Here is a 57,671-nt window from a genome sequence, read left to right on the forward strand (position 1 = left end):
GCCTTGGAGACCTCGATCCCGGACTTCTTCAGTTCCCCTTCGAGGAGCTTCTTGAGCATCGGCACGCACGAGCCGCACTGCGTGCCCGCGCGGGTGCAGGTCTTCAGTTCGCCCAGTTCCTGCACCGGGGCGTTGCCCTCGCAGGACCCGCAGCCGTTGATCGCGTCGCGGATGGATCCGGCGGCGACGTTGTTGCACGAGCACAGGATCGCGTCATCGGGCAGTTCGGTTTCGGGGGCGTCACCGCCGCCGGCGGCGGTGAGGTAGGCGCCGGGTTCGGCGGGGAGTTCCCGGCCCAGCAGCGGGCGCAGGCTCATGTACGGGGTCGCGTCGCCGACGAAGATGCCGCCCAGGAGGGTTTTGGCGTCGTCGGTGGTGACGATTTTCTGGTAGACGCCGCGGGCGGGGTCGGCGTAGACGATTTCCAGGGCGTGCTCGGTCTTGGCGAACGCGTCCCCGAAGCTGGCCACGTCCACGCCGGAGAGCTTGAGCTTGGTCGCGGTGTCAAAGCCCGGGAAGGTCGCTTGACCGCCGTGCAGGCGGTCCGCGACGATCTCGGCCATCGTGTTCGCCGGGGCCACCAGGCCCAGGCACATCCCGCCGAAGTTCGCCACCTCACCAATCGCCCACACCCCGGGGACAGACGTCGCACAGTGGTCATTGATGACCACACCGCCCTTTTCGCCCAGTTCGAACACGGATACCTCGCCTTCCGGTGCGCGGAAGAGTTCATCGCGCGGACGGATGCCGATCGATGCGATGACCATGTCGGCCGGGATGGTCCGCCCGTCCTTCATCAGGACGCCGGTGACCTGGCCGTCGTCGTCGGAAAGCACTTCGGCAGGGTAGGTGCCGGTCAGGACCTCGAGCCCCTTCGCGGTGACGAGCCTGCCAAGTGCCTGGCCCGCGCCTTCGTCCAACTGGGCATTCATGAGCCAGCGGGAGCCGTTGATGACCGCGGCTTCGGCGCCGAGTTCCACGGTGCCTGCCGCCGCTTCGAGGCCAAGGAGCCCGCCACCGATGGTGACCGTCTTCGCCGGACGACCGAGCCTTTCGCTGAGTTCGGCAACGGCTTTGTTGATGCCCCACACGTCTTCCAGCGTCCGGTACACATGGGCGAGTTCACTGCCCGGGAAGGGAAGTTGCGCGGCGTCGGAACCGGTGGCGACAACCAGGTGGTCATAGGCGTAGCTGTTTCCAGCGGACGTTTCCACTGTCTTCTCACCAGTGTTGATCTTGGTGACGCGCTCACCGGTCCGCAGGTCCAGCGAAGCGTGGTCCCACATGGACGTGTCGCCCAAAGTAAGGTCGTGGTCCATCTGCGTGAGGGCCTTGCTCAACGCGACGCGGTCGTAGGGGAGGTGTGCCTCTTCCGCCAGGACCGTCACGTGCCAGCCCTCAAGACCGCGGGTGTGCATCGCGTCGGCAAAACGGTGGGCGGCAGGGCCTCCACCGGCAACGACAATACGGCGCTGGTTGTCTGGGATGGATGTGTGTCCGGTCACTGGTGGCCTTTCGCGTACGCCGCAGAATGTGCTCCGCAACTTGTCACTTCAGCGTACGGAGGGGCAGTTTCACCTCAGTTTCCCGTTTGTTTCGTGACCTTAACTTCTGGGTCACGATTAGATTTCGCAGCGTGTGAGGACTCTTTTACGAGCCGGACACATTGTTTTTAGAGTCCCAAAGCCTCGCGCACGTCGGCCAGGATGTGGTCCAGCGTGGTCCGCGCCGCACTCCGGGTTTCCGCGAGCTCGGCCGCGGAACCCACCGGTTTGATGACTTCGAGGTAGCACTTCAGCTTTGGCTCCGTGCCGCTCGGCCGGATGATGACGCGGCTCTGGTCCCGGGTCAGGTAGAGGAGCCCGTCCGTTGGCGGGAGGTGCTCGCTTCCCTCCGCCAGGTCGGTCACGGCCTCGATCGCGGACCCGCCGAAAGACTCGGGAGGATCTGCCCGGAGCCGGTTCATCATGGCGTCCAGCAAGCCAAGGTCCGCCACCCGGATGCTGAGTTGGTCGCTCGCGTGCAGGCCGTGCACCAGGTAGATCTCGTCCAAGGTGTCGAAGATCGTCTTCCCTTCGGCCTTGGCTGCAGCGGCGAGTTCGGCGATGAGCAAGGAAGCGGAGATGCCGTCTTTGTCCCTCACCAAGTCCGGGGCAACGCAGTATCCCAAGGCTTCTTCGTAACCGTAGACGAGCCCGGGAACCCTCGAAATCCACTTGAACCCGGTCAGGGTTTCCTCATGGGCAAAGCCAGCACCCGCGGCAATGCGGGAAAGGAGCCTGGAGGAGACGATGGAATTGGCGAAAACACCCTTCCTGGGCGCGAGGCCCGGCGTTACATCAGTTTGGCTGGCTTCGCCGGCCGCGTGCCGGGCCACGGCATGCGCGCCAAGCAAGGCGCCCACCTCGTCGCCGCGCAGCATCCGCCACGCCCCCGAATCGGGGTCCTGCGCCGCCACAGCCGCCCGGTCGGCGTCGGGGTCGTTGGCCAGCACGATGTCCGCACCGGTACGGGCGGCGGCTTCAAGGGCCAGGTCCAACGCACCGGGTTCTTCGGGGTTGGGGAAGCTGACGGTGGGAAAATCCGGATCCGGCGTTGATTGTTCCTCCACCAAGGTGACGTCTTTGAAGCCCGCGGCTTCCAGCACAGACACGGCCGTTTCGCCGCCCACGCCGTGCATGGGGGTCAGCACGATCTTCACGTCCCGCGCGGGGAATTTCGCGGTGTCGGCGAGGCCCGCGATGGCGGACTCGTAGTCTTTCCTGATCGAGTCGGAAAGCACGGTCCACCCCGATTCCGCAAGGGCGATGGACTCCAAAGGGCCCACTGCCGCGATGGCCGCGGCGATCCGGGCATCGTCGGGTGACACGATTTGGGAACCGTTGCCGCTTTCTTCCACTGCGCGGCCGCCCAGGTACACCTTGTATCCGTTGTCCTGCGGTGGGTTGTGGCTGGCAGTCACCATGACGCCGCCGTCGCAATCGAGGGCGCGGACGGCGTAGGCGAGCAGCGGGGTCGGGAGCGCGGATGGCATCAGGAACGTCTCGATTCCCGCTGCGGTGAGGATGGCTGCCGATTCGTTCGCGAAAATGTCCGAGTTGTGCCTCGCATCAAAGCCGACGACGGCGCGTGGCCGGGTTCCGGGAGACGCCGCGCCTACTGCTTCGTTGAGGAACGCCGCCAAGCCGGCCGCTGCACGCCGCACCACCACACGGTTCATCCTGTTGGGTCCGGGGCCGAGGGCGGCGCGCAGTCCCGCAGTGCCGAACTGGAGGGTTCCGTTGAAGCTGTCCTCAAGCTGTTGGCGCGCTGCCGCGACACCCCTGGAGGCGAGGCTGGTGAGCTCGGTAAGGGCCGCAGCCGTGACCGGATCCGGGTCCTGGGCAGCCCATTCGGTGGCCTCTGCAATCAGCTTTTCAGTTTCGGCATCGCTTGATGTCATAGGGATAAAACTATCGTCATTGGGGATCGATGCCGAGTCGAGGACTGTGTCAACCGTCACAGTCCTCGACTCGGTCATCTAGCTAACTTGGCCGGTCAGGTTACCTGGTTGAGGCGCGCACGGCGTCGTTTCATGGCGCCGACAGCGGTGTCAAGGATGACGAACGCCAGGAGCGACCACCCGAACACCGGCAGGAAGAGGCCAAGGACCACCATGGCCGTGATGGCCGCGAGGACGCCGGCCCAGTGCCCGCGAAGGAACGCGCCGCGGGGAGCCGGACGGCCGAACGCCCACACGCTCCCGCGGGTCGGACGACGCCGCCACCACATCACATAGCCCCAAACCACCATCGCAGTGAGGCCCACCGCGACCGCGAGGAGGGCCAGCTGATTAGTCAGTCCGAAGAGCAGTCCCATGTGGGCCGCGATGGTCCAGCGGGTCAGCTTCGCCGCGAGGCTGAAATCGTTGAAGTCCGCGCGGCTGGTAACGGTGCCCGAGGCAGCATCGACGGCGACGGCGCTAGCGGTTCCAGGCCATTCCCGGCCCGCCTCCGTGACAGTCCAAGCCTTGCCCGGTTTGGCGGGAGGCTTGATATCGACCATGGGCGCCGTGATGATGTCCGCCCGGGCGATCTTTAGGACGGTGTCGTATGCGGCAGGGTCTATGGCCGCGGACGAGGACGGTGAACCGCCATGGCCGGCGTGTTCACCCGAAGACACGGTTGCGGAACCGCTCAGGGCCGTCGAGACGCTGGGCGTGTCCCACCCCAAAGCGGTGCGCAAGGTGCCGATGTTGGCACCCGCTTGTCCGGACCACGTCAGGCCTGTCGCTGAGAGGAACACGAACGCGGCGAGGAATACCGTGCCCACGGTTCCGTGAAGCCACACGGTCCTCGCCCGGCGCGACTCCGGCTTCTTCGGCGCCTTGCCGGCCCGCCGCCGTCGTACCCTGTCCACCCACAGGACCAGGCCGCCCAAGGCGACCACCCAGAGCCAGGACGCCGCGAGTTCGCTGTAAATGCGGCCCGGCTCGCCGAGGTTCAGGGAACGGTGGAGGTTGTCGATGAAGGTCCGCAGCGGCATGGCGCCGCTGCTTCCGTAGGTGGGGAGGTCGCCGCGGATTTCGCCAGTCCCGGGGTCGACGAACAGCGTCCGATATTGGGACCCGCCCAGGGTGGGATCGGCGAAGAGCACCCGGGTGGTGTCTTCCGGGCCGGGCGCCGGCCGGACCGACACCGGCGTGGCCCCGCCGACGCGGCTTGTCGCGGCCTGGACCTGGGACGAGAGCGGTAGTGGATGCGCGACAGCGGGAACGTGCAGTTCGTGGTCGTAGATCACTTGTTCCAGTTGCGGTGTCATGGCGTACAAGCCGCCGGTTACCGCTGCGACGAACAGGAACGGAGCGGCAAGGATGCCGGCGTAGAAATGCACCCGGAGCAAGAAAGCGCGGAACCAGCCCGTGCCAGCGGCCGGCGGCGAATCGGGACGTAGTGATGGAGGTGCGTCCTGCCTTGGCGCAAGACGGTCAGTCAAGAGAGTCATCGTTGATCTTTCACAGTAGAAGGCAGCCTCAACCGCCTCGCGGGAGGCTGCAGGGTAGGCCAAAGGGACCCACGCCGAATGGACGGCGTGGGCTCCTGTGAAATGGAAGAGGTTTGGTCCTCGCGGCTACTTGGCCGACGGTTCCTTCGGGGCGGCGTTGGAAGCAGCGGATCCAGCGTTCGCGGCGGCCTTTCCGGCGGCCGGTCGCGTGCGTGCCAAGGCGGTCACGCCCGCGGCGAGGCCCACCAGGCCGGCGGCGAGCCCGAACCAGCCCGCCGTCGATCCGGCGTCATTCGACGACGACGCTACCGGGGCGGCCGCGGGAGCCGCGGTGGCGCTGGGAGACGCCGACGTCGGAGCGTCCTCTGCGGTGGTCACGAAGGAGGGTGCGGGGTGCTCGGGCTCGGGCTGGCCATCGACTGCCTTCTCGTCCCACTTGACGACGGTGCCGTCCGTGTACGTCTGGGTCGCCGGCATGGAGATGGTCGTGCCTTCCTTCGGGAGGACGCCCACCGAGATGGAGAACGATTGGTATTGGTTCTGGCCGATTTCGTGGGCCGCGTCGGCGGTCCAGACTACGGAGGTCACGGCTTTCGTGACGGTGGCTCCGTCAACCGTGATCGGCTTGGGGAGCGTAGTGGTGACGAGCTGTGCCGTCCAACCATCGACGGGCTTCACGGACACCGAGTTGAACGGTGAATCCGCCGGCAGGGACACCTCGAGCTTGTTGCTCTTGGCCGTGGCGGACTCGTTGGGCATGTTGAAGGTCAGGTGCGTGTATCCACCGGCTGCGGGGTCATCCGGGTCGACGGTTACGTGGGCCGAGGCGGCAGAGACGCCGAAGGCGAGCAGGCCGGCGGCCATAAGGGCGGCTGACGTGGTCTTGAGGGTACGGCTGGTTACGGTTTTCATGGCAGAAGTGCCTTTCACAAAATGGGGACTGTCAAGGGCGGGAGCGCTTTGCGCACCCGTGAGGCGTGATGGCCGCCCGTCTTGGTCCCGAGTCAGGTGAAAGGGGCTGCGTTCAGGCGGCGGCGATCATGGCCGGAGGTCCCCTGCGGGAAGGCAGCTGCAACCCCAGCCGGCTGGCTGGGATGATGTACGAAGCCAGGAAAGTGGCACGGCGTTCGACCGGGCCGAGGCGGCACGGCTCGGGAAGTTGCACCAGCGGCCGCAACCAATGGGCCACGGCCCACAGGGCGCGTTCGCCCCGGGCCAGCACCAAAGCCGTGCCGAGCGTTGCGGCGACGTGTGCCGCCAACATGAGGCCGCCGTCGTCCACTCCATGGGTTGGGAACACTGCTTCAAGCGAACCTGCGACGAGGGACGCCGGCGTGTGCCCGCCGTGCACCGAAGCCGCGGCCATAGTGGCTGATGACGGCATCGACATGGTGGAAAAGGCGTCGAAGGACCAGTGAAGCCAGGCCTGCCCGGCTCCAAGCAAGGCCAGGAGGACGGGGAACGACAAGCGGAACCGGGTCAGCACGGCCACGGGAACCATCGTCAGGGCGCAGAGTGCTGCGAGTACCGCGGGCTCGGGCAAGCGACCGCCCGCGGCGAGGTGGCCGCCGGCAGACAGGCCGAGGATAATGGCGCCGATCAACCCGGTCCGGAACAGCCGAAAAGAAGCACGCGTCTTCATCGGCGATCCTTTCCAGGTAGTCGGGCTAGTGTCGGGCGTCACATTTGAGCTTGAAGCGATGGTACCAGCGGTGCAGGGCGATATTCGGAGTAACTCAAAATATGGCCCAAGGTTACCTCAGAGCTTAGCGATGATGTCCGCCAAGAGCCGCGAAATGCGTGCGCTTGCCGCCTCGCCCGCTTCGATGACTTCCTGGTGGCTCAGCGGGACCGGGCTGATGCCGGCGGCGAGGTTGGTCACGAGGGAAATCCCGAAGACCTCCATGCCCGCGTGCCGGGCGGCGATCGCCTCCAACGCGGTGGACATGCCCACAAGGTCGGCACCGATGCGCTTGGCGTACTGGATCTCGGCCGGGGTTTCGTAATGCGGTCCAGTGAACTGTGCGTAGACACCTTCGTCGAGCGTCGGATCCACCTCGCGGGCCAAGCCGCGGATGCGCGACGAATACAAATCGGTGAGGTCGACGAACGTGGCGCCTTCGAGCGGCGACGTCGCCGTCAGGTTGATGTGGTCGCTGATCAATACCGGGGTGCCCGGGCTCCAAGCCTCGTTCAGGCCGCCACAACCATTGGTCACCACCAGCGTCTTGCATCCCGCTGCGGCTGCCGTGCGGACTCCATGGACCACGGCGCGCACGCCTTTTCCTTCGTAATAGTGGGTGCGTGCGCCAAGGACCAGGGCGCGTTTGCCTTCCGTCGTCAGCACGGAGCGGATGGTTCCCACGTGGCCCTCGACTGCCGGGGCGGAGAAGCCGGGGACTTCCGCGGCGGTGAGTGTCGCCGTCGTGCTGCCGATGAGGTCCGCCGCGGCACCCCAGCCGGAACCGAGCACGAGCGCGACGTCGTGGGTTTCGACGCCGGTTTCGGCGGCAATGTAGTCGGCGGCAGTCCGGGCTGCTTCGAAAGGGTCTTTGTTGATCAGCTCAGCGTTACTCACTAGTACAAGCTATCGTGCCAAGACCTCCTCAGGTGGGGCTTAGTGGCAGCGTTTGCGGCATTAAGTAACAATTGATCATTGTGACCACGCATCCTGACTTCAGCTCCCCCCGAATCGCAATCCTGGGCGGAGGTCCAGGCGGATACGAAGCGGCCATGGTCGCGGCCTCCCTGGGCGCGCGGGTCACCATCATCGAGCGGGCCGGACTCGGCGGCTCAGCCGTCCTCACCGACGTCGTCCCGTCCAAAACCCTGATCGCGACGGCGGACCTCATGACCCGCGTGGGCGAGGCGGGGGAACTGGGAGTCAAGTTCGCCGTCGACGGCTCCGATGTGGCACCCGGCATGCGCGCGGACCTCGGCCACATCAACGACCGCGTCCTGCACCTTGCCCGGGAACAGTCCGACGATATCCGGGTGGGCCTCGAACACCTCGGCGTCGAGATCCTCATGGGTTCCGGCAAGCTCCTGGATAACCACACCATCGAAGTGCTCACCTCCGGCGGCATCAAGACCGTTACCGCGGACGCCATCCTCCTTGCCGTAGGCGCGCACCCCCGCGAGCTGCCCACCGCCAAGCCCGACGGCGAACGCATCCTCAACTGGGCACAGCTTTACAACCTCGAAGAGCTTCCCGAAGAGCTGATCGTTGTGGGTTCCGGCGTCACGGGCGCCGAGTTCGCCTCGGCCTACAACGGCCTTGGCTCCAACGTCACCCTGATCTCGAGCCGTGACCAGGTGCTGCCTGGCGAGGACACCGATGCTGCGCAGGTCCTTGAAGGCGTCTTCAAGCGCCGTGGAGTCCGTGTGCTGTCCCGCTCGCGCGCCCAGGCGGTGGAACGCACCGAAACCGGGGTCAAGGTCACGTTGGGCGACGGAACCACGGTCACGGGCAGCCACTGCCTTGTGTGCGTGGGCTCCATCCCCAACACCGCAGGCATCGGGCTGGAGGAAGCCGGCGTCGCGGTGTCCGAGTCCGGGCACATCAAGGTGGACGGCGTCTCCCGCACCACCGCTCCCAACATCTACGCGGCCGGCGACTGCACGGGCGTCCTGGCCTTGGCCTCGGTGGCAGCCATGCAGGGCCGCATCGCGATCGCCCACTTCCTCGGCGACGGCGTCATGCCGCTCAAGCTGCACCAAGTCGCTTCCAACATCTTCACTTCACCCGAGATTGCCTCGGTCGGCGTGTCGGAGGCGGACCTCGAATCGGGCAAGTACCAGGGCGATGTGGTGATGTTGTCCCTGCTCAGCAATGCCCGCGCCAAGATGCGCAACAGCAAGGACGGCTTCGTCAAGATCATCGCCCGCAAGGGCTCTGGCACGGTGATCGGCGGCGTCGTGGTCGGCCCCAACGCCTCGGAGCTCATTTTCCCCATTTCCGTCGCCGTGACGCAGAAACTGCACGTCGACGACGTCGCGAGCACTTTCACTGTGTACCCCTCGCTGACCGGATCCATCTCCGAAGCGGCGCGCCGCCTGCACGTGCACATGTAGCTGTCCTGCGGGCTGGGTCTGGGTCTGCGAGCCGCACCAACCCCTACGCAGCTACCCCTTGAAAGTGCTTTTCGATCAGCGCTTTGATGTCGCTGTGGCAGCCGCCGCAGCCGGTCCCTGCCCGGGTGGCCTTGGAAACTTCGGGTATGGACGAGCAGCCCTCCAGCACGGCTTCCTCGATGCTCGCACCGCTGACACCCGCGCAGCGGCACACTGTCCGCTGAGGATCATCTTGTGAAGCAGGGGAATCCAGTTGGTCCGGACCGTCGAGGCGCAGCAGGAGCGAACGGTCGGCCGGCAGTTCGGATCCGCGCTCGAACAGCATCACGAGCTCTGCCGCCGTTCGGGGCATGCCCACAGTCACGAGCCCTTCCAACGCACCACCGCGGGTGGTCATCTTGACGTAGCGGCCGTGCTCGGGATCGGCCCACTGGGCAACCTGTCGGCGCGGCTTCCCTTCGGAAACGCCAACGGTGAGCACTTCCTCATCCCACGGCTCTGCGGCGTTGTCACCGGCGACGGCCAGGTTGATGCCGCGGGCTTTCAGGACCACGACGCCGGGCTTCTCCTGCGGCAGGGGAACATGCGCATCCGCTGCATCCTGGCCGCCCTCGGCAAGGAGCACCAGGTATTCGGCGAGCCACTCGGCCTGCCTCCACCCCGGGCCAACCAGACCGGACGGCCCCGGTGCGTCGGGGCATTCAAGGCAGTCGACATCGGCGCAGCGGACTTCGGCACAATCTCCGATCGCGAACATATGGGGCTCGTGGTACGTGCGCAGGCGGTGGTCCACCAGGATTCCGGTGGCAGCCGGGAGGCCGCAGCCCTCGGCCAGTTCGATCCGGGGCCGCACGCCGCACGACAGGACCAGGAGGTCGCCTTCAATCCGCGATCCGTCGCTCAGCACAAGCGCGGAAAACGCGCCGTCGGGCCCGTTGTGCTCAACGGCCGTGGAACGGGCGTTTCCCACCATTCTGATTCCGGCGCTTCGCAGGTTCGCCGCGAGAACGGCTCCGCCGCCGCGGTCGATGTTGCGGCCCAGGGGAAACGAGCCGTTGTGGACCACGGTGGTCCGGGCACCCTCTTCGGCGGCGGCCAGCGCGATCTCAAGGCCAAGAACGCCGCCGCCAAGGACAATGACCCGTTTTCCGGTAGTCACGGCGGCACGGAGCTGCGCGGCATCGCGGAGGTCGCGCAAAGCGGTGACACCCAATGGAAGCACGGGATGGGCGGGGTCGGGGTTGATGCCCCTGAGGTTGGGGATGACCGGCCGGGAGCCGGTGGCGAACACCAAGCGGTCGTAGCCGGGCCTGGTCCCGTCGGAGAGGACCACTTCCTGCCGGGCCCGGTCGATCCGCTTGACCGTGACTCCCAGCCTGACCTCGACGCCCGCTGCCGCGAGTCCATCCATGTCCGCCATGGCGAGGGCGTCCGCGGTGGTTCGTCCTACCCCGAGTTCGGCGACCATGACTCGGTTGTACGCGGCTTCGGTTTCCTGCCCGACAACGAGCAGCTGGACGAGTCCGCTGCGCACCGCCGGCACCAATTCCTCGACGAGCCGGGCCGCGACCGGACCGAACCCCACCACCACAATGCGCTCGCTCACGAGGCCTCCTTGATTGCTGTTGCCTTCCGCACCCGGACCGTGCTGGATTTGAACTCCGGCATGCCCGAGACGGGATCCGTTGCCGCTTCCGTGAGCCGATTGGCGCTGCCCGCTCCGGGGAAATGGAAGGGCAGGAAGACGGTGTCGGTTCGAATGGTGTTGCTCAACTCCACCTTGCAGAGGACTTCGCCGCGATCATTGGAAACCACCGCGAAGTCGCCTCTCGAGATGCCCCTCGCGGCCGCCGTCGACGGATGGATCTGCAGAAGCGCTTCCGGCTGGGCCGCGTCGAGCTCTGCCACCCGCCTTGTCTGGGCGCCGGACTGGTAGTGCTCCAGCAAGCGTCCCGTCACCAGCGTCAACGGTTGCGTGTCGGAGAGTACGACGGCGGAGCTCGCCGGGCGCTTCCCCGGAACCACCGGGACCATCACCGCGCGGCGGTCGGCATGCGCGAAACCGTCCAGGAAGAGGCGCGGGGTTCCTGAACTTCCGGCGGGGTAGGGCCAGTAGGCGGCTTCGCCTCGGTCCAGCATGGCATAGTCGATGCCTGAGTAGTCGGCAAGGCCGCCGGATGAGGCCAGTCGTAGTTCTTCGAAGACCGTCTCGGGATCGTCGCTGAAGGTGGAGGGGGCGTCGAGCAATTCGGCGAGCCGGGCCATGAGCCACAATTCACTGCGGACACCGGCCGGGGGAGTGAGGGCCTTCCGCCGCCGGAGGACCCTGCCCTCAAGGTTGGTGAGCGTGCCTTCCTCCTCGGCCCATTGCGTGACAGGCAGGACGAGGTCTGCTTCGAGCGCCGTCTCGGACAGGAAGAAATCGCAGACCACCAGGAAGTCCAGGCTGCGCAGTCCGTCGATCACGGCGTTGGCGTCGGGTGCGGAGACCGCCACGTTGGCGCCGTGCACGAAAAGGCAACGGACGCCGTCGGGCTTTCCCAAGGACTTGAGCAGTTCCACCGCCGGAAGGCCCGGACCCGGAATGAGGCGTTCGTCGACGCCCCACACCGCGGCGACGTGGGCGCGGGCTGCGGGATCGGTGATTTTGCGGTAGCCGGGGAGCTGGTCGGCCTTTTGGCCGTGCTCGCGTCCGCCCTGGCCGTTTCCCTGACCGGTCAGGGTGCCGTAGCCGCTGCGGGAGGATCCGGGAAGGCCGAGGAGGAGGCTGAGGTTGATGGCGGCCGTGGCGGTGTCCGTGCCGTCCACGTGCTGCTCGACGCCGCGCCCCGTCAGGATGTAGCTTCCGCCGTTGCGGGCACCGTGGGCGAGGCGGCGCGCCGTTTCGCGGATGAGGGTCGCGGGGACGCCCGTGATCGATTGGACGCGCTCGGGCCAGAACCCGGCCAGGCTGCGGACGATCGCCGTGTAACCGCTGGTGCGGTCCTCGAGGTACTGGGTGTCGGCAAGTCCCTCATGGACCACTACGTGGGAAATCCCGAGGATAAGCGCAAGGTCCGTGCCGGGGGTTGGCTGCAAGTGGATGCCTCCGCCGTCGCCTGTGAACGCCGCGGTCGCGGAACGTCGGGGATCGGCAACGATCAACCCGCCCGAATCGCGGGCGCCCTTGAGGTGTTGCACGAATGGCGGCATGGTCTCGGCCACGTTTGAGCCGAGGAGGAAAATGACGCTGGCCGAATCGAGGTCCTCGACCGGAAAGGGCAGCCCGCGGTCCACGCCGAACGCCCGGTTCCCGGCTGCCGCGGCGGAGGACATGCAGAAGCGGCCGTTGTAGTCGATCCGCGAGGTGCCGAGCGCCAGCCGTGCGAACTTGCCGAGCTGGTAGGCCTTTTCATTGGTGAGGCCACCGCCGCCGAATACACCGACGGCGTCGGGTCCGTACTTCTCGCGGGTCTGCTTTACCGCGCCGGTGACCAGCATGAGCGCCTGGTCCCAGCTGACCGGCCTGTGGACGCCGTCGGATCCCTTGAGCAGAGGTTCGGTGACGCGTCCGGAGTGGTTCAATAACGACGCCGATGTCCAGCCCTTGCGGCACAGCCCGCCCCGGTTGGTGGGGAAGTCGCGCCCGGATACTTCCAGGACAGGAAGTGCCTTGGCTGCGGGCGCGGGGCCTGACCCCGGCTGCGTGGACGCGGCCGGGGTCAGGCTCATGGCGCACTGCAACGCGCAATACGGGCAGTGGGTGTTGGCGCCATTGGGCATATTAGATGTGTCCCATCGCCTGGCGGTTGGCCTTGCGGAGGTAGAAAGTCCAGCACACCAGCAGCATCAGCACGTAGGCGCACACGAAGCCGTAGAAGGCGGGGGTGTACGAGCCGGACGCACTGGAAGCGTTCAGGACCTGGGGAATGACGAATCCGCCGTAGGCACCGATCGCTGAGATCAGTCCGAGGGAGGAAGCGGCAAGCCGTGCGGTCTCCGCAGGCTTTGCCCCGGAGCGGGCGGCACGGCTGGACGTTGCGAAGATGACCGGGATCATGCGGTACGTTGCACCGTTTCCAAAGCCGCTCGCCGTGAAGAGCATCAGGAACAGGACCAGGAAGAGCCAGAAGTTCTTGAGCGGAAGGGTCCAGATCATGGTCAGTGTGATGACCGCCATGGATGCGAAGGCGGTGACGGTCATCCGGGCTCCGCCCATGCGGTCCGCCATGCGTCCGCCATAAGGACGGGCCAGGGAACCGACCAACGGGCCGAGGAACGCGAGCGAAAGGGCCACCGCGCCCACGTGGAAGGCGGAGAACGCCGGGAAATAGTCCTTGATGAGCTTGGGGAAGACGCCGGAGAAGCCGATGAACGAACCGAAGGTGCCGATGTACAGGAACGCCATGATCCACAAGTGCGGTTCCTTCAGGGCCGCGATGGAGCCTGCCACATCGCCTTTCGCGCTGGTGAGGTTGTTCATGTACTTGAACGCACCGAACGCGGCCACCAGGATGAGCGGGATCCAGATGAGTCCCGCGACCGGGAGGTTGACGGTACTGGCGGCGAGGAGGGTGACGGCGATCGGAACCACCAACTGCGCGACGGCGGCACCGAGGTTTCCGCCGGCGGCGTTCAGTCCCAGTGCCCAACCCTTTTCGCGGGCCGGGTAGAAGAATGTGATGTTCGCCATCGAGCTGGCGAAGTTGCCGCCGCCGAAGCCTGCCAGCCCAGCTACCAGCAGCATGATGCCGAACGGCGTTGAGGGGTTCGAGACGCAGAACGCAAGGCCCGACGTCGGGATCAGTAGCAGCAGCGCGGAGACGATGGTCCAGTTGCGGCCGCCAAAGCGGGGAACCATGAATGTGTACGGGATGCGCAGGGTGGCGCCGACCAGGCTGGGAATGGAGATGAGCCAGAAGATCTGGTTGGTGTCGAACTTGAAGCCGGCGGCCGGGAGTTGGACCACCACGATCGACCAGAGCTGCCAGACCACGAAGCCGAGGAACTCGGCGAAGATCGACCAGTACAGGTTGCGCTTGGCGATGGAGCGGCCGGCGGCCTCCCACTGTTCCTTGTTCTCTGCATCCCAGTTGGCGATCCAGCGGCCAGGGCGGTGTTCGAGCTCGGGGACGAGAGCAGTGGGGGCCTGCTCGGTGGTGAGGATTTCGGTGCCTCGATCAGCTGTCACGGACTGCCTCCTTGGTGGGGACGATGTAATTACACGGTATGGACAGCTCGTTTCGAGGACCGTCGCTGTTTGTAAACGTGCTGTGACATTTGCCTATCGGTGTACGTCACCAGTGCGTGAGGCGATGGTGAGCTGGAATTGGCCGGCGAACTTCGGGTGTGGCCTGGACCACAGAATGAGACATTGTAAAGTGTCCATATGCTGGACTCAATTGTCCAATTGCTGGATAAGCACAATTATGATTGAACTCTCAATTATTTTTTGCCGGCAGGCTCAGCGACGCCGGGCCGGCGTGAACGAAAGCACTCTCTTACATGACTTCCATCGCTGAATCCAAGGAAAGCGAGTCAATCAAGCCGGTGAACCCGCGGGGACGGGTGATCTTCGCCAGCCTCATTGGCACGTCGATCGAGTTCTACGATTTCTACGTCTACGCCACCGCGGCCGTACTCGTCTTTCCCAAGCTCTTCTTCCCCTCGGCGGACGAGACCACCCAGCTGTTGAGCTCCTTCGCGGTGTTCGGTGTGGCTTTCATCGCCCGCCCGCTTGGCTCGATCATCTTTGGCCACTTCGGTGACAAGTTCGGCCGCAAGGGGACGCTGGTCGCCTCATTGCTGACCATGGGCATTGCCACTTTCCTCATCGGTTGCCTTCCCGCGGCTCAAGTCGCCGGCTGGACGTTCCTCGCGCCTACGCTCCTCGTGGTCTTGCGTTTCGCGCAGGGCCTCGCACTCGGTGGCGAGTGGAGCGGCGCTGCCTTGCTGGCAACGGAGAACGCACCCGCCAACAAGCGCGCGATCTACGGAACTTTCCCGCAGATGGGCGCCCCCATCGGCTTCATCCTGGCCAACATCATCTTCCTGGTTTTCAGCTACACCTTGACGCCCGAAGCCTTCCAGGCGTGGGGCTGGCGCGTGCCGTTCCTGCTGAGCGCCGTCATGGTCATCCTTGGCCTCTACGTGCGGCTCAAGCTCATCGAAACTCCCGCGTTCACGAAGGTGATCGAATCCAACGAAGTGGCCAAGCTGCCCATCGGCCGCGTCTTCAAGACCAGCTGGCGCCCACTGATCCTCGGCACCTTCATCATGCTGGCCACCTACGTGCTGTTCTACCTGATGACCACGTTCACCTTGACTTACGGGACCAAACCAACGCTCGAAGGCGCCCAGGCGGCTGCTGCGAAGGCCGGCACGCCGATGACCGACGCAGCCGCTGCTGCGTTTGTTCCCGGCCTGGGCTACACCCGCAACGAGTTCCTCTGGATGCTGATTGTCGGCGTCGTGTTCTTCGGCATCTTCACGCTCGCCGCCGGTCCGCTGGCTGAAAAATTCGGCCGCCGCAAGATGCTCCTTGCCGTGACCGCCGGCATCCTGGTGTTCGGCCTGCTGTTCGTCCCGTTGTTCGGTGGCGGATTCGCCGGAACCATGGCCCTGCTGATCATCGGTTTCACCCTGATGGGCCTCACGTTCGGCCCCATGGGAGCGCTCCTTCCCGAACTGTTTCCCACCAACGTGCGCTACACCGGTTCCGCCGTGAGCTACAACCTTTCCAGCATCCTCGGCGCAGCCGTGGCTCCGTTCATCGCCGTCTGGCTGTGGGAAGCGGCCAAGGGCAGCACGGTACTCGTGGGCATCTACCTCAGCGCGATGGCTGTGCTGACGCTCGTGGCCTTGTTCCTGACCAAGGAAACCAAGGACGCTGATTACGCGAACAACGTCGCGTAAGCCGGCCCGGCCTGAGGGCCTTCGACTGGCGTTAAATAGTTCGGGTCCCGCACCAATGGTGCGGGGCCCGAACTATTTGCGTCCTCTTGACCTAGTCTTCGATCGTCGCGATCACGGCGCCGGCGGAGACGGTTTCGCCCGGCTTGGCCAGCAGGCCATGGACGATGCCCGCCTTGTGCGCAGTAAGGGGCTGTTCCATCTTCATGGCCTCGAGCACCACGATCAGGTCGCCCTCGGCGACCACATCGCCGTCGGACACTGCAACCTTGACGATCGTGCCCTGCATGGGCGACGTCAACGCGTTGCCGCCCGCCGTGGCGGCGGTGGCACCTGCCGAGCGGGAGCGCTTCTTGGTCTTCGCTCCGCCATTCGAGGCTGAGCCTCCGCCAACGGCAACCGTTCCGAGCGTCGCGGGAAGCACGACCTCCAGCCGCTTGCCACCGACCTCGACGACGACGCGTTGCCGCTCTCCGGCGTCGGGGGCCTCCGGCGCGGTTCCGTTGGCGGTCCACGCAGGGATGACGGTGGTGAACTCGGTTTCGATCCAGCGGGTGTGCACCTTGAACGGACCCTCCGCAGGAGCGAAAGCGGGATCGCTCACGACGGCGAGGTCGAACGGGATGACAGTGGGGATGCCCTCGACCACCATCTCCTCCAGGGCCCGCCGCGAACGCTGCAAGGCCTGCTCACGGCTCGCACCGGTGACGATCAGCTTGGACAACATCGAGTCGAAGTTCCCGCTGATGACGTCACCCTGTTCAACACCCGAGTCGATGCGGACGCCCGGGCCGGTGGGGTTCTTCAAAGTGGTGATGGTACCCGGTGCCGGCATGAAATTCCGTCCCGGGTCTTCGCCGGTGATGCGGAACTCGAAGGAGTGTCCGCGGACTTCGGGGTCGCCGTAACCGAGTTCCTCGCCGCGGGCGACGCGGAACTGTTCACGGACGAGGTCGATGCCCGTGACTTCCTCCGACACACAGTGCTCCACCTGGAGGCGCGTGTTGACCTCGAGGAAGGAAATGATGCCGTCCTGGCCCACGAGGAATTCACACGTTCCGGCGCCGAGGTAGCCCGCTTCTTTCAGGATGGCCTTGGAGGACTCGTAGAGGCGCTGGTTCTGCTCGGCGGTCAGGAACGGAGCCGGAGCCTCTTCCACGAGCTTCTGGTTCCGGCGCTGGAGCGAGCAGTCGCGGGTGGAAACCACAACCACGTTGCCGTAGGCGTCGGCCAGGCACTGGGTCTCGACGTGCCGCGGGGAGTCGAGGAAGCGTTCGATGAAGCACTCGCCGCGGCCAAAGGCGGCAACAGCTTCACGCACCGCGGACTCGAAAAGTTCAGGAATTTCTTCGATTGTCCGGGCTACCTTGATGCCACGCCCGCCGCCGCCGTATGCGGCCTTGATAGCGATGGGAAGGCCGTGCTCCTTGGCGAAGGCGAGGATCTCGTCGGCCGACTCCACGGGGTCCGCGGTGCCGGGAACCAGGGGAGCACCGACCTTCTCGGCGATGTGGCGGGCCTGCACCTTGTCACCCAGGGCGGAAATGGCCTCCGGCGAGGGACCGATCCAGGTGATGCCGGCGTCGATGACCTTCGCGGCGAACTCTGCGTTCTCGGCGAGGAAGCCGTAACCGGGGTGGATGGCGTCAGCGCCCGACTGCTTGGCGACCTCAATCAACTTGTCCATGACGAGGTACGACTCCGCGGCCGTATTGCCGCCCAGCGCGTACGCTTCGTCCGCCAATTTCACGTGCAGGGCGTCGCGGTCCGGGTCCGCGTAGACGGCCACGGAGGCGATGCCTTCGTCCCTGGCCGCGCGGATGATGCGGACCGCGATCTCGCCTCGGTTGGCGACCAAGACCTTGGTGAGGGGGCTGGAAATGGGCTGCGCCGGATTAGCTGACAAGTTGACTCCTTCTGTCCTTCAGGGAGCCTAGCGCGATTTTGAGGGTTCCGCCCATATTGATGGGGGATTCCGTGTGTGAGGAGCCCTGTCTTTGTAGGGTTGCTACAACTCGTGCACGACCACGGCTGTTGGCTCATGCCATCTGCACAATGACAGAAATACGGCTCCGGCCTCTTCCATCACGAAGCCGCTCCGCTGGTACAGGGCCAGGGCTGCAGTATTGTCGCGCGCGACTGTCAGCCGAACATCCAGTCCCGCGATGTTGGCTGCCTCGCATATGTTGCCGAGCAGTCGGCCACCCAGTCCGGCGCCTCGAAATGCCGGTAAGAGGGTGATGTCTACCAACCGGACGTCACTCGTTCCCCAAGCAGTCCAGATCCTGCCGGCAGGCACGCCGTCGAACTCTACAACGACGTTACCCTTGCTGCTCCACAGCTCCGACCACTGCTGATGTTGCGCCTGTTGTTGCATCTCCAGCAATGGGGTCGGGAGAAAATCCCGCCCAGGCGCAGCTGATGTGAAGAGATCCAGGAGGAAAGCGGCGTCGCGGTCCTCAGGGGAGCGGAACCGAACCGCGAGTTCCCCGGGCGTGGTGGTGCCCCTTAGCTCCTCGATGGGAAGATCCCCTGCAGCGCAATGATGTAGTTGAGCACCAGGTACGGTTGCATCGTGTTGAAGGGGAGTCCGCTCCCACTGGCCTGGGTTGGCGCCAATGGCACGCCAGAGTCAGGTGGTCCGTAAGAACCGCCCGGGGCGGGCGCCATGCCCGCGGAGGGCCGGTCTGTGGTCTCGTTAGTCGAGGCGAACATTCCGGGGTGAGTGTGCGGCGGAAGGTTCGAAGTGAGCAGGGTGGTCGTTTCCGTTCCCCCGACCTGGCCTTGGGAGTAGTTGGAGAGCCCAGGTCCTTGGCCGTTGTGCAGCGCCGCACGCCCCTGCAAATTGGGGAGGGCGAAGGTTGATACTCCGTTACCGCCGTACATGGTGCCGAGCAAGGCAAAGAGGGCGGTGTTCTGCGAGATCGACATGATCTGGCCGTTGCACAATGCCCAGCCAGTTGGTGCGAAGTTGAATCCAACAAGCCGGATCTCGCCGAGAAACGGTTCACTCATGAGTTCGGTCCTTTGCTACTGGGGGCCGCGGCTGTTGGCGGCAACAGACTTGCGCCCCTCCTGTCGATGACAGCGGTGGCTTTGCCCTCGCTGTGGGTAATGAAGAGGTTGACCGCCCCACTCTTGGGATGGCTGATGGTGATGGTTTCCAGCGGGAACGCTCCGGTGACCAGGCTGAAGCCCAGCCGGAACCGTTCCGCGGGATCCACGTGTTCCCCGGGGCGCGGCGCGCGCCTGAGATCCTCCACAGTTTCCAAGCGAACGACGGCGGTGCCCGCCGCCAGCTGTCGGCCAAGCAAGGGCGTCCAACTGGCCAGGGTGAACACATCCGGTTCCGAGGCCTGGGACGTGAGCGGACCCGCTGCGGCCAGGACGACGGCCCCTGCCCCGCCGATCAGGAGAGTCCGGCGGCTGAGCTTGTATGGGATGTCCATTTTCAGCCCGCGTTGAAGCCGAGCGAGAACCGGAGATTCCGGACAGCGACTCCGTTGGCATGGGTTACCTTGATGCTCACGCTCTGGCCCGCAGCGACTGCGGCTGTGTCAGCCCCGTCACTGCACGTGGTGCCCGCCGCCGCGATGGAGCAAGTCAACGCCGAGGCTGAGCCGTTCACCATCACTGTCACGGTTACAGCAGGGCCGCTGGTGACGTTCGCCGTCAGCCCCTTGATTGTTCCGGCCCGAGGCATGACAACCTCGGCGTCGGACTCGACTGTAGCGATGCCCGAGCTGCCGGAAAGGGGCAGGTACCCGGTGGTATCGGAGGGATCGATGAATCGCACGGATCCGGTAAAGACCGGAGGCGGCCCATCAAGGCCGGCAATGCCCTGGACACCCTGAGCGCCAGTAGCACCCGTGGCCCCATTTGTGCCCGCCGCGCCTTGGGCCCCTGTTGCGCCGGTGGCTCCAGTTGCGCCGGTGGGGCCTTGAGGGCCGATGGGACCCGCCGGTCCGATAAGGGACTGCCCGGTTCCTGGCCACGTGCCCAGGAACTTAGGTCCGTACATCTTGTAGTCAGAGAGGTTGAGGTAAAAATCCCCGTCTTTGCCGAGTCCGGCAGTCGGTGCGCCTAACCCGCTTAGGACGCTGTTGCCGTCGGTTCCGGGAAGCCCATTGGCGCCAGTGGCTCCGGTGTCGCCCTTGACGCCTTGGATACCTTGCGCGCCTTGGGCACCGGTTGCGCCTTGGGCGCCGGTTGCTCCCGGGTCACCCTGTGCACCGGTTGCTCCGGTGGCACCTTGGGCGCCTGTGTCGCCCTTGACGCCTTGCGCGCCGGTTGCTCCGGTGTCGCCCTTGATACCTTGGATACCTTGCGCGCCTTGGGCACCGGTTGCTCCGGTGGCGCCTTGGGCGCCTGTGTCGCCCTTGACGCCTTGGGCACCGGTTGCTCCGGTGGCGCCTTGGGCGCCTGTGTCGCCCTTGACGCCTTGGGCACCGGTTGCTCCGGTGGCGCCTTGGGCGCCTGTGTCGCCCTTGACGCCTTGGGCACCGGTTGCTCCAGCCGCGCCCGTGTCACCCTTGGCACCCTGCGGGCCTGCGGCACCGTCGGCGCCGATGGCACCCGTAGCCCCGGTTTCTCCTTGCGGGCCAGTCTCTCCTTGCGGGCCCGGTGCTCCGGCCGGACCTTGCGGCCCGGTGGCGCCGGTCGGGCCCGGCGCGCCAGTAGCACCTGGAATGGAGACATTGGCGTCTTTGCCCCACGAAACCGCCACGGCGCCGTCGCTACAGGTCTTCTTAGCGGTTCCTTGGGAAACCGAGCTGATGGTTCCCTGTTGGGTGTTGAGGCAAGCGCTGAATGTGCCGGTATCCGTGCTGCCGTTGGACGCTGTGCATCCGGTCGCGGCGACAGCGAGCAGCAGACCCAAAGTTGAAAGCTGTATCTTGTGGGACAGCGAGGACCGCCGTCCCTCCGAACTGGACGCAAAAATAGCAGGACTCATCCTGGACCCCCTTGAGACCACGGTGTAGCGAGGAATTCTGCCCCCAGTATCGGCAGGTGACTGGCTGCCATGCTGCAATCCCTCGGAGTCCAGTCCACGTGAACAATATCACGGCGAATTGTTCAATTTGAGGGCATTCGCGCGCCCTTACGGCGCCATTATTGGCAGGTGTTGGAGCCGTCCTGCGTCCAGAGTTCGGTGATCCCCACGTTCGCGTGGCCCAGGAGGTCGCGAAGCGTCGAAATGGACAGCCCGACGACGGCGTGGGGGTCGCCGTCGACCTTGCGGATGAAGGCCCCGCCCAAGCCGTCGATCGTGAACGAGCCGGCGCAGTGGAGCGGCTCGCCAGTGGCGATATAGGCATCGATGTCCTGTTCGCTCATCTCTGCGAAGTGGACTTCGGCACTGGACACCGCGCCGACTGTCGCGCCGGTGCCCTCGGTGGGCTCGTCGTCGTCGTCGACGTCGGCCGCGGTTTCGCGGCAGTCCACCAACCAGTGTCCGGTGTGAAGGACGCCTTTGGACCCGCTCATCCGGGCCATGCGCTCCTTCGCGACCTCCACGGTGTACGGCTTGCCATGGGATTCGCCGTCGAACTCGAACACCGAATCGCAGCCGATCACCAAGGCACCCTCGGCGTCGGGCAAGGAGGCCACCGCTTCGGCTTTCGCACGGGCAAGGAGCAGGGCGGTATCGTGCGGATCCGTTACGCCGTAGCGGGCCTGGACGGCGTCCTCATCGACGTCCGAGACGAGCACTTCGTGATGGATGCCGGCCTCGGTGAGGAGCTTCGTGCGGGCCGGGGACTGGGATGCCAAGATCAATCGGGTCACGGATCCAGCGTAATACCCGGCCGCACGTCGCTTCAGCACCCCGGCGTCAGTGGACCAGTTCCTTGGCGCCGGCTGCCGCCGTCGTGCGCTCGAGGTTGGCGCCTTCGACGTCGACGTCCGGAAGGATCCGGGACAACCAGCGCGGCAGCCACCAGGCCTTTTCGCCCAAGAGGTACATGACGGCCGGAACGATGGTCATCCGCACGACGAACGCGTCCACGAGCACGCCGAACGCCATGGCGAATCCCAGCGGCCGGACCATGGTCAGGTGGCTGAAAATGAAGCCGGAAAACACGCTCACCATGATGATCGCGGCGGCAGTGACCACGGCCGAGGCATGGCTGAAGCCGCTTCGCACGGCCTGCTTGGCGTCCTCTCCGTGCATGAACGATTCGCGCATGCCGGACGTGATGAATACCTGGTAGTCCATCGCGAGGCCGAAGAGGACGCCAATCAGGATGATGGGCAGGAAGCTCAGGACCGCGCCCGGGTTGGCGACGTCGAACACCGTTCCCAGCCAGCCCCACTGGTAAACCGCGACCACAGCGCCGAACGCTGCCGCGAGTGAGAGCAGGAAACCGCCCGTGGCGAGCAGCGGGACCACGATCGAGCGGAACACCAGCAGGAGCAGGACCAGCGAGAGCCCGACGACGATCGCCAAGTACGGCGGCAAGGCTGCGCCGAGTTTCGTGGAGACGTCGATGTTGCCGGCCGTCTGTCCTGTGAGGCCGATGGTGGCGCCTGTCGCTTGCTGGATGTCAGCGCCTTTAGCGCGCAGTTCGGAGACCACCTGGACGGTGCTGGCGCTTGCCGGTCCGTCCTTCGGGATGACCTGGAAGACGGCGGTGCGATGGTCGTCACTGAGCGCCACTGGAACGGCGGCGACAACGTTCGCCACGCCGCGCAGCTGCTCGGCGACATCGTATTGCTTCGTCTTCGCTTGCTCCTCGCTGAGCCCGGCGGGGAAGGTGCCGACCACCACGATCGGTCCGGTCATTCCTTCGCCGAAGCTCGTCCGGGTGAGGTCGTAGGCTTTGAACGCTTGCGAATCGACCGGTTCCGAACCGCCGTCGGGCAGGGCGAGGCGCAATTGCGAGGCCGGAAGCGCGAGCACGCCCAGCAACACAACGCCGGCCAGCAGGGATGCGACCGGGTGACGCGTCACGAGACCGCCCCAGCCCCGGTTGCTGCGGCGCAGTTCCTGCACGCGGTCCGCCGAGGCATTGCCCGGTTCCGCGTTGTGCCGCGCGGCCCGCGCCCAAGCCCGCTTCGAGATGAGCCTGCGGCCCACGAGCGAAAGGATGGCGGGCGTCAAGGTCAGGGAAACGACGACGGCGACTGCCACCGTCGCGGCGGCCGACAGGCCCATGATGGCGAGGAACGGGAGTCCGGGAACCACGAGTGCTGCCAAGGCGATGACTACCGTCAGGCCGGCGAACAGGACGGCGTTGCCCGAAGTGCCCGTGGCGAGTGCCACTGATTCTTCGGCGTCCATTCCGGCCAGCATTTGGCCCCGGTGCCGGTTGACGATGAACAGGGAGTAGTCGATGCCGACGGCGAGTCCCAGCATGAGGGCGAGCATGGGGGAGATGGAACTCATGTCGATCACGCCGGTGAGGGCGAAGGTCCCGCCCACGCCGACCGCCACGCCGACGATCGCCATGAGGAGGGGCAGGCCGGCTGCGACGAGCGTGCCCAGCATGACGATGAGGGCAATCGCGGCAACGGCGATGCCGATGACTTCCGCAACTCCGAAGATCTGGGAGACGTCCTCGGTGATCTCCTTGCTGGCAAGGGCGGTGACGCCCGCGGACGAGACACTGTGGACGATGTCCTGGACCTGCTGCCGGACAGCCGGGGTCAAGCCGTTGATGGAGGTTTTGAATTGGACCTGGGCGATTGCCGCCTTGCCGTCCTCGGAGACAAACCGCATGCCTTGGGAGGCGGCGGCCTGGCGCTTTGCCGAGGCCAGCTGGGCGGCTCCGTCGGCGGCCTGCTTCTCACCGGCTTCGTATTGCTGGCGGCCGGCCGCTAATTCGGCCTTCTTCGAAGCGAGCTGGGCTTGCACCTGGGCTGCGGGCATGCCGGCGGCAAGCATTTGCTGCTCGGCTGCTTTGACCTGGGCGTCGCCGGCGTCGAGCTTAGCCTTGGCTTGGTCAAGTTGTGCCTGTCCGGCGGCGGTTTTCTGTTCGCCGGCAGCTATTTGTGCGGGCGCTTGGTCCAATTGCGCCTGGGTGGTGAAGGGATTGACCGTGGATTGCACATCCGGGAGCTTTTCCAGGCTTGCGAGGGCTGTGGCGACTGCGTCCTTGCCTGCTTGAGTGAATCCGGAATCGCCGGCCTCGAAGACGATCCCCGCGCTGCCGCCGGCGGATGCCGGCAGTTCCTTTTTGAGCTTGTCCAGCATTTGCTGGGTCTCTGTGCCGGGGATTTGGAAGTTGTTGGACATTGTGCCGTGGAAGGCTGCCGCGGAGCCGCCGACGGCCACGAGGACGGCGAGCCAAAGGGAAATCACCAGCCAGCGGTGGCGATAGGAAAACTTGCCAAGACGGTAGAGAAGGAGTGCCATGAGGGAACCGATCTGTCGGTGTGTGGTTAGCCGAAGGTAGTGGGCGCTAGCCGCGGTTTTGGCGTGCGGGAGCGCCAGGGACCGGGGGCGGCGAGGTGTCCGCCGTCGTGGTGAATCCTGAACCGAGCAGCCCAATGGCGTTGATCAGGTGCTGCCGCAAGTCGGCGAGGGATTCAGCGGAAAGGTCAGGGCCGCGCTCTTCGAACCAGACGCTCATGGCGGCTTTGCCGCAGGATACGACGGACCCGGCGAGGGCCCGCAGATAAAGTTCATCGGCCTCCGGACCCAGGCGATGCCGGGCCGCTCCGATGATCTGGGTGGTGCAGTGGTCCCAGGCTTCAAGTTCGGAGCGCGCCAGGGAGCGGTTGTCCTGGGTGAGGCTGAAGAGTTCGGCCATCGGAGCGACCGTCATGGGGTCCGCGAGGGCCATGAGTGCGGCCCGGGCAGATTCGAGGACGGGTTCGTCGTTGGGGCGAAGGCGGAACTGCTCCAGCGCGTTGTCCAGGAATCCCTCGGTCACGGCCGCCAAGGCAGCTTCGAGGCTGGGGAAATAGTTGAAGAAGGTGCGACGGGATACGCCGGCAACCTCGGCGATGTCCTCGACCGTGAAATTGCCGATGCCCTTGCCGCGCAGCAGGGCAAGCGCGGCGTCGGCGATGGCTTGGCGGGTGGCCAGTTTGTTCTGTTCGCGGCGTGAGTTGTTCTGTTCGCGGCGCGGGGGAAGGACGGTTTCGGAAGTGCTCACTCAGTTACACTAAGTGCAACTTTGCACTCTGGGCAAGTTAGCTTTTCTTGCTGTTCCCGTCCTGCCCGGCGGTGCTGCTCAGGTAAATCGATTGCCCCGTGGCGCCCGGTTCGCCTTCCGCGAGGGGGATGGCGAACACGGCCGTCCCATAGGCGCACACCTCTGTCCAATTGCCGCCCATTTCCGAGGTGTCGAAGCGCATGGCCACGATCGCGTTGGCACCGCGTTGCTGCGTTTCGTTGACCATCCGGGCCATGACTTCCTGGCGGCTTTCGTAGAGTGCCTTGGTCATTTCGGGAAGCTCGCCGCCGCCAAGCGAACGGAATCCAGCGAGTACCTGCGAGCCGATATCGCGTGATCGGACAGTGAGGCCCATGACTTCGCCGAAGACGGCGTCGATCTTGTGGCCCGGAATCTTGTTTGAGGTGACGATGAGCATGGACAGAGCCTATCGATCATCCGTTGGTTCCTGTGGAGCGACCCGGGAACTGGAGCGACCCGGGAACGCAAAAATCCACGGAGTGTGCTCCGAGGATTTTTGCGTGCGCTGTGACGGGTTGGCGAGCTGTTGCTACGCCGTGGCGTCCGCGAGTTCGCGAGCCTCGCCGGCCGGCACGGAAACGGCGTCCTCGTCGGCAGCGAATGCGACACCCTTGCGGGGCGCGTTGTAAAGGGCTTCGTCGAGGATTCCCTGGCGCTTCGCCACGATTGTGGGGACGAGCGCCTGGCCTGCCACGTTCACCGCTGTGCGGCCCATGTCCAGGATGGGGTCGATCGCCAAGAGGAGTCCGACGCCGGCGAGCGGCAGTCCCAGCGTGGACAGGGTCAAGGTGAGCATGACGACGGCGCCGGTTGTTCCCGCGGTTGCCGCGGAACCAAGGACTGAGACCAAGACGATCAGCAGGTACTGGCTGAAGTCCAGGTTGATGCCGAAGAACTGCGCAACGAAGATCGCGGCGACAGCCGGGTAGACGGCGGCGCAGCCGTCCATCTTGGTCGTGGCACCCAGCGGCACGGCAAAGGAAGCGTAGCCCTGCGGCACCCCGAAGTTGCGCTCCGCGACGCGCTGCGTGAGCGGGAGCGTACCGATCGAGGAACGGGACACGAAGCCCAACTGAACCGCCGGCCACACGCCGGAGTAGTACTGCTTGATGGAGAGCCCGTGGGTCTTCACCAGGATCGGGTAGACCACGAACAGGACCAGGACAAGGCCGGCGTAGATAGCCACGGCGAACTTACCGAGGGAGCCGATGGTATCCCAACCGTAGACGGCTACGGCGTTGCCGATCAGGCCGATCGTGCCGAGCGGGGCGACGCGGATGATCCACCAAAGGACCTTCTGGATGACTGCCAGGGCGGAGGCATTGAGGTTCAGGAACGGTTCGGCCTGCTTGCCGACCTTGAGGGCGGCGACCCCGACGGCGATGGCGATCACCAGGATCTGCAGCACGTTGAAGCTGACGGAGGTGCTGGCGACGCCGTCGGTGACCGTGGTGCTGGCCCCGAGGCCGAGGAAGTTGTGCGGGAAGAGGCCGGTGAGGAAGGCCCACCAGTCGCCGGTCTTGCCTGCGTACTCGGCCTTCTTGGTGATGCCCGTGCCGGCGCCCGGCTGGAAGAGCACGCCCAGGCCGATGCCGATCATCACTGCGATGAGCGAGGTGATGGCGAACCAGAGCAAGGTATTCCACGCGAGTTTCGCCGCGTTGGATACCTGGCGAAGGTTGGCGATGGAGCTAACGACGGCGGTGAAGATCAAGGGCACGACGGCGGTCTGCAGCAGCGACACGTAGCTGGAGCCGATCGTCTGCAGGGTGGCACCGAGCCCGTTCGGAGCCTTGGCGGTGCTGCCTGTTGCCTTCGCGATGAGGCCGAGCACAAGGCCGACCACCAGCGCGGCGATGATCTGGACACCGAAGGACGTGGCCCACTTGGGAAGCCGGGCGACGTTCTTCCCGGCGGAAGTCGAAATGTTGGATGAATTGCTCACCGGAACAACCTAGGCTTCCGCAAATACCATGAAAAGCGAACGTTGAGAAATGTTACGTGCGAAATTCCACCCAATTCACCCACGCACCCCGGAATCCAGCGCCACGCCGCCCTTTTATGAAGTTATTCCCACCCGCAATGTGGGAAATGTCTCTTGTATACCAGCGCGTTTTGGGGCTGTGGTTTCGCGATGTCCGGAGGACGGGCGTCCGGCAGCGTGCGTCTAAGCGAGGAACGAGCGAGCACGCCGAGGACGTGTGTCCTCCGGACACCCACGGGCTAACCCAGCAACGCGCGCCGCAGCGTGTCCAGGCCGACGGATCCGATGTTGAGGGCGTTCGTGTGGAATGACTTGAGGTCGAAGCCGCCGCGGCGCTCGAGTTCGGTGCGGATCTCTTCCCAGAGGCGCTGCCCCACTTTGTAGGACGGTGCCTGCCCTGGCCAGCCGAGGTAGCGGTTGAATTCGAACTGCAGTTGCCCGGGGCTGATGGGGAGGTTGGCTTTGAGGAAGTCGAAGCCTTTCTCCGGTGTCCAGGTGCCGCTGCCCCAACGCTCGGGCACCTGCAGTTCGAGGTGCACCCCGATGTCGAACACGACGCGGGCCGCACGCATTCGTTGCATGTCCAGCATGCCCATGTGGTCGCCGGGGTCTTTGAGGTATCCGAGTTCGAGCATGAGTTTCTCGGCGTAGAGGGCCCAGCCTTCACCGTGTCCGGAAACCCAGCAGATGTTGCGCCGCCAGTTGTTGAGCAGTTCCCGACGGTACACGGCGGTCGCGACTTGGAGGTGGTGTCCGGGGACGCCTTCGTGGAACACGGTGGTGGTTTCGGCCCACGTGGTGAAGGTGTCCTCGCCGGCGGGGACGGACCACCACATGCGGCCGGGGCGGGAGAAATCGTCGGATGGGCCGGTGTAGTAGATGCCGCCTTCGTCCGTTGGGGCGATGCGGCATTCCAGCGTCTTCATGACGTCGGGGATGTCGAAATGGACGTCGGCGAGGTCGGCGACGGCCCTGTCGGACAATTCCTGCATCCAGGCTTTGAGGGCGTCGGTGCCCTTGATCTGCCGCTGGGAGTCGTTGTTGAGTAGCGACTTGGCTTCTTCGATGGACGCGCCCGGCTTGATTTCGGCGGCAACCCGTTCCTGCTCGGCGAGGAGCCTTTCGAGTTCCTGCACGCCCCAGGCGTAGGTCTCTTCGAGGTCGACGGTGGCGCCGAGGAACGAGCGGGAGGCCAAGGCGTAGCGTTCGCGGCCGACGGCGTCCTTTTCGGGTGCGGCGGGGAGGAGTTCGGTTTCGAGGAAGGAGGCCAGGCGATCGTAAGCGGCGCGCGCGACGGCGGTACCGGAGTCGAGCTTTTCCTGCACCTCGCGCGGAAGCGGGCCGCCGTCGATGGACGCTTCGGCGGCGAGCTTGGCGAAGAAGCCGTCTTCGGCGGCGTACTTGCCGGCCTGTTCGACGACGATCCTGACCTGGCGGGCTGCGGAGACCTTTCCGGCGTCCTTGGCCGAGCGGAGCGATTCGATGTAGCCCTCGATCGCCCGGTGCACGTTGGCCGCCCTGCCGGCGATGTGTTCCCAGTGTTCCGCGGTGTCGGTGGGCATGAGGTCGAAGATCGCCCGGATGGTCTGGGCCGGTGACTCGATGTTGTTCAGGTCCGCGGCGTCCCAGCCCGACTCGTGGATTTCGATCGCCAGGCCGAGACGTTCGCGCATCGCGTCAAGGGTGATGACATCGGACGCGTCCGCGGGTTCAAGCGTGGAGAGCCGCTCAAGGGTATCGCGTGCTGCCTGGGCGAAAGCTGACGCGCCGGCGGGCGAGAAGTCAGGGTACTCGGTCTCGTGTCCGGGCAGGCCAAGGGTGGTGGCGAGGCTCGGGTTGAGGGCGAGGTACCTGCCCGCGTAGGCGTCGGCAGCGGCGTCGATGGCAGTGTGGAGGCGTGCCGGAGTCGTGTTAGGAGTAGTCACCCCCTGAGCCTAGCGGCGGAGTGGCCCTTATGAAAGGGTTGTTGAATACTATCCCCGGCTGCGCCGCCAGGCGCCCGGACCCGGGGTCGGTTCGAGGCGCAATTGCTGGCGACGGAGCCAGTGCCGGGTGGTCGGTTGCTCCGCTTCGGCTTCCGCTGGAGTGCCCAGGGAGGCGACGACGGCGGTCAGCGCGGCGAGCTCTTCCGGCGTCGGCTCGCCCTTGACCACCGAAAGCAACGGCGCGTCCGGCACTGTCTCCGACCCCGCGGACGCCGGGGAGTTCTGTTCGATGCTCACAGCGGGATGTTTCCGTGCTTCTTGGTGGGCAGGCTGGCGCGCTTGTCGCGAAGTGCCCGCAGGCCCTTGATGATCTGGATGCGGGTATCGGACGGTGCGATGACGGCGTCCACGTAACCAAGCTCGGCTGCCTGGTAGGGGTTGAGGAGTTCTTCTTCGTACTGCCGGATGATGTCCGCTCGCTTGGCTTCGACGTCGCCGCCGGCCTCGCCCACGGCGGCGAGGTCGCGGCGGTAGAGGATGTTGACGGCGCCCTGGGCGCCCATGACGCCGATCTGGGCAGTGGGCCACGCGAGGTTGAGGTCGGCGCCGAGCTTCTTGGAGCCCATCACGATGTACGCTCCGCCGTACGCCTTGCGGGTGATGACGGTCAGCTTGGGCACCGTGGCTTCGGCGTAGGCGTAAAGGAGCTTCGCGCCGCGGCGGATGATGCCCTGGAATTCCTGGTCCTTGCCGGGCAGGAAGCCGGGAACGTCCACCAGCGTGATGATGGGAATGTTGAAGGCATCGCAGTGGCGCACGAAGCGGGCAGCCTTTTCGGAAGCGGAGATGTCCAGCGTTCCGGCGAACTGCATGGGCTGGTTGGCGACGATGCCGACCGTGTGGCCCTCCACCCTGCCGTAGCCGATGATGACGTTCGGCGCGTACAGCGACTGCATCTCGAGGAAATGGGCGTCATCGACGATCTGCTCGATCACCTTGCGCATGTCGTAAGGCTGGTTCGCGGAGTCCGGGATGAGCGAGTCGAGGGCGAGGTCGTCCTCGTCGGTCTCCAGTTCCTGCTCGTGCTCGAGGACAGGGGCTTCGGAGAGGTTGTTCGACGGGAGGAAGTCCAGGAGTTCGCGCACGAACTCGATCGCATCGGCCTCATCACTCGCGAGGTAGGTGGAAGTTCCGGTGGTGGCGTTGTGCTGGCGGGCGCCGCCGAGGGTTTCCATGTCCACGTCCTCGCCGGTGACGGTCTTGATGACGTCAGGTCCGGTGATGAACATGTGGGAGGTCTTGTCCACCATCACGACGTAGTCGGTGAGGGCGGGGGAGTAGGCGGCGCCGCCGGCGCACGGACCCATGATCAGGGAAATCTGCGGGATGACGCCGGAGGAGTGGACGTTGTTGCGGAAGATGTCCGCGAACATTGCCAGCGAAGCGACGCCTTCCTGGATGCGCGCGCCGCCGCCGTCGTTGATGCCGATCATCGGGCAGCCGTTGCGCAGCGCGAATTCCTGGACCTTGACGATTTTCTCGCCGTTGACCTGGCTGAGGGAGCCGCCGTAGACGCTGAACTCCTGGCTGTAGATCGCCACCAAGCGGCCGTCGACGGTGCCGTAGCCGGAAACGACGCCGTCGCCGAGGGGCTTCTTCTTTTCCATGCCGAAGGCCGTCGAACGGTGGACGGCCAAGGCGTCGAATTCGACGAAGGAGCCTTCGTCGAGGAGGAGGTCGATGCGCTCGCGGGCGGTGTTCTTGCCGCGGGCGTGCTGCTTCTCGATGGCTTCGGGGCCGGATGGTTGTTCTGCACGGGCCTGGCGGTCGCGGAAGTCGGCAATCTTTCCCGCTGTCGTTGTCAGATCGTGGCTCATCAAAATGTCTCCGGCTCTGTAGCTGATTTACGCTGGCACTGCTTCAAAGGCATGGGCTGTTAAGTAGCATGTGCACAAAACGCTGGCCCTGCTGGCTAGTCTAGTGACGCAAAAGCCACACACCGCTGTAGAAACCCTACAATTTTCCGACTTCAAGTCGAGCGTCGAAGTTTGTTACTCGCCAGTAATAATTCTGGGCTAGAGTTTCTCCATGACCCCAAGCAACGACGCTTCCAACGCCCCCGGCTTCCCCTATCAGGCACGTGGATCGCTGCGGGGCCGGACGCTCCTTGTTTCCGGCGGCAGCCGCGGCATCGGCCTTGCCATCGCCGCCCGGGCGGCCCGCGACGGCGCCAACATCGTCCTCATGGCAAAAACCGGAGAACCGCACCCCAAGTTGCAGGGAACGGTCTTTACCGCCGCCGAACAATTGGAAGCGGGCGGCGGCCGCGCGTTGCCGCTCGTGGGGGATGTCCGCAACGACGGCGACGTTGCCGCGGCCGTCACCGCCGCTGTTGAACGCTTCGGCGGGATCGACGTCGTCGTCAACAACGCGTCGGCGATCGACCTCGCCCGCACCGATGCAGTCGACATGAAGCGCTACGACCTCATGCAGGACATCAACGTCCGCGGCACATTCCTCTTGTCCAAGCTTGCCCTGCCGGCCCTGCGGGAATCGGCGCGGAAAGGGCGCGGCGCCCACATCCTCACCCTTTCCCCGCCGCTCAACCTCGATCCGAAATGGGCCGGCAAGCACTTGGCTTACACGATGGCCAAATACGGCATGAGCCTCACCACCCTGGGCCTCGCCGAAGAACTGAAGGACGACGGCGTGGCGGTCAATTCCCTGTGGCCCCGCACCCTGATCGATACTGCTGCCATCCGCAACATGCCTGGCGGCGAACAGATGGCCTGCGCCGCGCGTCGCCCGGAGATCATGGCCGATGCCGCGCACGCCATCCTGACCGGGGCGAACCTGGGCAGCGGCTCCGGCAGCACCGGCAATTTCTACACTGACGAGGAAGTCCTGCGGGATGCGGGCGTTACCGACTTCGCGCCCTACAGCCTGGGAGCCCCCGAGGAAAAGCTGGCTGCGGATATCTTTCTCTGAGCGGACACTTCTTCCAGGGCGAACGCGGCTCGATAGGATTCTGTGTATGGATGCCGAACAGCCCGCCAACAGCGAACCACGTGCCTTGCGCCCGAGCCTGGACCGCGACGCCCTGATCCACCAGGACTTCCTTGGCGCGACCGGTATTTCGCGTGTGGAGGTGGTGGAATCGACTGGCTCCACCAACGCCGATCTGCTGCGCGCCGTCACCACGGAGCCGAAAGAGTGGGCAGACCTCGCCGTCCTCACGGCCGAACACCAGACGGCAGGCCGCGGACGGCTTGACCGGCATTGGGAGTCGCCGGAACGGTCCGCGATCTCCGTCTCGATCGTGCTGCGCCCGGTCAACGCCCAAGGGTTGCCGGTACCGACGCAAAGCTACTCTTGGCTGTCACTCCTGGGGGCCATTGCCTTGCGGGAAACCCTGCTGGAAACCACGGGTGTGCCTGCCGACATCAAATGGCCGAACGACGTCCTGGTCCGCGGCAAGAAGATTGCCGGCATCCTCGCGCAGATGGGGCCGATGGCGGACGGTTCGGTTCCGGCGGTCATCCTGGGCACGGGCCTCAACGTCACGCTTTCCGAGGACGAATTGCCCGTACCGACGGCGACGTCCCTCCAGTTGGAAGGCGCCACCACCGTGGACCGGACGGCGATCCTGCGGAACTACCTTTCCCGCTTCGCGGCCCTCTACCGCAGCTTCTGTAATGCCGACGGCGACCCCTCCGCCGGGTTGGCGGGCGGCCCCTCGCTGCACAAGCGGGTGGAAGCTGTCATGGTCACCTTGGGGCGGGAAGTGAAGGCCCACCTCCCGGGCGACCACGAATTGGTAGGGCACGCGTCACGGCTCGATGAGTATGGCTCCCTCCTAGTGGTAGATCATGGCGGGCGCGAACATGTGGTGACCGCGGGAGACGTGGTCCATTTGCGGACCACCGAAGGCGGTTATGCGTAAACAGCTCCTGCCCGGGGAGCAAGTCATTGTGGTGACGCGGCAGCAACCCAGGATGCTCTTCGGTCCTGTCCTGGCAGTCATCCTTGTTCCAGCGATCGCCGGGTTCGCCTGCGCGTGGATTGTCAAGGGCGGTCCGGGCAAGCTTCTTCCGGTCATCAGTGGGGACTGGACCCAAGGGCTCGTGGCCGGGTGCCTGGCAATTGCGGGGATCGTCCTGCTCGTCTACAGCCTTCCCCGCTTCATCCGCTGGCGCGGGGTGCAATATGTGCTGACCAGCAGGCGGATAGTTGCCCGGTTCGGAATGCTTCGGCGCCGAGACTGGCAACTTCCGCTCGCGTCCGTTCGTGGTGTAGGTATCAAGCAATCGATGATCCAACGGGTATTGCGCTCGGGGAATATATCCTTGGATACCGGGCACTCCGGTGACGCAATCCTTGCCGATGTTCCGGAGGCCGGCTTGTTCCGCAGCTTCGTCCTCGAGGCGATGGCGGAACTTCCGGCGAGTGCCGGGCCCGTCGACGACGGACAATTCGGCGGATTCGATGGCCCGGGTTGGGCAGTCCCCTGGGGCGTGAGAGAAGGTGGAAGAGATGAGCATTGACGAACAAGAGCCTGAGTACACGGACAATGAGCCAGGTGCCGTGGCCGGATCTTCCGCTGAGCCCCAAACTTCCGCTTCCGCAGATCATTCGCACAGCGGGAGCATTCCCGTCGTATCGCCGCCCACCGGCACCCTGTCCGTGGAACGGCTGGCCATCAAAGCCCTTGAGGCCCGCTTGCTCGGTGGCGAACGCACGCTCCGCCGGCGCGAAGTGGCCGCCGCGGCTGGTGTCTCCTTGCTTTCCGCGCGCAAGTTGTGGCGGGCGCTGGGCTTTCCCAATTTCGGTGACCAGGACGTTGCCTTCACTGAGGGCGACCTCGCCGCTCTGTCGACCATCCTCGACTTGGTCCGTGCAGGGAAGCTCACCGAGGAAGCCGCCATTTCCGTGACGCGGGCGATCGGCCAGATGACCGATCGCATGGTGGTCTGGCAAGTCGAGGCCCTCATCGAAGACATGGTGGTGCAACAGGGCATTCCGGACCCCGTGGCCCGCAAGCGGTTGGTCAGCGAACTGCCCAACCTTGTGGACGCCATGGAGGAAATCCTCGTGTATTCGTGGCGCAGGCAGATGAATGCCGGCGTGCAGCGCTTGGCGGTCCGGGCCGAAGCGGGGCTCCAAGCAAGCGAAGCAGGGCGCGAAGGCGACGAAGACGATGCACCATTGCCCTTGGCGCGGGCCGTAGGCTTCGCCGATCTCGTTTCCTACACGAGCTTGTCCCGGCGCATGAACGAGAAAACGCTCGCCCAATTGGTCCAGCGCTTCGAGAACAAATGTGCCGAGATCATTTCGATCGGCGGCGGCCGCCTGGTGAAGACCGTGGGCGACGAAGTCCTCTATATTGCCGAGACCCCGGCCGCGGGAGCCGAGATTTCCCTCGCTCTTTCGCAGGCCTTTACGGAGGACGAAATCCTGCCCGAAGCCCGCGTGGCAATGGTGTGGGGCCGCATCCTTTCCCGGCTTGGAGATATCTACGGACCGACAGTCAACCTCGCGGCCCGGCTCACAGCGCTGGCGGAACCCGGCACGGTCCTCGTGGACGCCATGACGGCGGCGGCGCTGGGGCAGGACGAACGATTTGTCTTCGAGCCGCAAACGGCGGAAAACGTCCGCGGTTTCGGCGAGATCCTTCCGGTCCGCCTTTCGCGCGGACTCGGCAGGGGCCTCGTCCTCGACTGATGCTGCCGCTATCCGGTCCGCAGCCCTCATCCCGCCTGCGCGGAGCACGAACCAAATGATGCCGGTAGGATCGCGATAGTGCCCGCCCAGACTCTTCTCAAGGGCCGCAATTTCCGTCAGGGCCGCAATTTCCGTCAGGGCCGGCAAGTTCGGTCAAGGCCGGCAGCTTCGGTTAGGTACAAGGGGGAGAAAAACCGTGAACGCAGATCCGTCAGATACAGCTCCGACTTCCCTCGGGCCAGGATTCGCTTTGAGCTATGGCTGTGGTACGGATCGTGGCCACAAGCGGGAAATCAATGAGGACTCCTTTATCGCCTCGGCCCCGGTTTTCGCAGTCGCGGATGGAATGGGCGGCCACGAAGCCGGCGAGATCGCCAGCGCTGTCTGCATCCGAACGCTTGCCGGCCTGCCGCAACTGGCCAGCCGGACCCGGTCGACGACCGCAGTTGAACTCCAGGATTGCATTCTTGCTGCAGATACCCGGATTCGCGAAGCTACCGGCGCACGCGCCGGAACCACCCTGTCCGGAGTCGTCGTCGTCGAACAAATGGGCGTTCCATACTGGTTGGTCATGAACGTCGGAGATTCCCGGACATATCGGCTGAGCAAGGGCGACTTGGAGCAGGTCAGCGTGGACCATTCGGAAGTCCAGGAACTTGTCGACGCCGGAAGCATCACCGCTGAAGAAGCCATGGTGCATCCGCGCCGCCATGTGGTGACCCGGGCCTTGGGCACGGGGGATGAAAACGAGGCGGACTTCTGGCTGCTCCCCATCCAGGAGGGAGACCGGATGCTCATCTGCTCGGACGGCCTTAATGGGGAACTGGACGACGAGCACATTGCTCGGATCCTACGGACAACTGGCCAGCCACAGGACGCTGTGGATGCGCTGATAGAGGCCGCTCTGCGCAGCGGAGGACACGATAATGTCACCGCAATCATCGTTGACGCGGAGAACGCGCAAGCGGGGCAAGTACATAACCGTTGATGCAACGGGATTTGCGACACGCCCGGACTATGTAGGAAGATTCCGGTCAATACCACCCCAACTCCGGGCGGCATGCGCCGTCCTGCAGAGGTAATAATGACCCAACGCTCTTCCGCGCGCGTTGGCGGCACTACTCGTGCCGCTGCCCGCCGCCCGTTTTCCGTTGCCCTCGCGGGCATTGCCATGGCTGTGGCGATGTGTGCCTTCCCCCTGCTTTCGGCCCACGCCGAGACCGCTGCCCCGGGGCAGGGACAGCCGACCCACTCGCCGTCCGTCCCGGCTCCGATCCACACTCCGGCTCCCGTCGACCCAAACCGGGCACAGCCAACGGTGGACCCGGTCCCGGCCAAGCCGCCCGTCGTCGAGCCTGTAGTTCCGGCAGCCCCCGCCCCGGTGGCTCCCGCACCGGTACAGGCGCCGGACCCGGGGCTGGCACCCGCGCCGGTCACGCAGCCGAGTGACGATGCCGTCCCCACCGATATGCCGTCGTCGACTCCGGTGCCCACAGCTACGGCGACGGCGTCGGCGGTCCCGAGCGCGTCGCCGTCGGTGTCGTCCAATTGGGACACCCCAATCCAAACCGGGTTGGCGGCCAACCAGGCATCCTCAGTCAGTGACGCCAAGGGGCCCGGTGCCGATTGGTTCGCTGTGATCGCGATCATGGGCGGTGTACTCCTGGTGGCAGGAGGCGGCATCGCCTTCGCCTTGTGGAGCCGCAACCGCTTCTCCGGGCACTAAGCCTCGGGGGCACTGCTGCAGGAGTAATCCGTGATCCCGGCCAGGCGATTTCCCGGACGCTGAATTGTCCGGGCTTTGCGGCAAGATAGGTACGTGAGCACAGCAGAGAGCGAAACCGCAGTTCCAGCCGATTCCGTCCGGGAAGAGTACGAAAACCTTGCGGACCTCGTCCGCAAGTACCGCTATGCGTACTACCAGGAAGACGCGCCCACGGTTTCGGACGCCGAGTTCGACACCCTGTACCGGCGCCTCGAAGAACTCGAGGCGTTGCATCCGGAACTTGTCTCCAACGATTCCCCCACGCAGGAGGTCGGCGGAGAGGTGTCGGCAGCGTTTGCCGCCGTCGCGCACCTCCAGAGGATGTACAGCCTGGAGGACGTCTTCTCGCTGGAAGAGCTGGAAGCCTGGGTCCGCAAGGCCGAAGCCTCGGTGGAGAAGCTCGGGAACGGCGTGCCGGCCATCGCGTGGCTGACGGAGCTGAAGATCGACGGCCTCGCCGTGAACCTGCTTTACCGCGACGGCAAGCTGGTGCGTGCGGCCACGCGTGGCGACGGGACCACCGGCGAAGACATCACCCACAATGTGCTCACCATCAAGGAGATCCCGCGCCAGCTCAGCGGAAGCGGGTACCCCTCTGAGGTGGAAATCCGCGGCGAAGTCTTCATTCCGTCCAAGGCCTTCGCGGAATTCAACGAAGCCCTGATCGAAGCCGGCAAGGCGCCGCTCGCGAATCCCCGCAACGCCGCGGCCGGTTCCTTGCGCCAGAAGGATCCCGCTGAGACGGCCAAGCGCCCGTTGCGGATGTTCGTCCACGGCATCGGAGCGCGCGAAGGCCTCAGCGCCACAAGCCAGTCGGACACGTACAAGCTGCTGGAGGAGTGGGGCCTCCCGGTCAGCCCCTACTTGAAGGTCCTGGGTTCCTTCGACGAAGTCCTTGAATTCATCAAGCATTTCGGTGAGCACCGCCACGACCTCCTGCACGAGATCGACGGCATCGTGGTCAAGATCGACGACTTCGGAACCCAGCGCGCGCTTGGCTACACCTCGCGCGTGCCGCGCTGGGCCGTGGCCTACAAATACCCGCCCGAGGAAGTCCACACCAAGCTCCTGGACATCCAGGTCAACGTCGGCCGCACCGGCCGCGTGACCCCGTATGGCGTGATGGAGCCGGTCAAGGTTGCTGGCTCCACCGTGGAAATGGCCACGTTGCACAACCAGGACGTCGTCAAGGCCAAGGGCGTCATGATCGGCGACGTCGTGGTGCTCCGGAAGGCGGGCGACGTCATCCCCGAGATCGTCGGCCCTGTCCTGGCCCTGCGTGATCAGCAGGATCCTCCCGTGCGCGAATTCGTGATGCCCACGGAGTGCCCTTCGTGCGGCACGCCCTTGGCGCCATCGAAGGAAGGCGACGTGGACATCCGCTGCCCCAACGCGAAGTCCTGCCCTTCGCAATTGCGCGAGCGGGTCTTCCATGTCGCCAGCCGCGGCGCTTTCGATATCGAGGCCCTCGGCTGGGAAGCGGCGATCGCGCTCACCCAGCCCACGGAGCCCGAAACTCCGCCGCTGCTCAGCGAAGCAGCGTTGTTCAGCTTGACTCGCGAGGACCTTGCGGACGTCCGCATCCGCCGTGAAAAGCGATCCAAGGGCGTTGGCACCGGCACCTTTGAACTCGTGCCGTACTTCTATTCGAAGGCAACCGCGAAGACTCCTTCCAAACCCACCGCCACCACGGAAAAGCTGTTCGCTGAACTCGAGAAGGCCAAGACGCAGCCACTCTGGCGGGTCCTGGTTGCGTTGTCCATCCGGCATGTGGGGCCGACGGCATCCCGTGCTTTGGCGACGGCCTTCGGCAGCATGGAGGCCATCCGGGCCGCTTCCGAGGAAGATCTGGCGAATGTCGACGGCGTGGGGCCCACCATTGCGGCGGCGCTCAAGGAATGGTTCGCGGTGGATTGGCACCGGGAGATCGTGGACAGCTGGGCCGCCGCAGGCGTCCGGATGATGGACGAACGCGACGCCGGAATCGAACGGAACCTCGAAGGCCTGACCATCGTGGTCACTGGCACGTTGCCCAACCTCAGCCGGGACGAGGCGAAGGAAGCCATCATTATCAGAGGCGGCAAGGCTGCCGGCTCGGTCTCCAAGAACACCAGCTACGTCGTGGCGGGGGAGAACGCGGGGTCCAAACTGGACAAGGCCGAGCAACTGGGTATCCGCGTCTTGGACGAGGATGGCTTCCGGGCATTGCTTGATGGTGTGCTTGAGTCCGCCGAGGAAATTGCCGTGGCCGAGGATGACGCCGCGGCTTTCGAGGCCCAAAAAACCGTTGAGGCGGCGAACGCGTCCGCCGGGGAAGTGGAGGATTCCGAATGACAGCCGATGTCCTGGAGCTGCTCGCCGTTGCCCAAGCGGCTGCCGCGGCAGGTGCGGAAGTACTTTCCGGCCGCCCGTCAGGCACGAATACCGCGGGGAACCTCGGTGTCGTGAACAAGGGCGACGCCGGCGACTGGGTGACAGCTTTCGACGTCGCCGCGGAGAATGCCGTCCGCGAGGCGATCATGGCGTCGCGCCCTGACGACACCATCACGGGCGAGGAGCACGGCACCACCCGCTCCGAACAGCCCAGCGGCTACCGCTGGTCCATCGACCCGCTGGACGGTACAACCAACTTCATCCGCAATATCGTCTACTACGCCACGTCGGTTGCGGTAGCGGATGCCGACGGCGTGTGGCTCGCCGGAGTGGTCAACGCCCCAGCGCTGGGCCGCGTCTATTCCGCGGCGCGGGGCCAGGGCGCCTGGCTCGAAGAAGGCGGACAACGCACCCAATTGAACGGACCCGTCCTGGGCCGCACCGGACTGATCGTCGCCTCGGGATTCAGCTACGATCCCGCAACGCGGGCCGAGCAATTCGCCGGGCTCGGGGGCCTCATGGACGGATTCGCCGATCTCCGCCGCCTCGGTTCCGCTGCCCTGGACCTTTGCATGGTGGCCGATGGAACGTGCGACGCGTTCGGTGAGCGTGGCCTCAACGAACACGATTACGCCGCTGGAGCCTTGATCGCGGAGGAAGCCGGCTGCTGGGTCCGACGCCCACGGCTGACCAGTCCCGTGGACGGCGGTCCCAGCGATGCCGACCGCTTGCAAGCATGGACCTGCGCCGGAACCCTCGAGCTTTCCGGCAAGTTCCCGCTGTAGCGCGCCCTTACGAGGCCGCGCTGTCGAAGAGCGCGGCCTCGACACGGTGGTTGGCCGGACGCTCCAAGCCATAGTGGTCCCGCAGCGTATTGCCGCTGTATTCGCTCCGGAACAGGCCCCGCCGTCGCAACACCGGAACCACGCTGTCAACGAAGGTTTCGAGCCCGGACGGAAGCACAGCGGGCATGATGTTGAAGCCGTCGGCGGCGCCGTTCTCGAACCACAACTGGATGGCGTCGGCCACTTGGTCCGGAGTTCCCGCGAACGTGAGGTGTCCACGGCCACCGCCCAGCCTGCCGATCAGTTGGCGTACCGTCAGCTTTTCGCAGCGGGCGAGTTCCACGATGAGCGTGTACCGGCTCTTCGCTCCTTCGATCGAGTCCTCGTCCGGCAGTTCGGCGGGCAATTGGCGGTCCAAGGGAAGGTCTTCCGGGGCTACCCGGAGGGTTTTGGCGAGCTCCACGCGGGCATACTCGGGCCGGATCAGCTGATCGAGCTCACGCTCGAGGCGAAGGGCTTCAGCTTCGGTCGAGGCAATCACCGGAACGATTCCCGGGAGGATCTTGATGCTCTCGGCCCGGCGGCCAAGCGCCACCGCGCGGGACTTCACGTCGGCGTAGAACGACTGTGCCCCCTCGAGGGTTTGCTGCGCGGTGAACACGGCTTCGGCGTATTTCGCGGCAAGGCCTTTTCCGTTTTCGGAGGAACCGGCCTGCACAATGACCGGCCGGCCTTGCGGGGAACGCGGCACGTTGAGCGGTCCACGGACACGGAAATGCTTCCCATCGTGGTCGATCGGCCGGACCTTGGCCGAGTCGGCCCAGATCCCGGCTTCCTTGTCGGCGAGCACGGCGTCGTCCTGCCAGCTGTCCCAAAGCTTCGCTGCGACATCCAGGAATTCCGCTGCCCGCTCGTAGCGCGTGGCGTGCGCCGGCTGGTCGTCGATGCCGAAGTTCTGCGCGGCCTCCGGTCCGGCCGTTGTCACCACGTTCCAGCCGGCCCTTCCGCCGCTGACCCAGTCCACGGACGCGAAACGCCGTGCCAGGTTGAAGGGATCATTGTAGGTTGTGGACGCCGTGGCGATCAGGCCGATCTTTTCGGTCGCAGCGGCGATAGCGGTGAGGAGCACGGTCGGTTCGAGCTTCCCGGCCGGACGGCGTCCGACGTCGCCGAAGATCACGGGGGAGTCGGCGAAGAAGATCGAGTCGAACGTGCCCCGCTCGGCGATCCGCGCGAGGTTTTGGTAGTGGGTGATGTCCGTGCTGGCGCGCGGGTTGCTTTCCGGAAGTCGCCACGAGGCCTCGTGGTGGCCTGTGCTCATGAGGAAGGCGTTCAGGTGCAGGGTTCGTTGGGGCGTGCTCATTCGTGGTCCTTTCGTGGGTACTTGGCCGCCAATAAACCACGCAACAACCCGCCGTCGCCAGCACTTCGACACTTAGCCGCAACAGCAGGAAACCGGGCGCAATAGCCGGACACCGGACTCAACCTGGCGCCACGCAAAGCAACCTTCCCGGCCCTCCCGCACCCCGCCGTTACGAAAAGCAACTGGTGATAGTTCAATCACGGAAACCGCCTTTTGGCACGCCAGGGTGCCGGGCCGCCACTACCATGGATCAGTGCATTCGCAGATTACTGTCCGTCCCGCCCTGCCCGAAGACTACGACGCCGTTGCCCGGATTACGATGTCGTCCTACGTGGGCGCGGGCTACTATGGCAGCCCGGACCACCCGTATCTGCTGAAGCTCCGGGACGTCGCGGAACGCGCCCGGCATGCCGAGGTCTTCGTCGCGGAGCGCGACGGCGAGGTGATTGGATCGGTCACGTCGGCCAAGGCCGGTGGCGGCTTTTCGGACATCGGATTGCCGGACGAACTCGAAATGCGCACCCTGGTGGTTGATCCGGAAGTGCAGCGTTCCGGTGCGGGCCGGGCCCTCGTCCAGGCGGTGGTGGACCAAGCCCGCTCGATTGAAGGCATCAACGCCGTCTCCCTGACCACGGGAGCTACCTGGGAAAGCGCCAACGCACTTTACGCGAAAACCGGTTTCGAGCGGAAACCGGAGCGGGACTGGTTCGTTCCCGGAACCGACATAAAGCTGTTCGTTTACCGGCGGGATGTCCGTCAGCCATAAAGTTTTCCTCGTAAACCCCGGCCGCAAGGACCGGGTGCGGAAACTGAGAAAGGCGAGGCATGCGCAAGACATACGGCACGGGTTCGGTCTGGGAACAGACCCTTGGCTACTCCCGTGCGGTCCAGGTGGACAACACGCTCTTCATTTCGGCGACGGCGGCCTCCGGCCCAGAGGGAATTGTCGGCGACGACTTCTACTCCCAGACCAAGTACATCCTCGAAAAGCTCGGCGCGGTCCTGGCTGATGCGGGCTTCTCCTACGAGGACGTGGTTCAGTCGAAGCTGTACCTGACCGACATCAGCAAGTGGGAAGACGCCGGCCGCGCGCACGGCGAGGTCTTCGGCGAGATCCGCCCCACCCTCTCCTTGGTCCATGTCCTGCCGTTCCTCGACCCGCAGATGCTCGTGGAAATCGAACTGGTCGCCCAGAAGAGCGCATAGCTCCGACGGATTTTGAAGTAGGTGCCGTCAAGGATTCTTGACGGCACCTACGCTGTTTTCCCAGCCTAGCGCGCAACGCCGTAGCGGTGTTCCGGCCGGCCCGTGCTGCCGTAGCGGAGTTGGATCTCGACGGCGCCGTCGTCGGCGAGCGAGGACAGGTACCTTTGCGCGGTGGCCCGCGAGACTCCGACGCGCTCCGCCACTTCCGACGCAGAGTATTGCTCGCCCGGGGCCAACGACTCGAGCACCGTTGCTTCGGTGGCTGACCTCGGCTTTCCGGAGGGCACGGCGTCGCCGGAAATGAGCGCCCGTTTCGCCCGCTCGATGGTGTCCTGGGTGACGGCATGCTGCACGTTGAGGATGCGACGGTACCGGGCGTAGGAGCGTAATTGCTGGGACAGCGACTCGGCTGTGAACGGCTTGAGGAGGTACGCCAAGGCTCCGCGGCGCATGGCCGTCCTGATGGAGGCGGCATCGGAAGCCGCACTGAGCATCATGGCGTCCACGTCGAGCTGGCCCAGGAGGTCCAGGCCGGAGCCGTCCGGCAAATAGACGTCGAGAAGCACCAGGTCCGGCCTCAAACTGTGCACTGCCTGCAATGCCCGGGCGGTGGAACCCGCGGGTGTCAGCGCAAGGAATCCGGCCACTGAATCCACATAGGCCGCATGGAGCTTGGCGACGTGGAAATCGTCGTCCACAATCAGCACCCTGAGGTCTTCGCTCATGGTCGTCCTTCCGTGGGTTCAACTACATTGAGGCGGTCGCCGGCCTCGGATGGCCCTGTCACGCCGGGCAGGGTCGCCATGAAAACGGCGCCGGGTCCACCCGCGGACCCTGGCTCCAGGATGCGCACGTCGCCTCTGCGACGCCGGGCGAGCTGGCGGACAAGCGCCAGCCCCAGTCCTTGCCCGCCTGCGGTGGACGTTCCGCGCCCGCCCGGTTCCGCCGTCGTGAATCCCTCGACGAAAACCTGGTCGGCGCCAAAGTTGCCGAGCCCGTCGCCGGAGTCCCCGACGACGATATGGAGAGTGCCGCCGTCGGGCCCGGGCTCGTCGAGCAGCTCAATGTCCACCCAGCGCTGCGGCGAAGAGCCGGCGACGGCGGCGTTCACGGCGTTGTCGATCAGGTTGCCAAGGACTGTGGTGACGTCTTGCGGTTCGGTGACATGGCCCCGCACGAGGGTTTCGGGGCCGATACGCAGCGCCACGCCGCGTTCGTCCGCTTCCACGCCTTTCGCGCCGACGAACGCCTGCAGGTAGGGGTCCTGCAGGAGCTGGGCCTGCTCCACTGGAAACTTCAAGGGACCCGTGGCCGAAATCCGGGCGAGGTAGTCCTTGGCTTGTTCGTGCTGGCCGTTGCTCATGAAGCCGGCGATCGTATGGAGCTGGTTCGCGAACTCATGCCGTTGGGCGCGCAATGCGGCAGACATGGTGCCGACGGCGTCGAGCTGCCGGGTGAGTTCCTGGAGCTCGGTGCGATCCCTCAACATGACCACCCAGCCGAGGTCTTCTTTCCGGTGCAAAGCCTTGCGGGCATTGGCAACAAGGACGCGGCCGCCAGCGACGATTTCTACGGCTTCCGCGTCGTGGGCGGATGGCCGGGTGAGGGCTTTCAGCTGCTCGGGCACGGCAGCCTCGGCCCAACTGGTGCCTGTCAGGACACCGCTCGCGCCCGGCATGCCGAGGAGGCGCCTCGCCGCTGCGTTGAAGACCGTGATCCGGCCGTCCGCAGAAATGCCGATGACGCCGTCGTCGACTCCTTGCAGCACGGCCACTTGATCGTGGACCAGGGTGCTGATCTCTTCGGGTTCGAGGCCCAAAGTGAGCCGCTGCAGGCGGCTGCGCAAGAGGAAGGACGCCAGGACTCCTGCGAGCAACGCGCCGGCGGCGGTCAGCGCGATGGGGCCGATGTCCTCCGCCAGGCTTTGGCTGAGCGATTCCATCGAGTAGCCGACGCTGACTTCGCCCACGACGGTCGCGGCCGCTCCAGGTGCGTAGACCGGAACCTTGGCTCCCGCCGACGGACCGAGCGTGCCGGTGTTCCTCGTGGTGACTTCCTTGCCGGAAAGCGCGTCCGAGGGGTCGGTGCTCACGCGTTCGCCGAGCCTTGAGAGGTCCGGGTGCGCGAGCCGAAGCCCGGTTTCGTCGGTGACCACCACGAAAAGGGCGCCCGTGCGGGTCCGCGCGGCCTCCGCGGCGGCTTGGATCGGTCCGGATGCGAGTACGGCGGGAGGCGGGGTTCCCGCCTCCTTGCTGATGGTCTGCACTTCCAAACGGATCACGGGATCAGACGCCACGGTACGGGCCAGGGTCAATGCCTGGTTTTCCGCTTCGGCGCCGATCCGGCCGTAGACAAGCCACGCGTGGACGGTTCCGCTGAGCAGCACCACGAGGAGGACGACGCCGAGCTGGAGGAGCAGCGTCTGCGTCGAGAAGCGCAGTGCGAGCCTGGGCATGCTGCCTCCTCTCGGCGGGGAAGCCGCCTGCTGTCATGCCGCGGCGGCGATGTTTTTCGGGTGTCTACCTCCATTGAAGCATTGAGCAGAATGAGCAAAATGCTCTCAATCAGCAGTATTTCCATCAATTCCCGCAAACGGCCGATTGTGAGCGTCGCCACCTTACGGTCTTTACTGCGCATCACGCCGATGTGATGCCGTTCACTGTAGTAAGGAGCCGGCTGTGCTGGTATTGCTTGGATTCGCAATGATTGCGGTGTTCATGGTCCTGATCATGACAAAGAGGTTGACGCCGGTCCTGGCGCTGATCATCGTTCCCACCATCTTCGGGCTGTTCGCAGGCGCCGGCCTTGGCATCGGGAGCATGGTCATGGATTCCATGAAGTCCATGACGTCCACCGCCGCCCTGCTGATGTTCGCGATTGTGTACTTCGGCCTCATGATCGACGTGGGACTGTTCGACCCCTTGGTCAAGTTCATCCTGCGCAAACTGGGGAACGACCCTGCCAAGGTTGTGGTCGGCACAGCCATCCTCGCTGCCGCGGTCTCGCTCGACGGCGACGGCTCCACCACGTTCATCCTCACCACTGCGGCAATGCTGCCCGTCTACCTCCGCTTGAAGATGAGCCCGGTGGTCTTGACGTGCGTCGCCGGCCTGGCCAACGGCACCATGAACATCCTGCCGTGGGGTGGCCCCACCGCCCGCGCCGCCACTGCGCTCAAGATCGACGTCAACGACGTCTTCGTCCCGATGGTCCCGTCCCTCATCGCCGGTCTACTCGTGGTCCTCGTCTTCTCCTGGCTCCTCGGCCTCCAAGAACGCAACCGCCTTCGCGTGGCCGCTCCGGAGATCTGGGGCGATCTCGCCGATCCCGCTGAAGCGTTCGACGGCGGCACTGGCCACGGCCGTCCCCTCGCCGCGGGTTCGGGTCGCGGTGGTTCGGGCTCATCCCGCACCGCGGGTAAGCCGGGCACCGGCGGAGGCTCCGCCGTCGTGATCCTTGAACGGGACGACACCCTGACTGATGAGCACGACGCCACCCTCGCCGGCACCGCGCTCGATCCCAAGCGCGCCACCCTGCGACCCAGGCATTTCTGGTTCAACCTCGGCCTCACCGTCGCAGTGATGGTCATGCTCGTGGCCAACCTGGTGCCGATGCCGTACGTCTTCATGGTGGGTTCCGCGATTGCCCTCCTGGTGAACTTCCCCAAGGTCAAGGAACAGGGCGCCCAGCTGGTGGCCCATGCGCCGTCCATCGTGGCCGTCGTCAGCATGGTCATGGCCGCCGCTGTCCTCACAGGCGTCCTCAACGGCACCGGCATGGTCAAGGAAATGTCGGCGTGGCTGGTCCACATCATCCCCGCCGAGATGGGACCGTTCATGGCCGTCATCACCGGCCTGCTCAGCATCCCCATGACGTTCTTCATGAGCAACGACGCCTTCTACTTCGGAGTCCTCCCGGTCCTGAGCGAAACCGCCGCGCACTACGGCATCAGCGGTGCCGAGATGGCGCGCGCCTCCATCACGGGCCAGCCCTTCCATCTGCAAAGCCCCTTGGTTCCCGCCATCCTGCTCCTTGTTTCCCTGGCCAAGGTGGAGCTCGGCGACCACCACAAGAAGGTCCTGTGGCGCACCGCGGTCATCTCGGTGGTAATGCTCGCAGTAGGCATGCTGACCGGAGCGATCGGCATCGGGTAGGCCGGGGGAGCACGCGGAGGATGTCCGGTCCGGCGCCGGAAGGCGAACCGCGCCGTCGGGCGGCCCAACCAACGTAGACTAGTCCGGAAAACCATTTGAACTTGCAGGGGAGATCCATGGCTGCGATCAACCGTGACGACGTCGCGCATCTTGCGCGTCTGGCTCACATTGAAATGAGTCCCGAAGAGCTGGACAGGATGGCCGGCGAACTTGCCGTCATCGTGGATTCGGTGAAGTCCGTCAGCGAGGCCGCCGGGGCGGATGTTCCGGCGACGTCCCACCCGATCCCGTTGAGCAATGTGTTCCGGGAAGACGTAGTGGGCCACACGTTCGCGGCCGAGCAGGCGCTGTCCGGAGCTCCGGATTCCTTCGAGGGCCGTTTCAAGGTTCCGGCAATCCTGGATGAGGAGTAGGGAAATGAGCGAATTGGACAACTCCGGACTCATCCGCCTGTCCGCGGCGCAACTCGCCGCGAAGCTGGCTGCGCGCGAAGTCACGTCGGTCGAGGTCACCCAGGCTTACTTGGACCGTATTGCCGAGGTTGACGGCCAGGTCAACGCCTTCCTGCACGTCAACGGCGAAGAAGCCCTCGCCGTCGCGGCTGAGGTGGACGCAATCCGCGCCGCTGGTGGCGCGGAGGCCGAAGCGCTGCACGAACTCGCTGGCGTTCCGATCGCCGTCAAGGACCTCATCGTCACCATCGGTCAGCCGACTACTGCAGGCTCGAAGATCCTTGAAGGCTGGCACAGCCCTTACGACGCCACAGTCATCAAGAAGCTGCGCGCCGCCAAAATGCCCATCCTGGGCAAGACCAACCTGGACGAATTCGCGATGGGTTCCTCGACGGAGCACTCCGCGTACGGCCCTACCCGCAATCCGTGGGACCTGGACCGCATTCCGGGCGGTTCCGGCGGTGGTTCCGCGGCCGCCGTCGCAGCTTTCGAGGCTCCGCTGGCGCTCGGCACGGACACCGGCGGGTCGATCCGTCAGCCCGGCGCGGTGACCGGAACCGTCGGCATGAAGCCCACTTACGGTGCGGTTTCCCGTTACGGCGCGATCGCCATGGCGTCCTCGCTTGACCAGATCGGACCGGTCTCGCGCACGGTGCTCGACTCGGCACTGCTCCAGGAAGTCATCGGTGGCCACGATCCCTTCGATTCGACGTCGCTCACGGATTCCTTCGATAACCTCGTGGCAGCAGCCAAGACGGGCAACGTCGAGGGCGTGAAGATCGGCATCATCAAGGAGCTTCACGGCGAAGGCTACCAGGCCGGCGTCGAGAACCGCTTCAACGAGTCCCTTGAGCTGCTCAAGGAAGCCGGAGCGGAAATCGTGGAGGTTTCCTGCCCCAACTTCAAGTACGCCTTGGGTGCCTACTACCTCATCATGCCGTCCGAGGTATCAAGCAACCTGGCGAAGTTCGACGGCGTCCGCTACGGCTTGCGCGTCCTGCCGAAGGACGGTCCCATGACGATCGAACGCGTCATGGCTGCCACCCGCGCAGCGGGGTTCGGCGACGAAGTGAAGCGCCGCATCATCCTGGGCACCTACGCGTTGAGCGCCGGCTACTACGACGCTTACTACGGTTCCGCCCAGAAGGTGCGCACGCTTATCCAGCGCGACTTCGACGCTGCGTTCGCCCAGGCGGATGTCCTCATTTCGCCCACGGCTCCTACTACGGCCTTCAAGCTGGGGGAGAAGCTGGACGATCCCCTGGCCATGTACCTCAACGACGTCGCGACCATTCCCGCGAACATGGCCGGCGTCCCTGGCTTGTCACTCCCAGGTGGCCTGGCTGACGAGGACGGACTTCCGGTGGGCATCCAGTTGCTGGCTCCCGCCCGCGAGGACGCCCGCTTGTACCGTGTGGGCGCTGTCCTTGAGTCCTTGCTCGAAGCGAAATGGGGCGGTCCGTTGCTCGACCGCGCACCCTCGCTGCAGGCCGCCCTCGATTCCAGCTCCACCACCGCCGGAGGTTCCAACTGATGTCTGTCGCCGCCATCCTCAGCTTCGAAGAGGCCATGGAGAAGTATGATCCCGTCCTTGGCTTCGAGGTCCACGTGGAGCTCAACACCAAGACGAAGATGTTCTCCTCAGCCCCGAACGTCTTCGGCGACGAGCCGAACACCAACGTCAACGAGGTGGACCTGGGCATGCCCGGCGTGCTGCCCGTGGTGAACAAGGCGGCCGTGGAATCCTCCATCAAGATCGGGCTTGCCCTCAACTGCAAGATCGCCGAGTCGTGCCGCTTCGCCCGGAAGAACTACTTCTATCCGGACACCCCCAAGAACTTCCAGACGTCCCAGTACGACGAGCCGATCGCCTATGACGGCTACCTGGACATCGAACTCGAAGACGGCACTGTGTTCCGCGTCGAGATCGAACGCGCGCACATGGAGGAAGACGCCGGCAAGCTCACACACATGGGTGGCGCCACTGGCCGTATCCAGGGTGCCGACTACTCGCTCGTTGACTACAACCGTGCCGGTGTTCCGCTCGTGGAAATCGTCACCAAGCCGATCGAAGGGGCGGGCAGCCGCGCGCCCGAGCTCGCCAAGGCCTACGTGGCCGCCATCCGTGAGATCGTCAAGAACCTCGGGGTGTCCGACGCCCGCATGGAACGCGGAAACGTCCGTTGCGACGCCAACGTTTCGTTGCGCCCGCACGGCCGCGAACGGTTCGGCATCCGTTCGGAAACGAAGAACGTCAACTCGCTGCGCGCCGTCGAGCACGCCGTCCGTTACGAAATCCAGCGCCACGCCGCCGTCCTCGACTCCGGTGAGCCGGTCATCCAGGAAACGCGCCACTGGCACGAGGACACGCGCACGACGACATCGGGCCGGGAAAAGTCCGACGCCGACGACTACCGCTACTTCCCCGAGCCGGACCTCGTTCCGGTCAACGCGTCCCGCGAATGGGTGGAGGAGCTGCGGGCTACCCTTCCCGAGCCGCCGGCCGCGCGCCGCAAGCGGCTGCAAGCCGACTGGGGCTACTCGGACCTCGAGTTCCGCGACGTCGTGAACGCCGGGGTCATGGACTCCATCGAGGAAACCATCGCGGCCGGCGCCAGCGCTTCGGTGGCGCGCAAGTGGTGGATGGGCGAGATCGTTGGCCGCGCCAAGACGGCCGACGTCGAACCGTCCGAACTCGGCGTCGCCCCGGCCACCATCGTGGAGCTCAACCAGCTCGTCGAAGACGGCAAGATCAACAACAAGATGGCGTCCCAGGTGCTGGACGGCGTGCTCGCCGGCGAAGGCACCCCGGCCGAAATCGTCGAGAAGCGCGGCCTCGCCGTAGTGTCCGACGACGGCCCCCTCCTTGAGGCGATCGACGCCGCGCTGGCGGCCCAGCCGGATGTCGCCGAGAAGATCCGTGGCGGCAAAGTCCAGGCCATCGGGGCGATTGTCGGCGGCGTCATGAAGGCCACGCGCGGCCAGGCCGACGCCGGGCGCGTCCGCGAGCTGATCCTGGAGAAGCTCGGCGTCGAAGGCTGAAAACCTCTCTAATGTGACATCCCCGATCGGGCCGCAGCCGGCGTCGTTTGAATCATCAAAACGATTGCGGCTGCGGCCCGATCGTGTTTGGATCCACAGCCTGGACACAGCTTCGGGGAACATCATGGAGTCATCAGTTCTTTGCTGCCCGCCCCTACCGGTCCGGGGAGGAGCGGAGAAAGGAAACGGCCATGTCCTCCATGACTCCGGGGCTGCGCACGGCCCTCATTGCGGGCGGTATCGCCGTCGTCGTGGGCGGCGGTGGAGTGGCCGCAGTCTGGGCAGCGGACCAATTTATTCCTACTGCCACAAGTCCTTCAGCAACGAGCTCGGCGTCGCCCACCCCGTCGCCCAGCCAGTCGACACCCGGACAAACTTCGCCCGGCAAACTCGGTCGCATCCCCATGCTGCGAAGGGCTTTCGGAGGCGCGGCGGTCCATGGCGAGTTCACGGTCAAGAACAAGGACGGTTCCTACTCCACGATTGTGGCTCAACGCGGTACCGTGCAGTCGGTGAGTGATTCGAACATCACAGTCAAGAGCGACGACGGATTCACGCAGGCCTATGCCATCAACTCATCGACCACTATCGTCAAGGTCGCTACTTCCGGAGCGGGTAACCAAGGGCGCCGGCTATCGCTCCAGACCATCAAGGCCTCGGACCTGAAAGCCGGCGACACCGTGGGCGTTTCGGGGACGAAGAGCGGCACCACGGTGACGGCTAACCGCGTCGTTTCGGGTACCTTGCCGACCTTACCCAACGACCACGGACGGCGGATGGGTTACGGGAGCGTCTCTTCCTGACCCGCTTTAGGCGTGATCCTGACCCGTCTTAGGCGTGAACCGAGGTTCACGATGGCGCCTGTTCGTCTGGCTATGATGCTACTACCGCCGAACCACGCCCGTGGTTCGGCGGCTTAGCCACTAAGGAGACGAATGCGCCCCACGATCAAGTCTGTGGCGGCGGCGGCCGGGGTTTCCACGGCAACTGTGTCCTACGTGCTCTCCGGCAGGAGCGGCAAAGACGGCGGCAGGAGCGGGTCCGGCGTCGCGCCCGCTACGGTGCTGCGGGTCCAAGAGGCTGCCCTGGCCCTCGGATATCGCCCCAACCAATCGGCGAGGGCGGTCCGCACGGGAAGAACGAACCTGCTCATGTTGTCGCTGACCATGATCTCGGATCCGTGGGCGCTGGATGTCAGCCGCGCCGTCGGCACGGCCGCCGCCCAACGAGGTATTACTCCCATGATTTTGGCCGATACCGACTGGCGGGTGGCGCTCAAAAGGCAGAATGCAGACGTGACGTTCATCGACGCCGCCGAAGAACCCGGGGATGTCGAGCTCTTGGCCCAGGCTGCCAAACTGCAGCGCTTGGTGGTTTTCAGCGACAGCATGGAACCCGATGGTTTCGACGTGGTGCGGCCTGTGGCGGGTGCATCGTGCGAGCGGGCTGTGGCACATCTGACCAGCAGGCACGACAGAGTGGCTTGCTTGACCGCTGCACCCCGTTCCGGCAACCCCATTTCCATCCGTCACAGGGCATACATCGAAGGCCTGGCCGACGCTGGCTTGGACTACCGGGACGACTACGTTGAGCGGTTTGCCCTGGACAGCCAGAGCGCTTTCGATGCGGCCCTTCGCCTGTTGCAGCGGAACGACCGCCCGACGGCGATCTACGCTACGACCGACTTCGCGGCTATTGCGGCCATTCACGCCGCCCAAAGCCTCCAACTGAGGGTTCCAGAGGATGTCGAAGTGCTCGGTATCGGCAACACCACAGAGGGCGAGTACATGGTGCCGTCGTTGACGACGGTCGGTCCCGAAGGATTCTTCGACGGTGTGGCCGGCTTCCTTCTCGACCGCGCGGAAAACCCGGATGAGCCAACCCAGGTACTTGAGTTTCCTTGGAACCTCATCGTCAGGGACTCGGCGCCCGCCGTCTGAAACCGCCGTCTGAACCGGGTTACCACGGGTTGTTCGTCACGTGTCCGCTGCAGCGCGATCCTTCATGATGCACTTTCATGACGTTTTTAGCCTATAAAAGTTAAGGAAAGATCATTCTCGATATTGCTTTTAATCGATTAACATGATGTGATCGACTGCACAATCACCAGTGGGGCTGGCGCTTAGCCGAATGCAGGCACACCCCAGAAGGACCGTCGGTCTTCTGACCAGGACATCGGAGATTTTCATGAACCACAACGTGACTCGCAGGTCATTCCTTTCCTTCGCGGCTGCCGGCGCCGCTGTCGTCTCGCTGGCTGCCTGCGGTGGAAACAGTGCCGCTGGGGGTAGCGCAGCCAAGGCCGCCTACGCTGCCCCCGCGAGGGACCTGAGCGCTGAGCTGAGCTACGCGATTTGGGATGCGGCGCAGAAGCCCGCGATGCAGAAGATCGTGACCGAATTCAACAAGCAGTACCCGAACATCAAAGTGACCATCGACGTCACGCCGTCGAAGGGCTCGGCCTACTGGACGAAAATCCAAACCCAGGCAAGCAGCAACACCCTGCCGGACGTTTTCTGGATGAACGGCCCGCACATCAAGCTCTATGCGCAAAACAACCAGCTGCTCGCCTTGGACGGGCTGGTGTCCGGCAAGGCCGTGGATACAGCGAATTACCCGAAGGCGCTGGTGGATCTGTACACCGTCAACGGGACGTTCTACGGAGTGCCCAAGGACTTCGATACCAGCGCACTCTTCTACAACAAGGCCCTGTTCAAGGAAGCCGGAGTGTCTGAACCGAACTCCAGCTGGACCTGGGACGACGTGAAATCCGCGGGAGCCGCGTTGTCCAAGTTCTACCAGGGCAAGGGTATCTACGGGTATGCCGGTGACCTCACGGGTGGCCAGACCAGCTACTACAACACCATGGTCGAAGCTGGCGGGACCATCATTTCGAGCGACGGCAAGAAGTCCGGATACGACTCCTCGGGTTCCATCGCCGGCCTGCAGTTCTGGCGGGACCTGATTGAATCCGGCGTTTCTCCCTCAATGCAGCAGCTGACGGACACCGCCTCCAGCGACATGTTCACGTCCAAGAAGCTAGCCATGACAATGGACGGCTCTTGGACCGTTGGCCCAGCACAGAAGGCCCTTGGTGACGACCTGGGCATCGCCAGCCTTCCCAAGGGACCGACGAGCAACCAGAGCGTGATCCATGGCCTGGCAAACGTGATTCCTGCGAATGCCAAGAACCCGGCCGCGGCGCAGGCGTTCGTTGCCTTCTTGGGAACACAGGACGCCGCCAAGATCCAGGCGGAGACCGGAACCGTCATTCCAGCCTTCAACGGCACCCAGGATGCTTGGGTCAAGTCCGTTCCCTCGGTAGACCTCAACGTCTTCCTTGACCTGGCCAAGGACGCCTCGCCGTACCCGGTGTCAGCCAATACTGCGGCCTGGAACGACCTTGAGAACACCCTGCTGCCCCAGGCCTTCGCAGGAACCAAGCCGGTCGCCGACGTTGCCAAGGATCTTGCCACCCAGATGAATGCCGCACTGGCCAAAGAATCATGAAAACCCAGACCCTGACGCCCGAGTCCACACCTGCGCCCACACCCAGCCGTGCCGCTGAACCGACCGAGGACCGTCGCAAAGGACGATCCAAGTCGGATGGCTGGTGGCCCTGGCTGTTCGTTGTGCCTACTGTCGTGGGCATAGGCGTGTTCTACCTTTGGCCGATTGTCCAGACGTTCTACTACAGCTTCACCAAATGGGGAGTGTTCGGCGGGACCAAGTTCATCGGCCTGGACAACTACCTGCGGATGTTCACTGATTCCACCATCCCGCAGTCAATCCTCAACACGCTGATCTACACGGTCGTCGTACTCCTCGGGATACCCATCGCGGTCATCCTGGCGTCCTTGATCGAGCGTCCTGGATTGCGGTTCGCGGCCCTGTACCGGACGTTGTACTTCATTCCCTACATCACTATGCCGGCCGCCGTCGGGATCGTGTGGCGGCTGATCTACAACGGCGACTTCGGGCCCATCAACTGGTTCTTGGGCTTGTTCGGAATCCAGGGCCCCTACTGGACGTCGACGCCGGGGTTCGCCCTGCTTGCCGTGGCTACGGTGGGGCTGTGGATGTCGCTGGGATTCAACCTCATCATCATCAGCGCGGGGCTGCGCGAGATCCCGCGGGAGCTCTTCGAAGCCGCCGAAATGGACGGCGCCGGCCGGGTCCGCCAGTTCGTCGGCATCACGGTTCCTTTGCTGACGCCCAGTATCTTCTTCGTCACGATCGTCACCGTGATCAGCGGCTTCCAGCTGTTCGACCTGCTGTACGTGATGATGGGGAAGGCCAACCTGGCCATGCCGCAGACACAGAGCTTGGTGTACATCTTCTACAACCAGGCGTTCCTGCAGAACGACAAAGGCTACGCGGCAGCCATCGGCATCCTGATCCTGGCCATCATCGCTCTCTTGACCGCTTTCCAATTCCGTATCCAGAAGAGGTGGGTCAACTATGTCTAGGTCGAAAGGCGGCAAGCAGGGCTCCAACGTCCTGGCCCACTGTGTCCTGGCCATCGGCGGCCTGGCGATGGTTTCACCCCTCCTGTACCAGATCGTGATGTCGCTTTCGACGAACGCCGAAGTCCAAAGCACGCCGCCCACACTGTGGCCCGGCGTTGTCCAGTGGCACAACTTCGCGGATGTCTTTACCTCGATGAATTTCGGTTCGCAGCTTTGGGTGACGGTGGCAATTACCGTCATCAGGGTGATCGGCCAGGTGCTTCTGTGCTCGATGGCGGGCTACGCATTCGCGCGGATGCGGTTCCGGTTCAAAGGACCCATTCTGGCCGTGGTCTTGTCGATCATCATGGTGCCGTCCCAGTTGTTCCTCATCCCGCAATACCAGATCATCCAAAACCTGGGCTGGCTGAACACCATCGCGGGCATCGTGGCCCCGGGCATCTTCAGCGCCTTCGGCCTGTTCCTGATGCGCCAGTTCTTCATGGGGCTCCCCGACGAACTCGAAGACGCGGCCCGGCTTGACGGGGCCAACCCGTTCCAGGTCTTTTTCCGGGTCATGCTGCCCCTCGCGGCCAACGGACTCTGGGCGCTCGTCATCATTACCGTGTTGTGGTCCTGGAACGACCTTTTGTGGCCCTTGGTGGTGACGTCGACGGCGAACGCCGCACCGTTGAGCGTGGGGCTTTCGAACCTCCAGGGCGAACATGCCAACAATTACCCGATCCTCATGGCGGCATCGTTGATGGCAATGGCGCCCATCCTGGTCATGTTCCTGCTCATGCAAAAGCGCGTCATGGCCGGCATCGGCCGCTCCGGGCTCAAGTAGGAACTCAAGTAGGGACTCAAGTAGGGACTCACGTAGAAAGGATTCGCAGCCTTGACGGAACAGAACGCCGTCCCGACGGACGGCTGGCAGTTCGTGCTCGCGGACTCCTTGGAAAAGATCTACCCGGACGCTCCGCCACGACCGTTGGACAGGACCATCCCCATGTCGGTTTTCCCGGGCGAGATTGCGTCGGTCCAGGTGGCAATCAGGCCGCCGATGAAGCACGATTTCCGCGTCGCCGGACCCCTGGAGGTCTCAGTCGACGGAGCGTCGGCGGGATGTGTCTCCATTTCACAGGTTGAGCTGGTGCCTTGCTCCTTGGCGGCGTTCCCGGAGCATGGTTCCGGCTATGACCGGGACACGCCCGGACTGTATCCCGACCTTTTACGGCCTGCTTCGGAAGGGCTGATCCAGCCCCGCTACGGGCAGTGGACGGCGGCCTGGATCGACCTGGTGGTCCCTTCCGCGGATCACGCGGGAGACCACGAAGTCGGGATCTCGGTACGGGCCGCGGAGGGCCGCGTCCTCTTCACCACTGGTATCAAGGTCACGGTCCTGGCGGTCCCGGCGCCGGAACTCGGGATCGTGAACGCCCACTGGTTTCATTGCGACGGGCTGGCGGCCCACTACGGCGTCGGCGTATTCAGCGAGGAGCATTGGTCGATCATCGACGCCTTCATGGGCTCCGCGGCGAGGATGGGAGCCAACTCGTTGCTGACGCCCACGTGGACTCCTCCGTTGGATACGGCCGTCGGTGGAACACGGCTTCCCACACAGCTGATCGGCATCAGCGAAGACTCCGGATACCACTTTGATTTCAGCAAGCTGCTGCGGTGGGTGGACCTTTGCGCCAAACATGGCATTCGATATTTGGAAATTGCCCACTTGTTCACACAATGGGGGGCAAAGGCGACGCCGGCGATTTATGTCGGGACCACGCAAGGGCTGGAACGGCGTTTTGGCTGGGACGTGCCGGCGAGGTCGGCAAGCTACCGGGAGCTGATGGCCGAACTGCTGCCGGCCTTGCGCTCGTTCCTAGCGGAGCACTGGTCGCTTGACCGGGTCATTTTCCACATTTCCGATGAACCGGAAGGCGCCGAAGCTCTCGAGGGTTACCAGGAGGCAAAGGACGTCGTCGCTGATCTGCTGGAGGGGCTGACGGTGGTTGACGCCCTGAGCGACTTTGAGTTCTACGGCAGCGGGGCGGTACCGAATCCGGCGGTGGCAACAGATGCGGTGGCGCCGTTCCTGAAGGCCGGCGTGAAAGATCTGTGGGTCTACTATTGCGTCGCCCAGCCCATTCCTTGGCCACGGTCGATCCGTTCAAGGACACCTGCGCCGGAGGGCTTTCCCGGCGGCGACGCATTCATGGTCTACCCGGGACCGGACGGGGTGCCGTGGGAGTCGATTCGCTACAAGGTGTTTGCGCAGGCCATGTGGGACCACCGGGCATTCTCCCTGCTGGCACAACTGGCCTGTCGCGAGGACGTGCTGGCACTCATCGATACGAACGGCTCGGGCGGCCGCCTCGCCATGGACAGCTTCAGCTACGACCCCGTCCACTACGCGAGGGTTCGCGAGCTGGTCAACGAAGGAATCGCGCAGCGCGTGAGTCAAACAACCTCATGACGCGGGCGCATCAACTATCTAGTTAGGAAAGTACTTATGGACCTCAAAGTAGGCATCGTCGGATTCGGCTTGCGGGCGTCCTTGTGGCGCCACGCGCACAAGCCCGGCCATGGTTCGGAAGTCACTGTCGTGTGCGATCTGGGTGAGCGCGGCAGGGCCGATGCGGCCGAAAAGATCCCGACGGCGGTCATCACCGACAATTTGGATGTCTTGCTCGATTCCGGCTTGGACGCTGTCCTGGTCCTCACCCCGGACAACCAGCACGCCGCCGTCGCCGTCCGGACGCTCAAGGCCGGCATCCCCACGTTCTGCGAGAAGCCGCTTGACGTCACGTTGGAAGCGGCAGACCTCATCCTGCAGACGGCCTTTGAGACCGGGACGCGCCTCTACGTGGGCCACAACATGCGGCACATGCCGGTAGTGGTGCAAATGCGCGACATCATCCAGGCCGGAACCATCGGAGACGTCAAGGCGATCTGGTGCCGGCATTTCGTGGGAAACGGCGGGGATTACTACTTCAAGGATTGGCATGCCCAGCGCGCCAACACCACCGGCTTGCTGCTGCAAAAGGGCGCGCACGATATCGACGTCATCCACTGGCTTGCCGGCGGATACAGCACCAAGGTCCAGGCGATCGGTGAACTGGCCGTGTACGGGGACGTCGCTTCGCGCCGGGACAACAGTGCGCGGCGGATGCGCGATTGGTTCTCGGTGGACAATTGGCCGCCCACCGAACAGACCGACCTCGCCGAGACGATCGACGTCGAGGACATTTCCATGATGAATATGGTCCTGGACAACGGTGTACTGGCGTCCTACCAGCAGTGCCACTTCACGCCCGACTATTGGCGGAACTACACGGTGATCGGCACGAAGGGCAGGATCG

General features: G+C 64.8%; 48 protein-coding genes (1 of these 48 running past the window's edge). 23 read left to right on the forward strand and 25 right to left on the reverse strand.

Annotated features, from left to right (window positions below):
* From E1809_RS02980 to E1809_RS03005, 6 genes are all read right to left on the reverse strand, one after another.
* The coding region (locus E1809_RS02980; RefSeq protein WP_133202747.1) for an FAD-dependent oxidoreductase at positions 1-1,505 on the reverse strand (1,505 nt) is incomplete at its 3' end.
* 167 nt (positions 1,506-1,672) lie between these two features.
* Entirely contained in the window at positions 1,673-3,442 is a 1,770-nt protein-coding gene (locus tag E1809_RS02985; RefSeq protein WP_133202748.1) for a phospho-sugar mutase, read from the reverse strand.
* A gap of 95 nt (positions 3,443-3,537) precedes the next feature.
* Entirely contained in the window at positions 3,538-4,983 is a 1,446-nt protein-coding gene (locus E1809_RS02990; protein WP_133202749.1) for a PepSY-associated TM helix domain-containing protein, read from the reverse strand.
* Positions 4,984-5,109: 126 nt separating this feature from the next.
* The gene (locus tag E1809_RS02995; protein ID WP_133202750.1) at positions 5,110-5,895 is read right to left on the reverse strand and encodes a YcnI family copper-binding membrane protein; all 786 of its coding nucleotides are present in this window, start codon (positions 5,893-5,895) and stop codon (positions 5,110-5,112) included.
* A gap of 112 nt (positions 5,896-6,007) precedes the next feature.
* Positions 6,008-6,625, reverse strand: coding sequence for a hypothetical protein (locus E1809_RS03000; protein WP_133202751.1), 618 nt, complete (start codon positions 6,623-6,625; stop codon positions 6,008-6,010).
* 117 nt (positions 6,626-6,742) lie between these two features.
* A complete protein-coding gene (locus E1809_RS03005) occupies positions 6,743-7,543 on the reverse strand; it encodes a purine-nucleoside phosphorylase (RefSeq protein ID WP_374102665.1) in 801 nt (266 codons plus the stop codon).
* Between the two features lie 98 nt (positions 7,544-7,641).
* Between E1809_RS03005 and E1809_RS03010 the strand changes: the two genes are divergently transcribed.
* Positions 7,642-9,057: an NAD(P)H-quinone dehydrogenase gene (locus tag E1809_RS03010; protein WP_133202753.1), complete on the forward strand. Its 1,416-nt coding sequence runs from the start codon at positions 7,642-7,644 to the stop codon at positions 9,055-9,057.
* 43 nt (positions 9,058-9,100) lie between these two features.
* Here E1809_RS03010 and E1809_RS03015 read toward each other — a convergent pair whose 3' ends face one another.
* The 3 genes from E1809_RS03015 to E1809_RS03025 are packed head-to-tail and all read right to left on the reverse strand — an operon-like array spanning position 9,101 to position 14,227.
* Positions 9,101-10,663, reverse strand: coding sequence for an FAD-dependent oxidoreductase (locus tag E1809_RS03015; protein WP_133202754.1), 1,563 nt, complete (start codon positions 10,661-10,663; stop codon positions 9,101-9,103).
* A complete protein-coding gene (locus E1809_RS03020; protein ID WP_133202755.1) occupies positions 10,660-12,819 on the reverse strand; it encodes a molybdopterin oxidoreductase family protein in 2,160 nt (719 codons plus the stop codon). The genes E1809_RS03015 and E1809_RS03020 overlap by 4 nt, the downstream gene beginning before the upstream one ends.
* Before the next feature lies 1 nt (position 12,820).
* The gene (locus E1809_RS03025) at positions 12,821-14,227 is read right to left on the reverse strand and encodes an MFS transporter (RefSeq protein ID WP_133202756.1); all 1,407 of its coding nucleotides are present in this window, start codon (positions 14,225-14,227) and stop codon (positions 12,821-12,823) included.
* Between the two features lie 314 nt (positions 14,228-14,541).
* Between E1809_RS03025 and E1809_RS03030 the strand changes: the two genes are divergently transcribed.
* The gene (locus E1809_RS03030) at positions 14,542-15,951 is read left to right on the forward strand and encodes an MFS transporter (RefSeq protein WP_133202757.1); all 1,410 of its coding nucleotides are present in this window, start codon (positions 14,542-14,544) and stop codon (positions 15,949-15,951) included.
* Between the two features lie 91 nt (positions 15,952-16,042).
* On the opposite strand, the gene E1809_RS03035 is transcribed toward E1809_RS03030, so the two are convergent.
* The 13 genes from E1809_RS03035 to E1809_RS03095 all read right to left on the reverse strand — a co-directional run bounded on the left by E1809_RS03035 (position 16,043) and on the right by E1809_RS03095 (position 30,877).
* Entirely contained in the window at positions 16,043-17,854 is a 1,812-nt protein-coding gene (locus E1809_RS03035; protein ID WP_133202758.1) for an acetyl/propionyl/methylcrotonyl-CoA carboxylase subunit alpha, read from the reverse strand.
* 102 nt (positions 17,855-17,956) lie between these two features.
* A complete protein-coding gene (locus E1809_RS03040; protein ID WP_133202759.1) occupies positions 17,957-18,325 on the reverse strand; it encodes a GNAT family N-acetyltransferase in 369 nt (122 codons plus the stop codon).
* Positions 18,326-18,456: 131 nt separating this feature from the next.
* Positions 18,457-18,963 carry a phage tail protein gene (locus tag E1809_RS03045; protein ID WP_133202760.1) on the reverse strand — a complete coding sequence of 169 codons (507 nt, stop codon included), beginning with the start codon at positions 18,961-18,963 and terminating at the stop codon, positions 18,457-18,459.
* Entirely contained in the window at positions 18,960-19,397 is a 438-nt protein-coding gene (locus E1809_RS03050) for a hypothetical protein (protein WP_133202761.1), read from the reverse strand. The genes E1809_RS03045 and E1809_RS03050 overlap by 4 nt, the downstream gene beginning before the upstream one ends.
* 2 nt (positions 19,398-19,399) lie before the next feature.
* Positions 19,400-20,902: a collagen-like domain-containing protein gene (locus E1809_RS27285; RefSeq protein WP_133202762.1), complete on the reverse strand. Its 1,503-nt coding sequence runs from the start codon at positions 20,900-20,902 to the stop codon at positions 19,400-19,402.
* A gap of 158 nt (positions 20,903-21,060) precedes the next feature.
* Complete coding sequence (locus E1809_RS03060; protein WP_133202763.1) at positions 21,061-21,735, reverse strand: Maf family protein; 675 nt, start codon at positions 21,733-21,735, stop codon at positions 21,061-21,063.
* Positions 21,736-21,781: 46 nt separating this feature from the next.
* Positions 21,782-24,304, reverse strand: coding sequence for an MMPL family transporter (locus tag E1809_RS03065; protein WP_133202764.1), 2,523 nt, complete (start codon positions 24,302-24,304; stop codon positions 21,782-21,784).
* Between the two features lie 46 nt (positions 24,305-24,350).
* The gene (locus tag E1809_RS03070) at positions 24,351-25,049 is read right to left on the reverse strand and encodes a TetR family transcriptional regulator (protein WP_133202765.1); all 699 of its coding nucleotides are present in this window, start codon (positions 25,047-25,049) and stop codon (positions 24,351-24,353) included.
* 37 nt (positions 25,050-25,086) lie between these two features.
* Positions 25,087-25,488, reverse strand: coding sequence for a YbjQ family protein (locus E1809_RS03075; RefSeq protein WP_133202766.1), 402 nt, complete (start codon positions 25,486-25,488; stop codon positions 25,087-25,089).
* 132 nt (positions 25,489-25,620) lie between these two features.
* Entirely contained in the window at positions 25,621-27,036 is a 1,416-nt protein-coding gene (locus tag E1809_RS03080) for a dicarboxylate/amino acid:cation symporter (RefSeq protein ID WP_133202767.1), read from the reverse strand.
* Between the two features lie 278 nt (positions 27,037-27,314).
* Entirely contained in the window at positions 27,315-29,000 is a 1,686-nt protein-coding gene (locus E1809_RS03085) for a DUF885 domain-containing protein (protein ID WP_133202768.1), read from the reverse strand.
* 48 nt (positions 29,001-29,048) lie between these two features.
* Positions 29,049-29,291, reverse strand: a complete 243-nt coding sequence (locus E1809_RS03090) for an acyl-CoA carboxylase subunit epsilon (RefSeq protein ID WP_235835423.1) — start codon at positions 29,289-29,291, stop codon at positions 29,049-29,051.
* 2 nt (positions 29,292-29,293) lie between these two features.
* Positions 29,294-30,877, reverse strand: a complete 1,584-nt coding sequence (locus E1809_RS03095; RefSeq protein ID WP_133202769.1) for an acyl-CoA carboxylase subunit beta — start codon at positions 30,875-30,877, stop codon at positions 29,294-29,296.
* Positions 30,878-31,088: 211 nt separating this feature from the next.
* Between E1809_RS03095 and E1809_RS03100 the strand changes: the two genes are divergently transcribed.
* From E1809_RS03100 to E1809_RS03135, 8 genes are all read left to right on the forward strand, one after another.
* Positions 31,089-31,988, forward strand: coding sequence for an SDR family oxidoreductase (locus E1809_RS03100; RefSeq protein WP_133202770.1), 900 nt, complete (start codon positions 31,089-31,091; stop codon positions 31,986-31,988).
* 46 nt (positions 31,989-32,034) lie between these two features.
* Entirely contained in the window at positions 32,035-32,943 is a 909-nt protein-coding gene (locus tag E1809_RS03105; RefSeq protein WP_133202771.1) for a biotin--[acetyl-CoA-carboxylase] ligase, read from the forward strand.
* Positions 32,936-33,544, forward strand: coding sequence for a PH domain-containing protein (locus E1809_RS03110; protein WP_133202772.1), 609 nt, complete (start codon positions 32,936-32,938; stop codon positions 33,542-33,544). The genes E1809_RS03105 and E1809_RS03110 overlap by 8 nt, the downstream gene beginning before the upstream one ends.
* On the forward strand, positions 33,534-34,721 hold the full coding sequence (locus tag E1809_RS03115) for an adenylate/guanylate cyclase domain-containing protein (protein ID WP_133202773.1): 1,188 nt from the start codon (positions 33,534-33,536) through the stop codon (positions 34,719-34,721). Before E1809_RS03110 ends, E1809_RS03115 begins: the two co-directional genes overlap by 11 nt.
* A 196-nt stretch (positions 34,722-34,917) precedes the next feature.
* Positions 34,918-35,709 (forward strand): PP2C family protein-serine/threonine phosphatase, encoded by a 792-nt coding sequence (locus tag E1809_RS03120; protein WP_133202774.1) that lies wholly within the window; start codon positions 34,918-34,920, stop codon positions 35,707-35,709.
* Between the two features lie 96 nt (positions 35,710-35,805).
* Positions 35,806-36,447: a hypothetical protein gene (locus E1809_RS03125; protein WP_133202775.1), complete on the forward strand. Its 642-nt coding sequence runs from the start codon at positions 35,806-35,808 to the stop codon at positions 36,445-36,447.
* Positions 36,448-36,522: 75 nt separating this feature from the next.
* Complete coding sequence (ligA, locus tag E1809_RS03130) at positions 36,523-38,820, forward strand: NAD-dependent DNA ligase LigA (protein ID WP_374102659.1); 2,298 nt, start codon at positions 36,523-36,525, stop codon at positions 38,818-38,820.
* On the forward strand, positions 38,817-39,644 hold the full coding sequence (locus E1809_RS03135) for an inositol monophosphatase family protein (RefSeq protein WP_133202777.1): 828 nt from the start codon (positions 38,817-38,819) through the stop codon (positions 39,642-39,644). The genes ligA and E1809_RS03135 overlap by 4 nt, the downstream gene beginning before the upstream one ends.
* 7 nt (positions 39,645-39,651) lie before the next feature.
* Here E1809_RS03135 and E1809_RS03140 read toward each other — a convergent pair whose 3' ends face one another.
* Complete coding sequence (locus E1809_RS03140) at positions 39,652-41,007, reverse strand: LLM class flavin-dependent oxidoreductase (RefSeq protein ID WP_133202778.1); 1,356 nt, start codon at positions 41,005-41,007, stop codon at positions 39,652-39,654.
* A 253-nt stretch (positions 41,008-41,260) separates the two neighbouring features.
* Here E1809_RS03140 and E1809_RS03145 point away from each other — a divergent pair, with 253 nt between their 5' ends.
* Positions 41,261-41,773 carry a GNAT family N-acetyltransferase gene (locus tag E1809_RS03145; protein ID WP_133202779.1) on the forward strand — a complete coding sequence of 171 codons (513 nt, stop codon included), beginning with the start codon at positions 41,261-41,263 and terminating at the stop codon, positions 41,771-41,773.
* Between the two features lie 59 nt (positions 41,774-41,832).
* Positions 41,833-42,213: a RidA family protein gene (locus E1809_RS03150; protein ID WP_133202780.1), complete on the forward strand. Its 381-nt coding sequence runs from the start codon at positions 41,833-41,835 to the stop codon at positions 42,211-42,213.
* Between the two features lie 65 nt (positions 42,214-42,278).
* Here the strand turns inward: E1809_RS03150 and E1809_RS03155 are convergent, their stop codons facing one another.
* On the reverse strand, positions 42,279-42,938 hold the full coding sequence (locus E1809_RS03155) for a response regulator (RefSeq protein ID WP_133202781.1): 660 nt from the start codon (positions 42,936-42,938) through the stop codon (positions 42,279-42,281).
* On the reverse strand, positions 42,935-44,668 hold the full coding sequence (locus E1809_RS03160) for a sensor histidine kinase (RefSeq protein WP_205754081.1): 1,734 nt from the start codon (positions 44,666-44,668) through the stop codon (positions 42,935-42,937). Before E1809_RS03160 ends, E1809_RS03155 begins: the two co-directional genes overlap by 4 nt.
* A 223-nt stretch (positions 44,669-44,891) precedes the next feature.
* On the opposite strand from E1809_RS03160, the gene E1809_RS03165 reads away from it, so the two are divergent.
* The 11 genes from E1809_RS03165 to E1809_RS03215 all read left to right on the forward strand — a co-directional run.
* Entirely contained in the window at positions 44,892-46,367 is a 1,476-nt protein-coding gene (locus tag E1809_RS03165; RefSeq protein WP_133202782.1) for a CitMHS family transporter, read from the forward strand.
* Positions 46,368-46,483: 116 nt separating this feature from the next.
* Positions 46,484-46,780: an Asp-tRNA(Asn)/Glu-tRNA(Gln) amidotransferase subunit GatC gene (gatC, locus tag E1809_RS03170; protein ID WP_133202783.1), complete on the forward strand. Its 297-nt coding sequence runs from the start codon at positions 46,484-46,486 to the stop codon at positions 46,778-46,780.
* Positions 46,781-46,784: 4 nt separating this feature from the next.
* Entirely contained in the window at positions 46,785-48,353 is a 1,569-nt protein-coding gene (gatA, locus tag E1809_RS03175) for an Asp-tRNA(Asn)/Glu-tRNA(Gln) amidotransferase subunit GatA (RefSeq protein WP_133202784.1), read from the forward strand.
* Entirely contained in the window at positions 48,353-49,861 is a 1,509-nt protein-coding gene (gene gatB, locus E1809_RS03180) for an Asp-tRNA(Asn)/Glu-tRNA(Gln) amidotransferase subunit GatB (RefSeq protein WP_133202785.1), read from the forward strand. The genes gatA and gatB overlap by 1 nt, the downstream gene beginning before the upstream one ends.
* A 191-nt stretch (positions 49,862-50,052) precedes the next feature.
* Complete coding sequence (locus E1809_RS03185) at positions 50,053-50,664, forward strand: hypothetical protein (protein ID WP_133202786.1); 612 nt, start codon at positions 50,053-50,055, stop codon at positions 50,662-50,664.
* Positions 50,665-50,796: 132 nt separating this feature from the next.
* Positions 50,797-51,801, forward strand: a complete 1,005-nt coding sequence (locus tag E1809_RS03190; protein WP_133202787.1) for a LacI family DNA-binding transcriptional regulator — start codon at positions 50,797-50,799, stop codon at positions 51,799-51,801.
* Positions 51,802-52,048: 247 nt separating this feature from the next.
* The gene (locus E1809_RS03195; protein ID WP_133202788.1) at positions 52,049-53,371 is read left to right on the forward strand and encodes an extracellular solute-binding protein; all 1,323 of its coding nucleotides are present in this window, start codon (positions 52,049-52,051) and stop codon (positions 53,369-53,371) included.
* Positions 53,368-54,330 (forward strand): carbohydrate ABC transporter permease, encoded by a 963-nt coding sequence (locus E1809_RS03200; RefSeq protein ID WP_133202789.1) that lies wholly within the window; start codon positions 53,368-53,370, stop codon positions 54,328-54,330. The genes E1809_RS03195 and E1809_RS03200 overlap by 4 nt, the downstream gene beginning before the upstream one ends.
* On the forward strand, positions 54,323-55,156 hold the full coding sequence (locus E1809_RS03205; protein ID WP_133202790.1) for a carbohydrate ABC transporter permease: 834 nt from the start codon (positions 54,323-54,325) through the stop codon (positions 55,154-55,156). Before E1809_RS03200 ends, E1809_RS03205 begins: the two co-directional genes overlap by 8 nt.
* 51 nt (positions 55,157-55,207) lie before the next feature.
* The gene (locus E1809_RS03210) at positions 55,208-56,785 is read left to right on the forward strand and encodes a DUF4091 domain-containing protein (RefSeq protein ID WP_133202791.1); all 1,578 of its coding nucleotides are present in this window, start codon (positions 55,208-55,210) and stop codon (positions 56,783-56,785) included.
* Between the two features lie 36 nt (positions 56,786-56,821).
* Positions 56,822-57,671, forward strand: partial view of a Gfo/Idh/MocA family protein gene (locus E1809_RS03215; protein WP_133202792.1) — the 5' portion only. Its footprint extends 332 nt past the window's final position; only the first 850 of its 1,182 coding nucleotides appear in the window; it begins with the start codon at positions 56,822-56,824; its stop codon lies off the right edge, out of view.

Source organism: Arthrobacter terricola (assembly GCF_004354015.1).
In the GTDB taxonomy this organism is placed as follows: domain Bacteria; phylum Actinomycetota; class Actinomycetes; order Actinomycetales; family Micrococcaceae; genus Arthrobacter; species Arthrobacter terricola.

Excerpts from the sequence above, each read along its gene's own strand:
- E1809_RS03185 (WP_133202786.1), top strand. The coding sequence starts at position 50,053 with ATGTCCTCCATGACTCCGGGGCTGCGCACGGCCCTCATTGCGGGCGGT.
- E1809_RS03050 (WP_133202761.1), bottom strand. The coding sequence starts at position 19,397 with ATGGACATCCCATACAAGCTCAGCCGCCGGACTCTCCTGATCGGCGGG.
- E1809_RS02990 (WP_133202749.1), bottom strand. The coding sequence starts at position 4,983 with ATGACTCTCTTGACTGACCGTCTTGCGCCAAGGCAGGACGCACCTCCA.
- gatC (WP_133202783.1), top strand. The coding sequence starts at position 46,484 with ATGGCTGCGATCAACCGTGACGACGTCGCGCATCTTGCGCGTCTGGCT.
- E1809_RS03195 (WP_133202788.1), top strand. The coding sequence starts at position 52,049 with ATGAACCACAACGTGACTCGCAGGTCATTCCTTTCCTTCGCGGCTGCC.
- E1809_RS03125 (WP_133202775.1), top strand. The coding sequence starts at position 35,806 with ATGACCCAACGCTCTTCCGCGCGCGTTGGCGGCACTACTCGTGCCGCT.
- E1809_RS03100 (WP_133202770.1), top strand. The coding sequence starts at position 31,089 with ATGACCCCAAGCAACGACGCTTCCAACGCCCCCGGCTTCCCCTATCAG.
- E1809_RS03095 (WP_133202769.1), bottom strand. The coding sequence starts at position 30,877 with ATGAGCCACGATCTGACAACGACAGCGGGAAAGATTGCCGACTTCCGC.
- E1809_RS03140 (WP_133202778.1), bottom strand. The coding sequence starts at position 41,007 with ATGAGCACGCCCCAACGAACCCTGCACCTGAACGCCTTCCTCATGAGC.
- E1809_RS03040 (WP_133202759.1), bottom strand. The coding sequence starts at position 18,325 with ATGCAACAACAGGCGCAACATCAGCAGTGGTCGGAGCTGTGGAGCAGC.
- E1809_RS02985 (WP_133202748.1), bottom strand. The coding sequence starts at position 3,442 with ATGACATCAAGCGATGCCGAAACTGAAAAGCTGATTGCAGAGGCCACC.
- E1809_RS03200 (WP_133202789.1), top strand. The coding sequence starts at position 53,368 with ATGAAAACCCAGACCCTGACGCCCGAGTCCACACCTGCGCCCACACCC.
- E1809_RS03105 (WP_133202771.1), top strand. The coding sequence starts at position 32,035 with ATGGATGCCGAACAGCCCGCCAACAGCGAACCACGTGCCTTGCGCCCG.
- E1809_RS03150 (WP_133202780.1), top strand. The coding sequence starts at position 41,833 with ATGCGCAAGACATACGGCACGGGTTCGGTCTGGGAACAGACCCTTGGC.
- E1809_RS03115 (WP_133202773.1), top strand. The coding sequence starts at position 33,534 with ATGAGCATTGACGAACAAGAGCCTGAGTACACGGACAATGAGCCAGGT.
- E1809_RS03160 (WP_205754081.1), bottom strand. The coding sequence starts at position 44,668 with ATGCCCAGGCTCGCACTGCGCTTCTCGACGCAGACGCTGCTCCTCCAG.
- E1809_RS03110 (WP_133202772.1), top strand. The coding sequence starts at position 32,936 with ATGCGTAAACAGCTCCTGCCCGGGGAGCAAGTCATTGTGGTGACGCGG.
- E1809_RS27285 (WP_133202762.1), bottom strand. The coding sequence starts at position 20,902 with ATGAGTCCTGCTATTTTTGCGTCCAGTTCGGAGGGACGGCGGTCCTCG.
- gatA (WP_133202784.1), top strand. The coding sequence starts at position 46,785 with ATGAGCGAATTGGACAACTCCGGACTCATCCGCCTGTCCGCGGCGCAA.
- E1809_RS03020 (WP_133202755.1), bottom strand. The coding sequence starts at position 12,819 with ATGCCCAATGGCGCCAACACCCACTGCCCGTATTGCGCGTTGCAGTGC.
- E1809_RS03000 (WP_133202751.1), bottom strand. The coding sequence starts at position 6,625 with ATGAAGACGCGTGCTTCTTTTCGGCTGTTCCGGACCGGGTTGATCGGC.
- E1809_RS03190 (WP_133202787.1), top strand. The coding sequence starts at position 50,797 with ATGCGCCCCACGATCAAGTCTGTGGCGGCGGCGGCCGGGGTTTCCACG.
- E1809_RS03155 (WP_133202781.1), bottom strand. The coding sequence starts at position 42,938 with ATGAGCGAAGACCTCAGGGTGCTGATTGTGGACGACGATTTCCACGTC.
- E1809_RS03030 (WP_133202757.1), top strand. The coding sequence starts at position 14,542 with ATGACTTCCATCGCTGAATCCAAGGAAAGCGAGTCAATCAAGCCGGTG.
- E1809_RS03065 (WP_133202764.1), bottom strand. The coding sequence starts at position 24,304 with ATGGCACTCCTTCTCTACCGTCTTGGCAAGTTTTCCTATCGCCACCGC.
- E1809_RS03135 (WP_133202777.1), top strand. The coding sequence starts at position 38,817 with ATGACAGCCGATGTCCTGGAGCTGCTCGCCGTTGCCCAAGCGGCTGCC.
- E1809_RS03205 (WP_133202790.1), top strand. The coding sequence starts at position 54,323 with ATGTCTAGGTCGAAAGGCGGCAAGCAGGGCTCCAACGTCCTGGCCCAC.
- gatB (WP_133202785.1), top strand. The coding sequence starts at position 48,353 with ATGTCTGTCGCCGCCATCCTCAGCTTCGAAGAGGCCATGGAGAAGTAT.
- E1809_RS02995 (WP_133202750.1), bottom strand. The coding sequence starts at position 5,895 with ATGAAAACCGTAACCAGCCGTACCCTCAAGACCACGTCAGCCGCCCTT.
- E1809_RS03045 (WP_133202760.1), bottom strand. The coding sequence starts at position 18,963 with ATGAGTGAACCGTTTCTCGGCGAGATCCGGCTTGTTGGATTCAACTTC.
- E1809_RS03075 (WP_133202766.1), bottom strand. The coding sequence starts at position 25,488 with ATGCTCATCGTCACCTCAAACAAGATTCCGGGCCACAAGATCGACGCC.